The sequence below is a fragment of the Klebsiella sp. K47 genome, assembly GCF_051858335.1.
GTDB lineage: Bacteria > Pseudomonadota > Gammaproteobacteria > Enterobacterales > Enterobacteriaceae > Klebsiella > Klebsiella pneumoniae.
Genome location: NZ_JBPYUI010000021.1, coordinates 1 through 56561, shown reverse-complemented (window position 1 = coordinate 56561; position 56561 = coordinate 1). Strand labels below are relative to the sequence as shown.

Genomic DNA, 56561 nt, shown 5'->3' with positions numbered 1-56561 from the left:
GAAACGTTCATCCGCTTCGCCGTACGGGTAACGCTGAGCTCCTGGGTCAGGAGCTGCAGGCAGAGGAGTAAATTAAGATCAAGACTCGACAGCGGCTTCTTCATCGTATTGCGCAACCCGCGGCGGGGTGACGACCAGTAACAAAACAAGGCTCACTATGCTACAGGCAATGAGTATCCCGATCAGCATATTCATTGCGCTGAGTCCGATGATGGCGGCGAGCCAAATCCACAGCGATGAACCGCACACCTGCGCGATGCCGAGGACCGAGCTGGCGACGCCCGCGCGCAGCGTGAACGGCCCCAGCGCCTGGCTCATCGCGACGCCGAACCCAACGGAGAAGCCGGCGCAAATCATGCCCAGCCCGATCAGGGTGACGGCCTGGCGAGTGGCGAGGCTCAGCGTCACGCCTGCCGCCAGAAACAGCACCTGTGAGGTCAGCATTAAGGTGCGGGGGTTAAACAGCGACAGGACGAACGGCGTTGAGAAGGAGACCGCCATGCTGATCATCGCCATCAGAGCCATCGCCATTGAGTAAGTTCCCCGGTCGAACCCCATCTCTTCCATCATTAGTACCGGCGAGACGTTAACGTAGGTCAGGATCACCGTCACGCTGAGGGTGGTAATGAGTAAGCGGCTGAGGAAAAAGCGATTCAACAGCGATTCGCCAGCGTCATGCTGCGGTGACGCTGCCTGCGGAGGCGCCGTCGGCCGCGTTTCACGCAGGATAAAGACCGACAGCACAGCGACCATGACGCCCATGCCGGTCATCGTGTAGAACAGGCTCTGCCACGGATATTTCAGCATAATCAGGTGGCCAAGCACCGGCGCCAGGACGGGGATAATGCAGGTGATGCCGTTGAGCAACGACAGCACCTTGGCGCGGCGACGGTCGTCCAGCGTATCGCGCAGGATAGCGAAAGCCACCACGTAGCAGCTGCCGGCGCCGATCCCCTGGATAAAGCGTCCGATGAGGAAGTGGCTGCTGGTATGCGCCTGGGCGCAGAGCAGGGAGGCGATAACAAAGATCGCTGCACCTACAATAGCGACAGGCTTACGCCCCGAGCGGTCGGCGATGCGGCCAGCAAACAGCATCGCGGAGGCCATACCGGCCAGATAGACCGAGAAGGCGATATGTAATTGCGCCTCGCTGGCCCCCAGGTCCTGAGCAATACGCGGCAGGCCGACCAGATACATATCGATGCCGGAGGGGTAGAGCAGAACCAGGGCAAAGCTGCAGAGAAGAAAGCGTGTCATGGGATCCTCGCGATGTGAATGGCGTTCAGCATAGTGAGGAACGCGCCGTAAGACGAGTTGCCATTTGGACAACGCTCTTTTCCTGGCAGGAAATGCGAGCTAACGACTGCGGGTTCGCCAGACGCGGGCCATCCCCTCGCTCTCCGGGCGAACGCTTTCGAAGCCGAACTTCGCGTACAGTTCCGGCACATCCGCCACCAGCGTAACGTAGGCGCCATCAAAGGCGTTAGCGTCCAGCCAGGCGACCAGCTTCTCCATCACCAGCCGGCCAAGGCCTTTTCCCTGGTGAGCCGGATCGACGGCGACGTCGACAATATCGAAATTAATCGCGCCGTCGCCGACGATGCGTCCCATCGCGATCGGCGTCTCCTGCCAGAGGATATGTACGCCATAACAGCTATGCGGCAGTCCGGCTCTGGCGCCTTCCAGGGGGCGCGGCGACATGCCGGCGGCTACCCGCAGGTGGCAAAACGCTTCGGCGGAGGGCACCTTCTCGATCACGGTATATTCAACGGTCATGTTTTAGTCTCGCGGCAGAGGGGGAGATAAAAGTAGAGAACGTTGCGTTGCAAAGGGCAAGAAAAAACCCGCATTAACGCGGCGTTAATACGGGTTAGTGAACGTTTACGGACTGACGGTTACTTACCGATGCAGAAGCTGGAGAAGATGCGGCCCAGCAGATCGTCGGAAGTGAACTCCCCGGTGATCTCGCTCAGCGCCTGCTGCGCGAGGCGCAGCTCTTCCGCCAGCAGCTCGCCGGCCCAGGCGCCCAGCAGCTGGGCTTTGCCTTGCTGCAGATGGTTCGCCGCCTCTTCCAGGGCCTGCAGGTGACGGCGGCGGGCGAGGAAGCCGCCTTCCATATTGGTATCGAAGCCCATGCTCTGCTTGAGGTGGTTACGTAGCACCTCCACGCCGTCGCCGGTACGTGCCGACAGGCGAATAAGTGAGTGGCCATTTACTTCGCTGATACCGAGCGCTTCGCCGGTGACATCGGCTTTATTGCGCACCACGGTAATCGGCAATTTAGCGGGCAGGCGCTCGATAAAGTCTGGCCAGATCTCCGCCGGGTCAACGGCGCCGGTGGTGGTGCCATCGACCATAAACAGCACCCGATCGGCCTGGGCAATCTCCTGCCAGGCGCGCTCGATGCCGATACGTTCCACTTCGTCATTAGCATCGCGCAGGCCTGCGGTATCGATGATATGCAGCGGCATGCCGTCGATATGGATATGCTCGCGTAGCACGTCGCGGGTGGTACCGGCGATATCGGTGACGATCGCCGCTTCGCGGCCCGCCAGGGCGTTCAGCAGGCTTGATTTACCGGCATTTGGCCGCCCGGCGATCACCACTTTCATCCCTTCGCGCAGCAGGCTGCCCTGACGAGCTTCCGCGCGGACGGCGTCGAGATCGGCCATCACCTCGTTCAGCTGGGCTTCAATTTTGCCATCGGAGAGGAAATCAATTTCTTCATCCGGGAAGTCAATGGCCGCTTCCACGTAGATGCGCAGGTGAGTGAGCGCTTCCACAAGATGATTCACCCGCGCGGAGAACGCCCCCTGCAGCGAATTCAGCGCCGAGCGCGCCGCCTGCTCTGAACTGGCGTCGATAAGGTCGGCGATGGCCTCTGCCTGCGCCAGATCGAGCTTGTCGTTGAGGAACGCGCGCTCGGAAAACTCACCCGGCCTGGCGATGCGCAGGCCCGGCAGGGTCAGAATACGTTTAAGCAGCAGGTCGAGAATGACCGGGCCGCCGTGGCCCTGCAGCTCAAGCACATCTTCCCCGGTAAAGGAGTTCGGCCCGGGGAACCACAGCGCAATCCCCTGATCCAGCGGGGTACCGTCAACGTCGTTGAACGGCAGGTAGTCGGCATAGCGCGGCTTCGGCAGCTTGCCCAGCACCGCCTGCGCGACGTCGCGCGCCTTAAGGCCGGAGATACGCAGGATGCCCACACCCCCGCGTCCCGGAGGGGTTGCCTGGGCGACGATAGTGTCGTTATGGCTCATGGTGACTCTCTATGTAGATGTAAAAAAGGCGGTCCATTGACCGCCTTCTCTGGCATTAACGCTACCGTAGATACTCGAAATAATTCAAGTTGCAGAAAGGCGGCAAGTTAGTGAGGCCCCAGGAGCTTACTGTAGTAAGTGACTGGGGCGAACTAATGAAGCCAACGCATCTGCGGCTTGAAGAATGAAGAGTATCAGGATTTCTTCTTCTCGCGGCTATGCAGGCCACGTTTCTCCAGACCACGGTAAATCAGCTGCTGCTGAATAATGGTGACCAGGTTGCTGACGATGTAGTACACCACCAGGCCAGACGGGAACCACAGGAAGAACACCGTGAAGATGACCGGCATAAAGGTCATGATCTTCTGCTGCATCGGGTCGGTCACGGTGGTCGGCGACATCTTCTGGATGAAGAACATGGTCGCGCCCATGATGATCGGCAGGATGTAGTACGGGTCCTGAGCAGACAGGTCGTGGATCCACAGGATAAACGGCGCATGACGCAGTTCAACCGAGGCGCTCAGCATGTAATACAGCGCAAGGAAGATCGGCATCTGAATAATCAGCGGGAAGCAGCCGCCCAGCGGGTTTACTTTTTCCGCTTTATACAGCGCCATCATCTCCTGGCTTTGACGTTGTTTATCGTCGCCCAGACGCTCACGCATGGCCTGAATCTTCGGCTGCAGCATGCGCATCTTCGCCATGGAGGTGTACTGCGCTTTGGTCAGCGGGTACATGATGCCACGAACGATAAAGGTGATAACGATGATCGAGAAGCCCCAGTTGCCGAGGAAGCTGTGGATGAATTTCAGCAGCTTGAACAGCGGTTGGGAGATGAACCACAGCCAGCCGTAGTCGACGGTCAGATCCAGGTGCGGCGCAACGGCAGCCATTTTGTCCTGAATAGCCGGGCCGACCCACAGCGTGCTCTGCAGTTTGTCGGTCTGGCCTGGCTGCACCAGTACCGGCTGCGATTTGTAGCCAATAGCGACAACGCCGTTGCCGAGGTTGGCGGTGTAGAAGTTATTCGTCCCGTTATTCCGCGGCACCCATGCGGTGGTGAAGTACTGCTGCAGCATGGCAACCCAACCGTTTTTGGTGCTGACGTTCAGGTTTTCGTTATCCAGAATGGTATCGAATTTATATTTCTCGTATTTCGAATCCGCAGTGGAGAACGCGGCGCCACGGAAAGTATGCATCGTGGACAGGCCACCGGTCTGCGTATCGCGACTGGTCGGCAGCGCAGCGGTCTGCTTCAGCTGACCGAAGGTTGAGACTTCCAGAGGCTTCTCGCTGGCATTCTGCACGCTGTAACCCACGTTCACCGCATAGCCACCGCGCTTCAGGGTGAAGGTTTTGGTGAAGACGTTGCCGGCTTTGTCAGTGTAGGTCAGCGGGATAACGAGCTCATCCTGGCCATCGGCCAGCACAAACGCCTCTTTATCGACGTTGTACAGCGGACGCGGGCCGTTTGCCGGGTTATCCGGACCGTCACGGCCGGTTAAGCCGCTCTGCGCCTGGTAGACAAACTGCGGCGTGGTTTCCAGTAACTGGAACGGTTCGGTCGATTTCAGCGTTTTTGGATACGCCAGAAGCAGCGCCTGCTCAATATCGCCACCGTTGGTGTTGATAGTCAGCTCAAGCACGTCGGTTTTAACCGTAATCAGTTTCCCCTGGCCACTGGCCGGTACGCCCTGGTCGGCGGCGCTACCCGCTGCTGTGGTCGTAGTCTGCGTGGTCTGCTGCTGGGGCTGCGGATTTTTGTCCTGCTCCCAGGCTTGCCAGATCATGAAAGACACGAACAACAAAGCGATGATAAGAAGATTGCGTTGCGAATCCATCGTTAGTGTTCTCTGGTATCAAATGGTCCAGGCGGGACGGGATCGTCACCACCAGGGTGTAAAGGGTGGCATTTTAATACGCGTTTCATCGTCAACCAACTGCCTTTTATCACTCCAAACCTGCGTAAGGCCTCAATTCCGTATTGAGAACAGGTTGGGGTGAAACGACAATGCGGCCCGAGTAGCGGACTAATCAGGCGCTGATAAACTCGAATCAGGCCGATCAGGACCCGCGAGCCAGGCGACAATGGCGGCGCCATAATTTTTCCAACGCTTCCGAGAGAGCACGGTTATCGAGGTCGGCAACCCCTCTTTTCGCCACCACCACGAAATCCATTGGCGGGAGTTCATGTTGACGCAAACGAAAACTTTCACGCGTCAGACGTTTAATCCGATTGCGTTCATGTGCGCGTTTCACGTTTTTCTTGGCGACGGTGAGACCGATGCGGGGATGCCCCAGCGAATTCAGGCGGCCGAGGATGGTGATTTGCGGCGTGCCAGCCCGTTGTGGCTGCTGGAAGACGAAAGTGAAATGACTGGGAGTTAACAAGCGTAACTCCCTGGGAAATGCGAGCTTAACCACGCAGGGTTAGCTTTATTACTTGGAAACGGTCAGACGAGCGCGGCCTTTAGCACGACGACGTGCCAGAACCTGACGACCATTTTTAGTAGCCATACGAGCACGGAAGCCGTGAGAACGGTTGCGCTTCAGTACAGACGGTTGAAAAGTGCGTTTCATGGCGATTTCTACCTAAACTTGAATAAATTCACTGACTTTTGCGTAGACCCGAACGAACTTCGAACGACTTACGCCTCAGCGTGGGTGATTAAAGAGGCCGGATTGTAATAATTGTACACTCCGGAGTCAATTCTCTTTCCTTATTTCTCGCACCTCGTCGCACAAAAAATAAGCTGAGACGCGTGACGAAAACGGGCATTACGCGCCGGGTGGGGGATTATACGGCCTGGCCAGTAAAGCGCAAGGATCCGCAAGGATCTTTATTAGATCGTTTCCGCCCAAAAGCGGCATAGCTCATTAATTTTTCCAATATGCGGCGGAAATCGTGCTTCACTCCCCGCAGGATCGATTACACTTACCCGGTTTCGATCCTTCCTGTGGATAAATCGGGAAGAATCTGTTGAGAAACACAAGATCTCTTTCTCAGTTTAGGCTATGATCCCCGGTCCCGATCGCGATCCCCGGATCCGCAGCGGGTAATAACCGCAGATAGCGGTTCGCACGTCACCCCTTTTGTGCAGGGGCTTTTCGGCTAATGCAGGGTCTTGTCGACGTGTGCCAACAATCACGATTGTTTCAGTTTTTCTTTGATATCGATTTTATGTTCGAGTGGAGTCCGCCGTGTCACTTTCGCTTTGGCAGCAGTGTCTTGCCCGATTGCAGGATGAGTTACCAGCCACAGAATTCAGCATGTGGATCCGCCCATTGCAGGCGGAACTGAGCGATAACACGCTGGCACTGTATGCGCCAAACCGTTTTGTGCTCGACTGGGTAAGGGACAAATACCTCAATAATATCAATGGACTCCTCAATGATTTTTGCGGTGCGGACGCCCCGCAGCTGCGTTTTGAGGTGGGCGCTAAGCCCGCCAGCTCGCTGCAGAAAGGGGCGGTAAGCCCGGCTGCGGCGGCCATTCCGGCGGCGCAGGTGCAGACCGCGCGCGCGGCGCCGACGATCGTGCGCCCTGGCTGGGATAATGTCCCGGCGCCGGCGGAGCCGACCTACCGCTCTAACGTTAACGTGAAACACACGTTTGATAACTTCGTCGAAGGTAAATCTAACCAGCTGGCCCGCGCGGCGGCGCGTCAGGTGGCGGATAACCCGGGCGGCGCCTACAACCCCCTGTTCCTCTATGGCGGGACGGGTCTGGGTAAAACTCACCTGCTGCACGCGGTGGGGAACGGCATTGTGGCGCGTAAGCCGAACGCGAAAGTGGTCTATATGCACTCCGAGCGTTTCGTTCAGGACATGGTTAAAGCGCTGCAGAACAACGCCATCGAAGAGTTTAAGCGTTACTACCGCTCCGTTGACGCCCTGCTGATCGATGACATTCAGTTCTTTGCCAATAAAGAACGATCCCAGGAAGAGTTTTTCCACACCTTCAATGCGCTTCTGGAAGGTAATCAGCAGATCATCCTGACGTCGGATCGTTATCCAAAAGAGATCAACGGCGTTGAGGATCGTCTAAAATCCCGCTTCGGCTGGGGGCTGACGGTGGCGATCGAGCCGCCGGAGCTGGAAACCCGCGTCGCGATCCTGATGAAAAAAGCCGACGAGAACGACATCCGCCTGCCGGGCGAAGTGGCGTTCTTTATTGCCAAGCGTCTGCGCTCGAACGTGCGTGAGCTGGAGGGGGCGCTGAACCGCGTTATCGCCAACGCCAACTTCACCGGCCGGGCGATCACCATCGATTTCGTGCGCGAAGCGCTGCGCGATCTGCTGGCGCTGCAGGAAAAACTGGTCACCATCGACAATATTCAAAAGACGGTGGCGGAGTACTACAAGATTAAGGTAGCGGATCTGCTGTCCAAACGCCGCTCCCGTTCGGTGGCGCGTCCTCGCCAGATGGCGATGGCGCTGGCCAAAGAGCTGACCAACCACAGCCTGCCGGAAATCGGCGATGCGTTTGGCGGCCGAGACCATACCACCGTGCTGCACGCCTGCCGCAAGATTGAGCAGCTGCGTGAAGAAAGCCACGACATTAAAGAAGATTTTTCCAATTTAATCAGAACATTATCCTCGTGACGCTATGAAATTTACCGTAGAACGTGAACATTTATTAAAACCGCTGCAACAGGTGAGCGGTCCGTTAGGTGGTCGTCCGACGCTGCCCATTCTCGGTAACCTACTGCTTCAGGTCGCGGACGGCGCGCTGTCGCTGACCGGTACCGATCTTGAAATGGAGATGGTGGCGCGCGTGGCGCTGGTTCAGCCGCACGAAGCGGGCGCAACGACCGTTCCGGCACGGAAATTCTTTGATATCTGCCGCGGCCTGCCGGAAGGCGCGGAGATCGCGGTTCAGTTGGAAGGCGATCGCATGCTGGTGCGTTCCGGCCGCAGCCGCTTCTCGCTGTCGACCCTGCCCGCCGCAGATTTCCCGAATCTGGATGACTGGCAGAGTGAAGTGGAGTTTACCCTGCCGCAGGCGACCATGAAGCGTCTGATCGAAGCCACCCAGTTCTCGATGGCGCACCAGGATGTTCGTTACTACTTAAACGGCATGCTGTTTGAAACCGAAGGCAGCGAACTGCGCACGGTGGCCACCGATGGTCACCGCCTGGCGGTCTGTTCGATGCCGCTGGAAGCGTCGCTGCCGAACCATTCGGTGATCGTGCCTCGTAAAGGGGTGATTGAGCTGATGCGGATGCTCGACGGCGGCGATACCCCGCTGCGCGTGCAGATTGGCAGCAACAATATCCGCGCCCACGTTGGCGATTTTATCTTCACCTCTAAGCTGGTGGATGGCCGTTTCCCGGATTATCGCCGCGTATTGCCGAAAAATCCGGATAAACACCTCGAAGCGGGCTGCGATATTCTGAAGCAGGCTTTTGCGCGCGCGGCGATTCTCTCCAACGAGAAATTCCGCGGCGTGCGGCTGTACGTTAGCGAAAACCAGCTGAAAATCACCGCCAATAACCCGGAACAGGAAGAAGCGGAAGAGATTCTGGATGTGACCTACGCCGGAACGGAGATGGAGATTGGCTTCAACGTTAGCTATGTGCTGGATGTGCTGAATGCGCTGAAGTGCGAGAATGTACGCATTCTGCTGACGGATTCGGTGTCGAGCGTGCAGATTGAGGATGCGGCTTCCCAATCCGCAGCCTATGTCGTCATGCCTATGAGATTGTAGTGGAAAATATCGGGCTATCTTACTTGCCATTTTCAACCTGGGCTGTGCTCGCCCCTGTCACGTACTTTGTGTACGCTCCAGGGTCTGCGCGCAGTCCGCGTTGAAACTGGCTGCGCCGATAACGCCCTGGCCCAAAGAACGCTGATATGTCACTGACGCGCTTGCTCATCAAAGACTTCCGCAATATTGAAAGCGCGGATCTCGCTTTATCTCCCGGCTTTAACTTCCTGGTTGGCGCGAACGGCAGCGGCAAAACCAGCGTGCTGGAAGCTATCTACACGCTTGGCCACGGCCGGGCATTTCGCAGTTTGCAAATTGGCCGAGTGATCCGCCACGAGCAGGATGCGTTTGTTCTGCATGGCCGTCTGCAGGGCGAAGAGCGGGAAACCGCCATCGGCCTGACCAAAGACAAACAGGGCGACAGCAAGGTGCGTATCGACGGCACCGACGGCCACAAAGTGGCGGAGCTGGCGCACCTGATGCCGATGCAGCTGATTACGCCGGAGGGGTTTACTTTACTCAACGGCGGCCCCAAATACAGAAGAGCATTCCTTGACTGGGGATGCTTTCATAACGAAGCCGGATTCTTCACCGCCTGGAGCAATCTGAAGCGCCTGGTCAAGCAGCGCAACGCCGCGCTGCGTCAGGTCAGCCGCTATGCCCAGCTGCGGCCTTGGGATCTGGAATTAATCCCGCTGGCGGAGCAGATCAGCCGCTGGCGTGCCGAATACAGCGCCGCTATCGTCGAAGACATGGCGGATACCTGTCAGCAATTTTTACCGGAATTCACGCTCACCTTCTCTTTCCAGCGCGGCTGGGAAAAAGAGACCGACTACGCGGAGGTGTTGGAGCGGAATTTCGAGCGCGACAGAATGTTAACCTACACCGCCCACGGCCCGCATAAAGCGGATTTTCGCATTCGCGCCGACGGGGCGCCGGTGGAAGATACCTTGTCGCGCGGGCAGCTTAAGCTGCTGATGTGCGCCCTGCGTCTGGCGCAAGGAGAGTTCCTCACCCGCGTCAGCGGGCGGCGCTGCCTGTACCTGATAGATGATTTTGCCTCGGAACTTGATGATGCCCGCCGCGGTCTGTTATCCAGCCGCCTGAAAGCGACGCAGTCGCAGGTTTTCGTCAGCGCGATCAGCGCTGAACACGTTATGGACATGTCGGACAAAAATTCGAAGATGTTCCGCGTGGAAAAAGGTAAAATAACGGATTAACCCAAGATTAAATGAGCGAGAAACGTTGATGTCGAATTCTTATGACTCCTCCAGTATCAAAGTCCTGAAAGGGCTGGATGCGGTGCGTAAGCGCCCGGGTATGTATATCGGCGACACGGATGACGGCACCGGTCTGCACCACATGGTATTCGAGGTTGTGGATAACGCTATCGACGAAGCGCTCGCGGGTTACTGCAAAGATATCGTTGTCACCATCCACAGCGATAACTCCGTCTCCGTCCAGGATGACGGCCGCGGCATCCCGACCGGCATTCACCCGGAAGAGGGCGTCTCCGCAGCGGAAGTTATCATGACCGTCCTGCACGCTGGCGGTAAATTCGATGATAACTCCTATAAAGTTTCCGGCGGTCTGCACGGCGTAGGCGTCTCGGTGGTTAACGCCCTGTCGCAGAAGCTGGAGCTGGTTATCCAGCGCGATAACAAAGTTCACAAGCAGATGTACGAACACGGTGTGCCGCAGGCACCGCTGGCCGTGACTGGCGAAACCGACAAAACCGGCACCATGGTGCGTTTCTGGCCAAGCCTGGAAACCTTCACCAATGTCACCGAATTTGAATATGACATCCTGGCGAAACGCCTGCGCGAGCTGTCGTTCCTGAACTCCGGCGTCTCTATCCGCCTGCGCGATAAGCGCGATGGCAAAGAAGACCATTTCCACTACGAAGGCGGCATCAAGGCGTTCGTTGAGTATCTCAACAAGAACAAAACGCCGATCCACCCGAATATTTTCTATTTCTCCACCGAAAAAGACGGTATCGGCGTGGAAGTGGCCCTGCAGTGGAACGACGGCTTCCAGGAAAACATCTACTGCTTTACCAACAACATTCCGCAGCGTGACGGCGGTACTCACCTCGCCGGCTTCCGCGCGGCGATGACCCGTACCCTTAACGCCTATATGGACAAAGAGGGCTACAGCAAAAAAGCGAAAGTCAGCGCCACCGGCGACGATGCGCGTGAAGGCCTGATTGCCGTGGTATCCGTGAAGGTGCCGGATCCGAAATTCTCCTCGCAGACCAAAGACAAGCTGGTCTCCTCCGAGGTGAAATCGGCGGTGGAGCAGCAGATGAACGAACTGCTGAGCGAATACCTGCTGGAAAACCCATCCGATGCGAAAATCGTGGTCGGCAAAATTATTGACGCCGCGCGCGCCCGTGAGGCCGCACGTCGCGCCCGTGAGATGACTCGCCGTAAAGGCGCGCTGGATCTGGCAGGCCTGCCGGGCAAACTGGCGGATTGCCAGGAGCGCGACCCGGCGCTGTCCGAACTGTACCTGGTGGAAGGGGACTCCGCGGGCGGCTCTGCTAAACAGGGTCGTAACCGCAAGAACCAGGCGATCCTGCCGCTGAAGGGTAAAATCCTTAACGTTGAGAAAGCCCGCTTCGATAAAATGCTCTCTTCCCAGGAAGTGGCGACGCTGATCACCGCGCTGGGCTGCGGTATCGGTCGCGATGAGTACAATCCGGATAAACTGCGCTACCACAGCATCATCATCATGACCGATGCGGACGTCGACGGCTCGCACATTCGTACCCTGCTGTTGACCTTCTTCTATCGTCAGATGCCGGAGATCGTTGAGCGCGGCCACGTCTACATTGCCCAGCCGCCGCTGTACAAAGTGAAGAAAGGCAAGCAGGAACAGTACATTAAAGACGACGAAGCGATGGATCAGTATCAGATCTCCATCGCGCTCGACGGTGCGACCCTGCACACCAACGCCAATGCGCCGGCGCTGGCGGGCGAACCGCTGGAAAAACTGGTTGCCGAGTTCAATGCCACCCAGAAAATGATTGGCCGCATGGAGCGCCGCTTCCCGAAAGCGCTGCTGAAAGAGCTTATCTATCAGCCGACCCTGACCGAGGCCGACCTGGCGGACGAGCAGAAGGTGACCCGCTGGGTGAACACCCTGGTCTCAGAGCTGAACGAAAAAGAACAGCACGGCAGCCAGTGGAAATTCGATCTCCACGAGAACAAAGAACTGCAGCATTTTGAGCCGGTTATTCGCGTACGTACCCACGGCGTGGATACCGACTATCCGCTGGATAACGAGTTCATTATGGGGCCGGAATATCGTCGTATTTGTGCCCTGGGCGAGAAACTGCGCGGCCTGATGGAAGAAGATGCTTACATCGAGCGCGGCGAACGTCGTCAGCCGGTAGCCAGCTTCGAGCAGGCCCTGGACTGGCTGGTGAAAGAGTCCCGTCGCGGTCTCTCCATCCAGCGCTATAAAGGTCTGGGCGAGATGAACCCGGATCAGCTGTGGGAAACCACCATGGATCCGGACAGCCGTCGCATGCTGCGCGTGACCGTCAAGGATGCCATCGCTGCCGATCAGCTGTTCACCACCCTGATGGGCGATGCCGTTGAGCCGCGTCGCGCGTTTATCGAAGAGAATGCCCTGAAAGCGGCGAATATCGATATTTAAGCCGCATGTTTCCCGGTAACGAGTTTTACCGGGGCAACAGGATGTATAAGCCCGGTCGCATCGCGCGATCGGGCTTTTCTTTTGCCGCTAAAAGAGGAATCCGCTGCTGCGGTTCCATCCCCCTTTCTGGCCGACACTTTTACTGTTTTTTGAGCGGAATCGCGTTAGCATGAGGGGAGACTCATCTTACCCGGGGACCCTATGGCTATTAAACTGATTGCAATCGATATGGACGGCACGCTGCTGCTGCCCGACCATACCATCTCTCCAGCGGTGAAAGCCGCCATCGCCGCGGCGCGCGAGCGCGGTGTTAACGTGGTGCTGACCACCGGTCGCCCTTACGCTGGCGTCCACAGCTATTTGAAAGAGCTGCATATGGAGCAGCCGGGTGATTACTGCATTACCTACAATGGCGCGCTGGTGCAGAAGGCTGGTGACGGAAGCACCGTCGCGCAAACCGCGCTGAGCTATGACGACTATCGCTTCCTTGAGCAGCTCTCCCGCGAGGTCGGCTCCCACTTCCATGCGCTGGATCGCAATACGCTGTATACCGCGAACCGCGATATCAGCTACTACACCGTCCACGAATCCTATGTGGCAACCATTCCGCTGGTGTTCTGCGAAGCGGAGAAAATGGATCCTGAGATCCAGCTGCTGAAAGTGATGATGATTGATGAGCCGGCAATCCTCGACCAGGCCATCGCCCGTATTCCGGCGGAAGTGAAAGAGAAGTACACCGTGCTGAAAAGTGCGCCTTACTTCCTCGAAATACTGGATAAACGCGTCAATAAAGGCACTGGCGTGAAGTCGCTGGCCGATGCGCTGGGCATCAAGCCGGAAGAGATTATGGCGATTGGCGATCAGGAAAATGATATCGCGATGATTGAATTTGCCGGCGTCGGCGTGGCAATGGATAACGCCATTCCTGCGGTCAAAGAAGCGGCGAACTTCATCACCAAATCGAACCTTGAAGATGGCGTTGCCTTCGCCATTGAAAAATACGTTTTAGCGTAAACTTCTTTCCGGCCCGGCGTTCGCCGGGTCTGTCTTCTCTTTTTTCATGAACAGATGTTAATCCGCATTTAAATCCCTCAATCCTTGCAGGGGATTCTATAAGCTACCCGCCCTCTTTTTAGCAACTCAGAACTAACATCATACTTTTCATGAATATATACCACCGTTTGATGTTGGTTACGCTGCCATTCGCCTCTGTTCAGATTTGCGCGGCCGCGGAACCAACGGCGCCGCTCGAACCGGCGTATGCCTATCACGGCGCAGAGCCCGCGGATCTGCCGGTGCCAGAAAGTCGCCAGCCTGCGGTCGCAGCATCGTCCTCGCTACTCCCTTTGCTAGGCGATGAGGCCAGAAAGCGCGGCTACGTCCTGCCGCTGCCGTTTGGCGTCAGCATTAACTATATGGATATGCGGCAGAATATTAATGTCGACAGCATAAACTTCACCGGGCTGTCGCTGGATGGCCGCAATATCGATTGCGGTAAGGATCCTGTCTGCAAGCACGCCGTGAATAACATTTTCGCAAATGGGCCGGTCTCGCTGGATAACGCTTTCCAGATTGGCGTTGGTCATACGCGGGAAAGCAGCAAAACCGAGACGCTCAAGCTGGATGCCTGGCTGCTGCCGTTTATGAACGTTTATGGCCTGGTGGGGCACACCGAAGGGCATTCAATTTCGCAGATAGCTGTCGGCCTGAAGGGACCGAACGGTAAAGTGGTGCCCCTGCCGGGGATGCAGGATCTCGACTTTCGTCTCGATTTTAAAGGTACTACCTACGGGATGGGCACCACCCTGGTGGGCGGCGTCGGCAATTGGTTTACCGTGCTGGACGCCAACTACACGCAAACGCGCTTTGATATCCTCGACGGCAGCATCGATGCGCTTACCTTTTCGCCGCGCGTTGGCTATCGTTTCAGTACGCCATCGGTCGATGCGCTGCATCTCCCCGCCGGAAAGCTAAATCTGTGGGTTGGCAGCATGTATCAGGATGTGCAGCAGGAGTTTAAAGGCAGCCTCAGCGATCTCTCGATGCCGTCGCCGATGCTGCAGAATATGGTTAATCTGGCCAACCAGGACAATAACGGTCGCTTCGATGTGAAGCAGCATCTTCAGTCGCCATGGAACGTTCTGGTGGGCGCGCAATACGAGCTGACGCAGAATTTTAATATTACTACCGAGTTTTGCTTTGCCGAACGTAACAGTTTCTTTATTGCCGGCGAGTATCGCTTTTGAGCCGACTGTTTATCACTTTTCTGCTGCTGATGGCCTGCCCGACAGGCAGCCAGGCCGAGGCGCTCAGCCGCGAGAAAATCGACGGCTGGCTGCAGCATCTCGGCGCCAGCGATAAGTTCGACGCCAGCAAAGGCATCGACTGGGGCGTGATGCCCGGTCCGTTCTATACGCCGGAACTAGGGTTGGGCATTGGCACCGCTGTCGTCGGCCTGTATCGTCCCGACCCGCAGGATACCACCAGCCAGAACTCGACCCTGACGCTCAGCGGCTACGCCAGCTCTACCGGCGCCTTTGGCCTCAACGTGAAAAACTACACCTTTTTCGATCGTGATCTGTGGCGCGTTTTTGTCGAAGGGTCGATAGCCAATACGCCCACTTATTATTGGGGGCAGGGTTTTCATGCCGGAGATAAAGACAATGAAAAAGAGAAGTATACCGCCCAGGTACTGACCCTGCGACCCACCCTTTATCGGCAGCTTATCGATCATGTTTATCTCGGGGCGGGATGGTCGCTGGCGGCGCAGAATGCCGATGAGATGGACCATGACGATCGGCCGAAGATAGAAAACACTCCGCAGGGGCCGTCGGTATTCAGCTCCGGCGCCAGCATCGATATTAACTGGGACGATCGCGACTTTGTCCCTAACCCGCGCCGGGGTCAGTATGCCAACCTCCGCTATACCCACTATGCGCCCGGATTAGGTAGCGATACCCGCTTTGAGGAATTTCAGCTGCACTATAGCCATTATCATGCCCTGAGCGAGAAAAGCGTGCTCGCCTGGGAGGCCGATGGCGCCTTCACCCAGGGCGAGGTACCGTGGAGCATGATGCCGCTGCTCGGCAGCGATGAACGGATGCGCGGCTACTACCAGGGGCGCTACCGGGATAAAAACGTCGTCAGCGGTCAGCTGGAATATCGCCGGCAGCTCACCTGGCGGCACGGGATTGTCGCCTGGGCCGGGGCGGGAACCATGGGGCCCTCACTGTCGTCGCTGAATAATGGCCGCTGGCTGCCTTCGGCGGGCGTTGGCTACCGCTTTGAATTCAAACCTCGCGTTAATGTTCGCCTCGACTACGGTATCGGCAAAGGCAGCAGCGGCTTTTACTTCCAGGTCGGCGAAGCGTTTTAACGCCTCCTCCCCTTAATTTTCTCTCTTATCGCCTCTTGCCAGGGCCGCTGCGCTTTAATTTTCATGAATTGTTCTTTTTGTGATCCAAATTGTAGTACAACACAATAATGTTGTACTACATTACGCTCATGTTGATAACGTACAGCATCACGTTAGTAGTACAAACATGAGGCGAAATTCAGCAGCGACGGTAAAGTAGAGCAGTACACATAGAGCACAAGGACTCTCCATGACTCTCAATAAGACCGATCGCATTGTGATCTCGCTGGGCAAACAGATCGTCAGCGGTAAATACGTCCCGGGTTCGGCGCTTCCGGCCGAAGCGGAACTCTGTGAGGAGTTTGAAACCTCGCGCAACATCATTCGTGAAGTGTTTCGTTCCCTGATGGCGAAGCGGCTGATTGAAATGAAGCGCTATCGCGGCGCGTTTGTCGCTCCCAGAAACCAGTGGAACTACCTCGACACCGAGGTGCTGCAGTGGGTACTGGAAAATGACTATGACCCGCGTCTTATCAGCGCGATGAGTGAAGTGCGCAACCTGGTTGAACCCGCCATTGCCCGTTGGGCGGCGGAACGCGCCACCTCAAGCGATCTGGCGGAAATCGAGTCGGCGCTCAATGACATGATCGCCAACAACCAAAACCGGGATGCCTTTAACGAAGCGGATATTCGCTACCACGAGGCGGTGCTGCAGTCAGTACATAACCCGGTTTTGCAGCAGCTTAGCGTGGCGATCAGTTCGCTGCAGCGGGCGGTATTTGAACGGACCTGGATGGGCGATGAAGGCAACATGCCGAAAACCCTCCAGGAACATAAAGCGCTATTTGACGCCATTCGGCATCAGGATAGCGACGCGGCGGAGCAGGCGGCGTTGACGATGATCGCCAGCTCGACACGAAGGCTTAAGGAAATCACATGACGGCTCGCTACATCGCAATAGATTGGGGATCGACGAATTTACGCGCCTGGCTTTATCAGGGCGAAGAATGCCTGGAAAGCAGGCAATCTGAAGCAGGCGTAACGCGCCTGAATGGTCGCTCTCCCGCTGCGGTGTTAGCGGAAATCACACAGCACTGGCGCGATGGCGCCACACCGGTGGTGATGGCAGGGATGGTCGGCAGCAACGTGGGCTGGAAAATCGCCCCTTATTTGCCGCTTCCTGCCGCTTTCTCGGATATTGGCCAGCAGTTAACTGCCGTTGGCGACAATATCTGGATAATTCCCGGCCTTTGCGTTTCCCGTGACGATAACCATAACGTCATGCGTGGGGAAGAAACGCAGCTGCTGGGCGCTCGCGCCTTAGCCCCTTCGTCTGTCTACGTGATGCCGGGAACCCACTGCAAGTGGGTACTGGCCGATCGCCGGCAAATTCACGATTTTCGTACCGTTTTGACCGGTGAATTGCATCATCTGTTGCTTCAGCACTCGCTGGTGGGCGCCGGCTTACCGCCGCAGGAAACGTCCGCTGCCGCATTCGCGGCAGGTCTGCAGCGCGGTATCAACAACCCCGCCGTCCTGCCGCAGCTGTTTGAAGTTCGCGCTTCGCACGTGCTGGGCGCGCTGCCTCGCGAGCAGGTTAGCGAATTTCTTTCCGGCCTGCTGATTGGCGCTGAAGTTGCCACCCTCAGCGACACATTCGCCGGACAGCAGGCGATCGGCCTCGTCGCTGGGTCATCGTTAACATCCCGCTATCAGCAGGCATTCGCCGCCATTGGCCGTGAAGTCAGCGCGGTTGCGGGCGATACGGCATTTCAGACAGGAATAAGGAGCATCGCTTATGCAGTGGCAAACTAACCTTCCACTTATCGCTATCCTGCGCGGTATTACGCCAGACGAGGCGCTGGCTCACGTTGGCGCCGTTATCGACGCCGGTTTCGACGCGGTCGAAATCCCGCTGAACTCGCCGCAGTGGGAGAAAAGTATTCCGCAGGTCGTCGACGCTTACGGCGAGCAGGCGCTTATCGGCGCGGGCACGGTGCTGCAACCGGAGCAGGTCGACAGGCTGGCGGCCATGGGCTGTCGGCTGATTGTGACGCCAAACATTCAACCGGAAGTGATCCGGCGAGCGGTGGGTTACGGCATGACCGTGTGTCCAGGCTGCGCCACCGCCAGCGAAGCCTTTAGCGCGCTCGATGCCGGCGCGCAGGCTCTGAAAATCTTCCCGTCATCGGCTTTTGGCCCGGATTACATCAAAGCGTTGAAAGCCGTGCTGCCGCCCGAGGTTCCGGTCTTTGCCGTTGGCGGCGTGACGCCGGAAAACCTGGCGCAGTGGATTAATGCCGGCTGTGTTGGGGCAGGATTGGGTAGCGATCTCTATCGTGCCGGCCAGCCGGTTGAACGTACCGCGCAGCAGGCAGCCGCATTCGTAAAAGCGTATCGAGAGGCAGTGAAATGAAAATAACCAATATCACCACGTACCGTTTACCTCCGCGTTGGATGTTCCTGAAGATTGAAACCGATGAAGGCATCGTCGGCTGGGGCGAACCGGTGATTGAAGGGCGCGCCCGTACGGTGGAGGCAGCCGTTCATGAATTTGGCGATTACCTGATTGGTCAGGATCCGGCGCGGATTAATGACCTGTGGCAGGTAATGTACCGCGGCGGCTTTTATCGCGGCGGCCCGATTATGATGAGCGCCATCGCCGGTATTGATCAGGCGCTATGGGATATTAAAGGTAAGGTCCTGAATGCCCCGGTGTGGCAACTGATGGGCGGGCTGGTGCGCGACAAAATTAAAGCCTACAGCTGGGTGGGCGGCGACCGCCCCGCCGAAGTGATTGACGGGATTAAGAAGCTGCGCGGCATTGGTTTTGACACCTTTAAATTAAACGGCTGCGAAGAGATGGGTATCATTGATAATTCCCGCGCGGTTGACGCGGCGGTGAATACCGTGGCGCAAATCCGCGAAGCGTTTGGCAATGAAATTGAGTTTGGTCTCGATTTTCATGGCCGCGTTAGCGCGCCGATGGCTAAGGTATTAATTAAAGAGCTGGAGCCATATCGCCCATTATTTATTGAGGAACCGGTATTAGCCGAGCAGGCGGAATATTATCCGCGGCTGGCGGCGCAAACCCATATTCCCATTGCCGCCGGCGAACGTATGTTTTCGCGCTTTGAATTTAAACGGGTCCTGGAAGCGGGTGGGGTGGCTATTTTACAACCCGATCTGTCGCACGCAGGCGGTATTACCGAATGCTATAAAATTGCCGGCATGGCGGAAGCCTATGACGTTGGGCTGGCGCCGCACTGTCCGCTGGGGCCGATCGCGCTGGCAGCCTGTCTGCACGTTGATTTCGTTTCGCATAACGCGGTCTTCCAGGAGCAGAGCATGGGTATCCATTACAACAAAGGCGCCGAACTGCTTGATTTTGTGAAAAATAAAGAAGATTTCAATATGGAAGGCGGCTTCTTTAAACCTCTGATGAAGCCGGGGCTGGGCGTGGAAATTGATGAGGCCCGCGTGATTGAGTTAAGTAAAAACGCGCCGGACTGGCGAAATCCGTTGTGGCGGTATGAGGATGGATCTGTCGCCGAATGGTAAATGCGTGTCATACTTCGCACTGGTGATGCGTTGGCTGCATTTTCTTACCCAGGTCACATACTATTGTATGCTCCCAGGGATGCGAAAGTTTGCCGCCTTTCCCCAGCACGAATTATTTAGCGCATCGCAACATAGTTATTAATAAAAAACAAAAACACCCTCTGTAAATTACCGGGCATGGTGAGCGGCTTCGCTATGCCCAAAATCTGGAGACAGATTGCGATGGATATTTCAGTTACCGCTGTAAAAACCGGGCGTCGCCGTTATCTGACGCTCATCATGATCTTTATTACCGTGGTTATTTGTTATGTTGACCGTGCCAACCTCGCCGTCGCCTCGGCGCATATTCAGGAGGAGTTTGGTATTAGCAAAGCGGAAATGGGCTACGTATTTTCCGCCTTTGCCTGGCTGTATACCCTCTGCCAGATCCCTGGCGGTTGGTTCCTTGACCGCGTGGGATCCAGGCTTACCTACTTTATCGCTATATTTGGCTGGTCGGTGGCGACGTTGCTACAAGGCTTCGCCACCGGTTTAATGTCGCTTATCGGTTTACGCGCCATTACCGGCATCTTCGAAGCGCCAGCCTTCCCGACCAACAACCGCATGGTGACCAGCTGGTTCCCGGAGCACGAGCGCGCTTCCGCCGTCGGGTTTTATACCTCGGGGCAATTTGTGGGTCTGGCTTTCCTCACGCCGCTGCTGATCTGGATCCAGGAGCTATTGAGCTGGCACTGGGTGTTTATCGTTACCGGCGGTATCGGCATTATCTGGTCGCTGATCTGGTTTAAGGTTTATCAACCGCCGCGTCTGACTAAAAGCATCAGTAAAGCCGAACTTGACTATATCCGCGACGGCGGCGGCCTGGTGGATGGCGATGCGCCGGTGAAGAAAGAGGCGCGTCAACCGTTATCGAAAGCGGACTGGAAGCTGGTTTTTCACCGCAAGCTGGTTGGCGTTTACCTTGGACAGTTCGCGGTAACCTCGACGCTGTGGTTCTTCCTGACCTGGTTTCCGAACTACTTAACCCAGGAAAAAGGCATCACCGCGCTGAAGGCCGGCTTTATGACCACGGTGCCCTTCCTCGCCGCGTTTTTTGGCGTCCTGCTGTCTGGTTGGCTGGCGGATAAGCTGGTGAAAAAAGGCTACTCGCTGGGCGTGGCGCGCAAAACGCCGATCATCTGTGGACTGTTGATCTCCACCTGCATCATGGGGGCAAACTACACCAACGACCCCATCTGGATCATGGCGCTGATGGCGCTGGCGTTCTTCGGTAACGGTTTTGCGTCTATCACCTGGTCGCTGGTCTCCTCCCTGGCGCCGATGCGCCTGATCGGCCTGACCGGCGGGGTGTTTAACTTTGTTGGCGGCCTGGGCGGCATCACCGTCCCGCTGGTGATTGGCTATCTGGCGCAGGATTACGGCTTTGGCCCGGCGCTGGTTTATATCTCCGTGGTGGCGTTAATAGGCGCGCTGTCTTATATCCTGCTGGTCGGCGATGTGAAACGTGTAGGCTAATTTTTTGCGATACGCTACCCTGATGCGTAAGTCTCGCATCAGGGTATCGTCATGAAACAAGTCACTTTTGCTCCCCGTCATCACCAGCTTACCAATATTAATACCTGGACTCCCGACAGCCAGTGGCTGGTATTCGACGTTCGTCCGTCCGGCGCATCGTTTACCGGCGAAACCATTGAGCGAGTGAACGTAAACAGCGGTACTGTGGAGACCATTTATCGTGCCACGCAGGGCGCGCACGTGGGCGTGGTAACCGTGCATCCAACCCAGGAGCGCTATGTGTTTATTCATGGCCCCGAGCGGCCGGATGCGCAGTGGCAGTATGATTTTCATCATCGCCGCGGGGTGGTGGCCTTTCAGGGGGCTGTCGAGAATCTGGACGCCATGGACATTACCCCCCCCTACACGCCCGGCGCGCTGCGCGGCGGCAGCCACGTCCATGTCTATAGCCCCAACGGTCAGTTTGTCAGTTTTACCTACAACGATCACGTGCTGCACGAGCGCGATCCGGCGCTGGATCTGCGCAACGTCGGCGTGGCGGCGCCCTATGGACCGGTGACGCCGCAGGGACAGCATCCGCGCGAATATGGCGGCAGCCACTGGTGCGTGCTGGTAAGCCGCACGACGCCGGCACCCGCGCCGGGCAGCGATGAGATTAATCGCGCCTATGAGGAGGGCTGGGTCGGGAACCATACTCTGGCGTTTATTGGCGATACGCTGGCGGAAAATGGCGATAAAGTGCCTGAGCTGTTTATTGTCGATCTGCCGCAGGATGAAGCCGGCTGGAAGCAGCCTGGCGGGGCGCCGCTGGCCGGTACCGCAACCACAATGCCGGCGCCGCCGGCGGGCGTCAGCCAGCGTCGTTTGACCTTCACCCACCATCGCCGCTACCCGGGACTGGTGAACGTCCCGCGCCACTGGGTGCGCGCCAATCCCCAGGCGACGGCGATAGCCTTTCTGATGCGCGACGACGCCGGCGTAGTGCAGCTGTGGCTTATTTCCCCGCAGGGGGGCGAGCCGCGGCAGTTGACGCATCACGCGTCGGGTATCCAGTCGGCGTTTAACTGGCATCCGTCGGGAGAGTGGCTGGGTTTTGCGCTGGAGGATCGGATTGCCTGCTGCCATGCCGGTACGGGAGATATCACCTTTTTAACCGATACGCATGCGCCCTCGGCGGACGCGATCGTCTTTTCGCCAGACGGTAAACAGATTGCCTGGATGGAGGAGGTGGACGGTTATCGTCAGCTGTGGGTTACGCAGACCGGACGATAACTTACTGGGCAGGCATCGGCGCTGGCGGGATCACCGAGTTGGTCGCCAGCGTAGCCTTCTCGCTCTTTTCGACCCGAGATTTGATGGAGCTGTCGGTGCGGAACATATCCCACGGCAGCAGCAGGGTATCCATGACGGCGGTGAACGGCATGTCCAGCGCCACCAGCGATTTCACACCCCAGTTGGTATCGCTGTCCCCCAGCGTTTGCGCACTGGATCGCGTGCCCGGATAGGTTCCCTCTTTGCCACCGGTATGTGACATTACGCTGGAGCAACCGCTCAGGCTTATTATCCCGCTGAACAGGACCAGCTTTAACAGTCGTCTGCTTTTCATTGTTCTTCCATTGTCGTTTCGGGCGTTGAGATAACCTTTCAGCGGTTATATCGGGCCATCCCGTGAATGCATAGTGTTATTGCGCCGCACTGTGGCGGGCATCGCACTTTGCTTTTTGTGCTCCTCCACCCAGTCTAAGCAATCATCGATAAACTGCAAAAAAAATTGCCCTCAATCCCTTGAAAAGGACGGGGAGAAACCCATTTTATAGGTGTAACCCACTGAGAATACGCCTGAGGGGTATTCCGGATTACCGCGGCCTGTCCACGATGGAAGGTCATTTGATTCTCGCTGATTTTCAGGAGCTATTTACTATGCGTAACTTCGATCTTTCCCCGCTATATCGTTCAGCCATTGGTTTCGACCGCCTGTTCAACCTACTGGAAAACAATCAAAGCCAGAGCAACGGCGGCTACCCTCCGTATAACGTCGAGCTGGTAGACGAAAACCACTATCGCATCGCTATCGCGGTGGCTGGCTTTGCTGAAAGCGAGCTGGAGATCACTGCCCAGGACAATCTGCTGATCGTCAAAGGCGCCCACGCCGCCGAGCAGAAAGAGCGGACCTACCTGTATCAGGGGATCGCCGAGCGCAACTTCGAGCGCAAATTCCAGCTGGCGGAAAACATTCACGTCCGCGGCGCCAATCTGGTGAACGGCCTGCTGTATATCGATCTGGAACGGGTGATCCCGGAAGCGAACAAGCCGCGCCGCATCGAAATCAACTAATTGTCCGTTTCAGGCCGCGTGGCGGCCTGATGTAACAACCTGCTCGCCGTCAGGGAGCAGATGCGAATTTACAGAATTCGCAGGTATTCACTCGCTTCTTAGAAGGAGAAAACAGTATGCGTAACTACGATTTATCCCCCCTGCTGCGTCAATGGATCGGTTTTGACAAACTGGCCAGCGCCCTGCAAACCGCCGGTGAAAGCCAAAGCTTCCCGCCCTATAACATCGAAAAAAGCGACGATAACCACTACCGCATTACCCTTGCGCTGGCCGGTTTCCGTCAGGAAGATCTGGATATTCAACTGGAAGGCACCCGTCTGGTGGTGAAAGGCACGCCGCAGCAGCCGGAAAAAGAGACCACATGGCTGCACCAGGGGTTGGTGAGCCAGGCCTTCAGCCTGAGCTTCACCCTCGCCGACAACATGGAGGTCTCTGGCGCGACCTTCACCAATGGCCTGCTGCATATCGATCTGACCCGCAATGAGCCTGAGCAGATCGCCCCGCAGCGTATCGCCATCAGCGAACGACCGGCATTAAATAGTTAATTAAGCGAATAACTTATAAGGCCCCGATTTTCGGGGCTTTTTTGTGTGCGAGAGCACAATAAACTTCCTTGCTGCAACGGGTGTTTCAGTTTAAAAAACAATCATACTTTGGGACTCACTCAAACAAGGATACGTTATGAACGAACAGCAGCCATTTGAAGCGATTAGAAAGAGCGATGAGGCGGGGCGGGAGTATTGGTCTGCCCGCAACCTTGGTCCCCTGCTTGACTATAAAGAGTGGCGGAATTTTTATAAGGTCATTGCAAAAGCGATAATTTCATGTGAGGCGAGTGGTCATCCCTCGGCAGACCATTTTGTTGAAACCAACAAAATGGTCGAATTAGGTTCTGGCGCCAGCAGGAATCTTGAAGATTTCCACCTCTCACGCTACGCCTGCTATCTGGTAGTGCAAAATGGCGATCCGTCGAAACCGGTGATTGCTGCGGGGCAAACGTACTTTGCCTTGCAAACCCGGCGCCAGGAATTGCAAGATGATCAAATATTTAAGTCTCTACGAGAGGATGAAAAGCGACTGTTCCTGCACAATGAGCTCAAAGAGCATAATAAACATCTGGTTGAAACGGCCCAACGTGCTGGTGTTGAGACGACTCTTGATTTTGCTGTCTTTCAAAACCATGGTTATAAAGGTCTCTATGGTGGTCTTGACCAAAAAGCAATCCATGAGCGTAAGGGCCTAAAGAAAAGCCAAAAAATACTCGACTATATGGGATCGACTGAGCTCGCGGCCAACCTGTTTCGTGCTACCCAAACGGAAGAAAAACTACGTCGGGACGCGGTTGATTCGAAGCAACTCGCCAACAAAACGCATTATGACGTAGGGCAAAAAGTACGCCAGACTATTAAAGACCTGGGTGGCACTATGCCTGAAGCACTTCCTTCCCCGGAGAAAAGTATTCAGCAACTCACTATCGCAGCGAAAAATAAGAACGCGCCTGAGTAGCGTATCTTACTCCATGATTATTGTGCGCCAGGCGGCATACAATCCACCTGGCAGCGGTCATAATCCCTGTAGTTAATGGTGTTATTCACAGGGACGGTACCATGAGTGAGATAGCATTGACGGTCAGCGTGCTGGCGCTGGTGGCGGTAGTGGGGTTGTGGATCGGCAATGTCAAAATCCGCGGCGTCGGCTTTGGCATTGGCGGTGTGTTATTTGGCGGGATTATTGTCGGCCACTTTGTCGATCAGGCAGGGGTCACCCTCAGCAGCCCGATGCTGCATTTTATTCAGGAATTCGGCTTGATCCTGTTTGTCTACACCATCGGTATTCAGGTGGGGCCGGGCTTTTTCGCCTCGCTGCGGGTCTCAGGCCTGCGGCTCAATCTGTTCGCTATCCTTATCGTTATCCTCGGCGGCCTGGTGACCGCGGTGCTGCATAAGCTGTTCAATATTCCTCTCCCGGTGGTGCTCGGTATCTTCTCCGGCGCGGTGACCAACACGCCGGCGCTGGGGGCCGGGCAGCAAATTCTGCGCGATCTCGGCGTACCGTTCGAGGTGGTCGATCAAATGGGGATGAGCTATGCGATGGCGTATCCGTTCGGCATCTGCGGCATTCTGCTGACCATGTGGCTGGTGCGTCTGTTCTTTCGCATCAATGTCGAGAAAGAGGCCCAGCGGTTTGAGGAGAGCAGCGGTAACGGCCACGCCCATTTACACACCATCAACGTGCGGGTGGAAAACCCCAACCTCAACCAGATGGCGATTCAGGATGTGCCGATGCTCAACAACGACAACATCGTCTGTTCGCGGCTGAAACGCGGTGAGCTGTTGATGGTGCCTGCGCCGGGCACCCTTATCCAGGCTGGCGACCTGCTGCACCTGGTGGGGCGACCTGAGGATTTGCACAATGCGCAGCTGGTGATAGGCCAGGAGGTGGCCACCTCGCTGTCGACGCGCGGCACCGATCTGAAAGTGGAGCGGGTGGTGGTCACTAACGAAAAAGTGCTGGGGAAGAAAATACGCGATCTGCACGTCAAACAGCGCTATGACGTAGTGATCTCCCGGCTTAACCGGGCAGGCGTCGAGCTGGTAGCCAGCAGCAGCGCCAGCCTGCAGTTTGGTGACATCCTCAACCTGGTCGGCCGTCCGGAGGCAATTGACGCCGTGGCCGCCGAACTGGGTAACGCTCAGCAGAAGCTGCAGCAGGTCCAGATGCTGCCGGTGTTTATCGGCATCGGACTCGGGGTACTGCTGGGATCTATCCCGTTGTTTATTCCCGGCTTCCCTGCAGCATTGAAGCTGGGACTGGCCGGTGGGCCGCTGATTATGGCGCTGATCCTTGGGCGTATCGGCAGTATCGGCAAGCTGTACTGGTTTATGCCGCCGAGCGCCAACCTGGCGCTGCGCGAGCTGGGGATAGTGCTGTTTCTGGCGGTGGTCGGGCTAAAATCGGGGGGGGACTTTGTCGCCACCCTGACCCAGGGCGATGGTCTGAGCTGGATCGCTTACGGCATTTTCATCACCGCCATCCCGCTGCTGACGGTGGGCATCCTCGCGCGCATGCTGGCGAAAATGAACTATCTGACGCTGTGCGGCATGCTGGCCGGCTCCATGACTGACCCGCCGGCGCTGGCCTTCGCCAACAACCTGCACGCCACCAGCGGCGCAGCGGCGCTCTCTTACGCCACCGTCTATCCGCTGGTGATGTTCCTGCGCATTATCACCCCGCAGCTACTCGCCGTGCTGTTCTGGGGACTGAGCTAGCGGGCTTTGCGCCTGGACGCGGCGCAGGTGATAGTCCACCTGATACTCGCTGGCGTTGCGGAACATGACCGAATAGTTAAGAAACTCGCCGCTGTCGCTGTAGGAAAGGGAGGTAATACGCAGCAGCGGCGTCTGCTCCGGGACGTTCATTGAGCGCGCCAGCTGCTTGTCCGCCAGCACCGGCGTCAGCGTTTCATAGTTCCCGCTGATGATGATTCCGCACTCCTTCTCAATATAATCAAATTTCGACCCTTCCAGATGACTCAGCGACAGGTTGCGGAACAGCTTCACCGGCATATAGCTATCCTCCAGCATCAGCGGCTTGTCGTCGACGTAGCGCACCCGCCGCGAGAAGTAGATCCGTTCATCAATTTTAATCCGCAGCAGACTGGCGATGGCCGGCGGGGCGGGCATCACCTCGAAGGCCAGCACCTGACTCACCACCTCTTTACCCTGCTTGCGCAGCACTTCCGCCAGGCCGGTCAGATTGCTGGTTTCATGATGGACGTCTTTACGCGCCACGTAAGTTCCCGAGCCGTGGCGACGCACAACCAATCCCCAGTCCACCAGCAGATCGATGGCTTTGCGAATAGTCATGCGCGCCACCCCGAACTCCTCGGCCAGTTTTTTCTCTCCTGGTAGCGGGCTGCCGATGGCGAAGTCGGCGGAATTCAGCCGCAGCCGCAGGCGGTCAGCAATGGATTTGTAGATCACCAGTAGTCCTCTTGTGCAGGAAAAGGGGATGTCGCTTTGTGCTCTTTTTTCTAAAAAAATAGATTAATTACAATCAATTAAGACACATTCATTTAGTTAATTTCGCTGCCTGACTTATCGATGTCTAACTTTTGTTATCGAAGTAGACAACTTTGGCCAAATTAAAACCATGAATGGGATCACGAATCGCAACGGCGCGGCATGTTGTCGGACGGGCAAATTTTTATTCTCCAGTCAGGCCGGTAATCAAGAAAAAGAAGGCCACTCACCCTACGAGTTGTTACATGAGGATTTCCCAATGCTCAGTCAAATACAACGTTTTGGCGGCGCCATGTTTACCCCGGTTTTATTGTTTCCTTTTGCCGGGATTGTGGTCGGTATCGCCATCATGCTGCGCAACCCGATGTTCGTCGGCGAAGCGCTGACCGCACCCGACAGCCTGTTTGCCCAGATCGTTCACATTATTGAGGAGGGCGGCTGGACCGTCTTTCGTAATATGCCGCTGATTTTCGCCGTCGGTCTGCCGATCGGCCTGGCGAAACAGGCCCAGGGCCGGGCCTGTCTGGCGGTGCTGGTGAGCTTTCTCACCTGGAACTATTTTATCAACGCCATGGGGATGACCTGGGGCCACTTCTTCGGCGTCGATTTTTCCGCTGAACCCACGGCCGGCAGCGGCCTGACGATGATTGCCGGGATTAAAACCCTCGACACCAGCATTATCGGCGCCATCGTCATCTCCGGTCTGGTGACGGCCCTGCACAATCGCTATTTCGATAAACCCCTGCCGGTATTCCTCGGCATCTTTCAGGGTTCATCGTTTGTGGTCATTGTCGCCTTCCTCGCGATGATCCCTTGCGCCTGGCTGACCCTGCTCGGCTGGCCAAAGGTCCAGCTGGGTATTGAATCGCTGCAGGCCTTTCTGCGCTCAGCCGGGGCGCTTGGAGTGTGGGTTTACATCTTTCTTGAGCGCATCCTGATCCCCACCGGACTGCACCACTTCGTCTATGGCCCGTTCATCTTTGGCCCGGCGGTGGTGGAGGGCGGACTGCAGGTCTACTGGGCAGAGCATCTGCAGGCGTTCAGTCAGAGTACGGAACCGCTGAAGACGCTGTTCCCGGAGGGCGGCTTTGCCCTGCACGGTAACTCGAAAGTGTTTGGGTCGGTGGGGATTGCGCTGGCGCTCTATTTCACCGCCGCGCCGGAAAACCGCGTCAAGGTCGCCGGCCTGCTGATCCCCGCCACCCTGACCGCGATGCTGGTCGGGATCACTGAGCCGCTGGAGTTCACCTTCCTCTTCATCTCGCCGCTGCTGTTCGCCGTTCACGCGGTGCTGGCGGCGACTATGGCGACGGTGATGTACATCTGCGGGGTAGTAGGCAACTTCGGCGGCGGCCTGCTCGATCAATTCTTGCCGCAAAACTGGATCCCAATGTTCCATCACCACGCTTCGATGATGTTCATTCAGATAGGCATCGGCCTCTGTTTCACCGCCCTCTACTTCGTAGTCTTCCGTACCCTGATCCTGCGTCTGAACCTGAAGACGCCTGGCAGGGAAGAGAGCGAAATCAAGCTCTACAGCAAGGCCGATTACCAGGCGGCACGAGGTAAAACCACGGCCGCCGCCGCGCCAGAGACCCGGCTGGGTCAGGCCGCTGGCTTCCTGCAGGCCCTCGGCGGCGCCGACAACATTGAAAGCATCAACAACTGCGCCACCCGACTGCGCATCGCGCTGGTCGATATGGCGAAAACGCAAAGTGACGACGTCTTTAAAGCGCTGGGCGCCCACGGGGTAGTACGCCGCGGCAACGGGATTCAGGTCATCGTCGGCCTGCACGTTCCCCAGGTGCGCGACCAGCTGGAAAACCTGATGAAAGATTCTCTTTCGACCGAACATACCACCATGACGGAGGCAGTATCATGAAAAAATTCTCAGTTGTTATCGCAGGCGGCGGCAGCACCTTCACCCCGGGCATTGTCCTGATGCTGCTGGCAAACCAGGATCGTTTTCCGCTGCGGTCGCTGAAATTTTACGACAACGACGGCGCGCGCCAGGAGACCATCGCCGAGGCGTGCAAAGTGATCCTCAAAGAGCAGGCGCCGGAGATTGAATTCAGCTATACCACCGATCCGCAGGCGGCGTTTACCGATGTTGATTTTGTCATGGCGCATATCCGCGTCGGGAAATATCCGATGCGTGAACAGGATGAGAAAATCCCGCTACGCCACGGCGTGCTGGGCCAGGAGACCTGCGGACCGGGGGGGATCGCCTACGGTATGCGCTCTATCGGCGGCGTGCTGGAGCTGGTGGATTATATGGAAAAATATTCGCCGAACGCCTGGATGCTTAACTACTCCAACCCGGCGGCGATTGTGGCGGAAGCCACTCGTCGTCTGCGGCCGAACGCCAAAATCCTCAACATCTGCGATATGCCGATCGGCATTGAAGGGCGGATGGCGCAGATTGTCGGCCTCAAAGACCGTAAACAGATGCGCGTGCGCTATTACGGCCTCAACCACTTCGGCTGGTGGACGTCGATTGAGGACCTCGACGGCAATGATTTGATGCCGAAACTGCGCGAATATGTGGCGAAATACGGCTATGTGCCGCCCTCGAACGATCCGCACACCGAGGCCAGCTGGAACGACACCTTTGCCAAAGCGAAAGATGTGCAGGCGCTGGATCCGCAGACCATGCCGAACACCTACCTGAAATATTATCTGTTCCCGGACTATGTGGTAGCCCACTCCAACCCGGAACGCACCCGCGCCAATGAGGTGATGGATCATCGGGAGAAAAACGTCTTCAGCGCCTGCCGGGCGATCATCGCCGCCGGGAAATCCACCGCCGGCGATCTGGAGATTGACGAGCATGCCTCCTATATCGTCGATCTGGCGACGGCTATCGCCTTTAACACGCAGGAAAGGATGCTGCTGATTGTGCCGAACAATGGCGCGATCCATAACTTTGACGCCGACGCGATGGTGGAGATCCCTTGTCTGGTAGGCCACAACGGACCGGAGCCGCTGACGGTCGGCGACATCCCGCATTTCCAGAAAGGGCTGATGAGCCAGCAGGTGGCAGTGGAAAAACTGGTGGTCGATGCCTGGGAACAGCGCTCTTACCACAAGCTGTGGCAGGCGATTACCCTGTCGAAAACCGTGCCGAGCGCCTCGGTGGCGAAAGCGATCCTCGACGACCTCATTGCCGCCAACAAAGATTACTGGCCTGAGCTGCATTAATCCCCGTTGTAATACCGGCGCCCTGCGGGGCGCCGGTTCTTCTCCCCGGTTCCTGATTTACGCTATGCTGAAGCCTGCAGCGCGATGAACAAGGAACTGTAATGAAAATCTCCCGCCTCGGCGAAGCGCCGGATTACCGCTTTTCGCTGGCTAACGAACGCACCTTTCTGGCATGGATCCGCACGGCGCTCGGTTTTCTCGCCGCCGGCGTCGGCCTTGACCAGTTAGCGCCGGACTTTGCCACGCCGCTGATCCGTGAAATTCTCGCCCTGCTGCTGTGTCTCTTTGCCGGCGGCATGGCCATCTATGGCTATCTGCGCTGGCTGAATAACGAGAAGGCGATGCGTCTCAAGCAGGACCTTCCCTATACCCGCACGCTGCTGGTGATTAGCATTCTGCTGCTGGCGGTGGTGGCCGCGGTGATGCTGCTGGTGGTGTATGGCGGATAAACGCCGGGCGCGGCGGGAAAGCGATCCCGGTCTTCAGCCAGAGCGCACCTCGCTGGCCTGGTTTCGCACCCTGTTGGGCTACGGCGCGCTGATGGCGCTGGCGATTAAGCACAGCTGGCACCGCGCCGGCCTGCCGTTATGGCTGTCGATCGGCGTACTGGCGATTGTGGCGGTGATCCTCTGGGGCTATACCCGCCGTCGTCATCTGATGGACGTCGACGATAGCGATTTTTTACAGCCGCGGGCGGTTCGTGACAAATTTTTGATCGCACTCGCAGTACTTTCTCTGGCATTCCTGTTTGCTGTTACTCACCTTCAACCGATCGTTTTATTCATTAGGGATATGTCATGACAGGATGTCCGGCGAATTTGCCTCTCACTCATGCCCCCGGCCAGCAACATGACACTCCCTTTCAGGCTGTCGTGGTGGAGGCGCATCATTGCCATCAACCGCAGGCGTTCTATGCGCAGCTTCGTCAACAGGGGCTCACCGCTATCCATTTTATTCCGCAGCTGGCGGCCGGCGACGCCGCGCTTTGGGGAGAGTTTCTCTGCGCAGTCTTTCACCGCTGGGTGCGGGAAGATATTGGGCGCATCAATATTTTACTGTTTAGCGAGACGCTGAGCGCCTGGTGCGGGGAGACGCTGACCCAGCCAGGCGCGCCGGCGGCCAACAGCGCCTGCTACGGCTGCCCGTGGCTGCGCCTGTGCCGCTGTGGCGAACAGGAAGACCCGCTGTGCGCGGGTTACCGGCAGTTCTACGATTTTAGCGGGCCCTATATGCGAGTGATGCGGGACCTGCGGCGACAGCAGCGGCCGCCAGAGGCGCTGATGCCGCTGCTGCGCTAAAGATTAGCGCCCCTTCGCCAGGTACTGCGCCATCTCCTCCTCCGGCACCATGCCGCCGCCGGTGGCCCACACCAGGTGGGTGGCCTGCTGCAGCTGTTGCTCACTCAGCCCCTGCAGCTGATGGTACGCTTTGCTGGCGCAGACGCGCTGCGCTCCGGCCATCCCGGCCAGCGCGGAGGGTTCAAGGCGGATATTTTCCGCTGCCGCCAGCCAGCCCAGCATGTCATACATCGTCTGGTCGTCAAGGGTATAGAACCCGTCGAGCAGGCGCTCCATTGCCCGGCCAACGAACCCGGACGCCCTGCCGACCGCCAGACCGTCGGCCGCGGTCAGGTTATCAATGCCTAAATCCTGCACCGCTATCTGGTCGTGGAGCCCGGTATAGACGCCGAGCAGCATGCATGGCGAATGGGTCGGTTCGGCGAACAGGCAGTGAACGTGGTCGCCGAAGGCCAGTTTCAGGCCAAATGCCACGCCGCCGGGGCCGCCGCCGACGCCGCACGGCAGATAGACGAACAGCGGATGATCGGCATCGACCACGCGTCCTGCTTGAGCGAACTGCGCTTTCAGGCGCTCGCCGGCTACGGCATAGCCGAGGAACAGCGTGCGCGAGTTTTCATCATCGATAAAAAAGCAGTTCGGGTCGGATTCCGCTGCCTTGCGCCCCTGTTCGACCGCCACGCCATAGTCCTCTTCATACTCAACCACCGTTACGCCGTGGCTGCGCAGTTTGGCTTTTTTCCACGCCCTGGCATCGGCGGACATATGCACCGTGACTTTAAAACCAATGCGCGCGCTCATGATGCCGATCGACATCCCAAGGTTGCCGGTGGAGCCGACGGCGATGCTGAACTGGCTAAAGAACTGTTTAAACTCCGGCGTCAGCAATTTGCGATAATCGTCTGCGGTCGTCAGCAGCCCGGCTTCCAGCGCCAGCTTTTCCGCATGGGTCAGCACTTCATAAATCCCACCGCGCGCTTTGATTGAGCCGGAGATTGGCAGATGGCTGTCTTTTTTCAGCAGCAGTTCGCCGCTAATTGGCTGGCCGAATTTTTGCTCAAGGCTGCGTTTCATTGCCGGAATGGCAACCACTTCTGATTCGATAATCCCGCCGCTCGCGGCGGTTTCCGGGAAGGCTGCCGCCAGATAGGGCGCGAAGCGCTGAAGGCGGGCATGGGCGTCTTGCACATCGTCGGCGGTCAGACCGACGTAAGGCAACCCCTCCGCCAGGGTGGTGGTTGCCGGGTTAAACCAGGTGGTTTCTTTCAGGGCGATCAGATCCTGCACAAGCGGGAAGGTCGCGGTTAAGGTGGTCAGGTCAGCGTGTTTCATCATACGTCTCTTTGCGCTCAGATAATGAAAGAAAGCAGGAAGGTGGCGGCCAGTGCAAGTAGCGACGCGATAAATGTCGCTGTCGTGTAGTATTTGAACGTTTCACTGAGGCTGGCGCCGCAGTACTGTTTTACCAGCCAGAACAGGGAATCGGTGACGATCGTGCAGCCAATGGCGCCGGAACCGATGGCAATGGCGATGATCTCCGGGCTTACGCCGGGATAAAGCGGCAGCATCGGGGCAACGATGGCGGTAGCACCCATCATCGCCACGGTGGCGGAGCCAACGGCGGCGTGCAGGATAAGCGCCACCAGCCAGGCCAGCAAAATCGGGTGCATATCAAGGTTCGACAGGATCACCGCGAGGCTATCGGCCAGGCCGCTGGATTTCAAAATCGCGTTGAATGCGCCGCCGGCGCCGATAATCAGCAGGATGTTGGCGATGGACCCAAAGCCGTTTTCGGTATGAATCAGCAGAACGCCCATCCCCATTTGCCGACGGATGCCGAGCATGTAATAGGCGACAAAGACGGCGATAAACATCGCGGTGATGGGGTTGCCGATAAATTCCAGCACTGTATACAGCGTGCCGCCTTGCGCCATATTCAGTTCAGCGACGGTTTTCACCAGCATCAGGCCAATCGGTAACAGCACGGTAAACAGCGTAGCGCCGAGCGACGGCAGCGTCGATTCTTCGCGAACGTCGAGGTTGGAAAACTCGGCTGGCACTGGTTTAAACGGCAGGCGGTTGCCGAGCAGCCTGAGGAACAGCGGGCCGCCGACCAGGGAGGCGATCAGGCCGACCAGCAGGCCATAGACGATAACCGTCCCGATATCAGCCCCCAGTTTATTCGCCACGAACAGCGCGGCCGGATGCGGCGGTACCACGCAGTGCACCGCCATCAGCGCGGTACACAGCGGAATAGCCAGCTTCAGCAGCGAAGTATTGGTTTTTTTGGCGATGGAGAATGCCAGCGGGATCAGCAGCACCACCCCGACTTCGACAAACAGGGTAATGCCGCAGATCAGGCCGACCAGCACCATAATCACGTCCGCCGACAGCCAGCGGCAGCGCTGGAGCGTCAGGCCGATGCGCTCCGCCGCGCCGGAGACCTCCATCATCTTGCCGAGAATGGTGCCGAGACCGATCACCGCCGCCAGGAAGCCCAGCGTACCGCCGATCCCGCTCTCAATGGCGTTGACCATCTCCAGCGGGCCCATTCCCATCATCGCCCCGACGAAAAAGCTCGCCAGCAGCAGCGCCAGAAACGGATGAAACTTCAGTTTGACGATGGTTAATACAATTAACACGATGCTAATCAGCAATGTGCTCACAACCCAAATTTGCGATTCCATACCCCACCTCGCCGTAAGTAACGTGTGGTTATTGAACAGAAACTCGGCATGGGCTGACAAACGATATAAATGACCTTTCAGATGAGCCAAATTGAATCAAAAAGGTGATTTAGCTCTAAAAGTGACCTCTAAATATGCTATGGGTCAAATTAACTCATCCTTTAGCGGAAGTTCCGGCGTTATTTTTTTATCATCCAGACTCCCTATTATCGCCAGGAGCGCATAATGGATGTGCTAAAAACCTTAGGTACCCGGTTGCTGAACGGCTGGCAACTCTCCAGGCTGTCGACGTTTGAGGTGGCGGCGCGGCACGAGTCGTTCGCCCTTGCCGCCGACGAGCTGGCGCTCACCCCAAGCGCCGTCAGTCACCGGATTAATCAGCTGGAAGAGGAGCTGGGGATCCAGCTCTTTGTCCGCTCGCACCGCAAAGTGGAGCTGACGCGTGAAGGGAAGCGCGTTTACTGGGCGCTGAAGTCGTCACTGGATGGTCTCAATCAGGAGATTCTGGACATCAAAAACCAGGAGCTCTCCGGCAGTCTGACGGTCTACTCGCGGCCCTCTATCGCCCAGTGCTGGCTGGTGCCGGCGCTGGGGGATTTCAGTCGCCGCTACCCGGCCATCTCCCTGACCGTGCTGACCGGCAACGATAACGTCAACCTGCAGCGGGCGGGTATCGATCTGGCAATCTATTTTGATGACGCGCCGTCGTCGCAGCTAAGCCACTATTTTCTGATGGATGAGGCGATCGTGCCGGTATGTACGCCGTATTACGCCCGCCAGCTGCAGTTAACGTCAAATCCTGCCAGTCTGCGCCACTGTACGCTGCTTCACGATCGCCAGGCATGGAGCAATGATTCCGGCACCGATGAATGGTTCAGTTGGGCACAGCAATTTGGAATTGAACTGCCGCAATCGTCGGGCATCGGCTTCGATCGTTCTGATTTAGCGGTGATTGCGGCGATGAATCATGTCGGGGTAGCGATGGGGCGTAAACGGCTGGTGCAGAAGCGGCTGGAGAGCGGCGAGCTTATCGCGCCGTTCGGCGATATGACGCTGAAATGCCATCAGCATTATTACGTGACCACCCTGCCGGGCCGCCAGTGGCCGAAAATCGACGCCTTTATCGAGTGGCTGCATAGCCTGACCTGAAAAAGAGCCGGGCTATCCCTCGGAGTTGTTAGAGAGGCCGGGTAAGGCGTGAGCCGCCACCCGGCAAAATGACGGCACTGCGCATGCGCGGGCCGGCAGACGACCAGTCCGGTAGCCCGGATAAGGCGTCAGCCGCCATCCGGGGAACCACCGCCGCGCTTATACCGGCTGCTGATGGTGGGTAAAGCGCGAGGCCAGCGGCAGCCAGCACAGCAGAATCAACAGGCCCATCAGCATCATCAGCAGGCCGAGGCTGCCCTGACCGGTTTGCGGCATCATCGCCGACAGCCAGGCCAGCACGCCGGAGCCGATATTCTGCAAGCCGCCCACCAGCGCCCCGGCGGTTCCGGCGAGGAACGGGAACGGCTCCATCGCGCCGCTGGTGGCCAGCGGGAACAACATCCCGGCGCCGAAGAAGAACAGCGCCGCAGGCACCAGCAGGGTCCAGACGGTCATGATGCCCAGCAGCCCTGGGATCCACATCATCAGACCCGCCAGCAGGCAGCAGATCACCGACTGCCACATCAGGGTCGGGAAACGCTTGTTGGGGCGGCCGGCAAACCACGCCCCGAAGAACGCCGCCGGGATCGGCAGAATAAACAGAATACTCACCGCCATGCTGCTCAGGCCGAGCACCGCGCCCATCAGCACCCCGGAGCAGGCTTCGAATACCGCAATCCCCGCCAGGCCGCCGATCAGCATCAGCAGATAGCAGTTAAAGGCGCCGGTGCCGAACAGCGTTTTGTAGCTGGCCAGAAGTTTGGTGCGCGGCGCCCCTTCCGGGCGCGTTTCCGGCATCCACTTCGCCATGCTGAAGGTCACCCCGGCGCACAGGACCAGCAGGAAAGCGTAGCAGGCGCGCCAGCTCCACAGGGTGTCGAGGATGCCGCCGAGCAGCGGGGCAATCAGCGGGCTGACCAGAATACCCATATTTAACAGGCTATTGGCATGACGCAGCTGAGCGCCTTCGTACAGGTCGCGGGGCAGGGTACGCGCCATCACGCCGCCGACCCCGGTGCCCATCCCCTGCATGGCGCTGGCGGCGATCAGCACCGGCAGGCTATGGGTGGTAATAGCTACCAGCGTCGCCAGCATAAAAATCGACATCCCGACGAGGATCACCGGGCGGCGACCGACGCGGTCAGAGAGCGGGCCGTAGAATAGCTGTGAAATACCGTAGGTCAGCAGGTAGGCCGCCATCACGCTTTGTACCGCCCCTTCGCGGACGTTCAGCGCGACCGCCATGTCGGCGATGGCCGGAATATAAATGGTCTGCGCCATCTGGCCGACGGCCACCAGCAGTACCAGCATCAACAACAAATTGAAGTTCTTATGCCGTTTCATGTCGATGAATACTTTGTGAGTAAAGAGAAATGAAGAATATGTGACTACCACATCCCGTAAACGATGGAGGAATCTACCATATTAAAATGACAGAACAACTGCAAAGTGCCGATTGTTGAGGAAATTCCAGGCAGATTATGTAAACAGGAACGGCAACTAATGTTGCCATCTCAGGCTACGCCAGGCGCAGGAGGATCGCCCCGGCGGCAATCCCGCAGGCGGCCACGATGCGCAGCGGCATCAGTTGCTCTTTCAGGACGATAAAGGCGATCAGCGCGCCGAAGAGAATGGAGGTTTCACGCAGCGCGGCGACCACCGCCAGCGGGGCCTGGGTCATCGCCCATAGCGCCAGGCCGTAGGAGCCCATGGTGCCGATCCCGCCGAGGATGCCTTTTTTCCAGTGCTGACGTAAATAACGACTGGCCTCACGCCGTCGCGCCACCATCGCCCAGCACAGCAGGCAGAAGCCGTTCATAAAAAAGGTCCACAGGGTGTAGCCCAGCGCCGAGCCCGCCAGCCGGACGCCGGTGCCGTCCACCAGCGTATAACCGGCGATAAAGCAGGCGTTGATCAGCGCCAGCACGATGCCTTTGCGCGAGCTGGCGCGGCCGTTAAAGGCCATCGCCAGAATCGCCAGGCAGATGACGCCGATGCCCAACCAGGCCAGCGGCGACAGACGATCGCCGAGGAACAGCACGCTTATCGCCGCCACCAGCAGCGGCGCAGTGCCGCGCATCAGCGGATAGGTCTGGCTCATATCCGATACCTGGTAGGTCTTCGCCACCAGCACCGTATACACCACCTGTAACGCGCACGACGCCAGCAGATAGGGGGCGCTGACCAGCGCGGGCTGCGGGGCAAAGGGGAGCATCACCAGTGCGATCAGCGCGGCCGAGCCGCTGACGCCGATCGCCGCGTACATTTTATCGCCGCTGGCTTTGACGATAGCGTTCCAACTGGCGTGCAGCAGGGCGGCGAACAGCAAAATGCAGAATACGGTGAGGGTCATCGCAGACAGGTTCAACAGTGAAGGTCACCGGAATGTAACACGCGCCCGCGCTGCCTGCCAGCGGGGGTTAAAGCGAACAAAACAGGCGATGCGTCACCCGCGGTTCATCGTACACCGGGCGGAAACCAAGCCTTTCATAAAAGGGCCAGGCCTGCGCCGGGGCATGGGTGTTGAGAAAGTCGAACCAGGCGCTGGAGTGGGTGATAACCGAGACCAGCAGCTGCTGGCCGATGCCCCGGCGACGGTAGCGTTCGCTGATGTAGAGGTGGCGAATGCGCCCGGCCCGCGGCTGCGGACTGAAGGGATCGCTATTGATGCCGCATACCCCTACCAGCTGGTGGTTGACGAAGGCGCCCAGCAGCGTTTCGCCCGGCGCGTTAAAGCGGTTTTTGCCGCTCTGCCAGTTTTCCGCCAGGCGGCGCAGCATATTGAAATGCTGTTCAAGGCTTTCAATTCGTAGCGCCGCGAACCCCGGGGCATCCGGCGTCGTGGCGGCAATTAACAGGGGTGGCATAGCTTCCTCCATCAAGTCATCCCGGGACGCCCGGCGGGCGCCTGCAGGGGGGCGGTATCCCGCCCCCCTCAGGTGCGACTTGAACCTGAATCAGCGGAACTGTTTCAGGACTGCATCAAGTAGTTGCAACACAGCAACCATGAGTTTCAGGATCAAAATAATAATATCCATTCCGCCCATACGCGCGTCTCCTGTGGTTAAGGAGCACAATAAGCTGACGTACCTTTCCGCTGCCCGTTGCCAGCTTATCCCTGCCTGTCGCCGGCGGCGTCTGCCCTGGCCGATAGTTCGTCCTTTCCATGAACGGCTTCCCGGCCCGCCGCCTGCAACGACAGGGGTGCGCAGCGCTGAGCCACGCGTTGCCGCGCGGGCCAGTGACTGCACGTTGTTGACGTAACACAGTGTGCTCTCTCGGGGTTAAGGCACTGACGGCACCACCCGTTTCAGCCAGGACTTCGTTGCGCCGGTCAAACTTGCGGCCCCCGAATGGCACAAAGTGAACACACCCAGTATAGATAAATACTGTATGGATGAACAGTATTTTTTGGACAAATCCGCCCCTCTCATCCATACTCTATGACAGAGAAAAACCGACCTTAAATTGCGCGAACTGCAGCGATCGCGTATACTTTTGGCGTTGACGTAATACAGTGTGCTTGCGGCTACCACCTGTAACCATGCTGATAAAAACCTCGCTCCGGCGGGGTTTTTTGTTTTCTGTCCTTTTGCGCCGAACTGTGATCTTTCGCGCAAATTTTCGTGGATGAAAATAAATCCATTGTGAAAACGTAAAACCTGTGTTTGTATAAATTCAGCTTATTTTTCGACACAACAGGTCCCTAATGAACGCAACCCTGATCGCTTCGACCCTACTAAAAACCGCGCCAGCCGCGGTGGTCGTCGTGTCTGTGGTGGTCGTCGTCGGCAATGCGCCGTAGGGTCCGGAACAACACGAATTCCAAACCCCGCCGGCGCAAACCGAGCGGGGTTTTTTGTTGGCGAGCCCCCCGGTAAAGTCGGCCCAGAAGAAAAGGACTGGAGCATGGCAAGTTCGGGCACCACATCAAACACAATGCGCTTTACCGGCGCGCAGCTGGTTGTTCATTTACTGGAGCGCCAGGGTATCACTATGGTCAGCGGCATTCCGGGCGGCTCCATCCTGCCTATCTACGATGCCTTAAGCCAGAGCACGCAAATCCGCCACATCCTGGCGCGCCACGAGCAGGGCGCGGGCTTTATCGCCCAGGGGATGGCGCGTACCGAAGGAAAGCCGGCGGTCTGTATGGCCTGCAGCGGCCCGGGGGCGACGAACCTGGTGACGTCGATCGCCGATGCCCGCCTGGATTCGATTCCGCTGGTCTGCATCACCGGCCAGGTACCGGCCTCGATGATCGGTACCGACGCCTTCCAGGAAGTGGACACCTACGGCATCTCTATCCCCATCACCAAACATAACTATCTGGTGCGCGACATTGCCGAGCTGCCGCAGGTGATCAGCGACGCCTTCCGTATTGCCCAGTCCGGGCGTCCCGGGCCGGTGTGGATAGACATTCCTAAGGACGTGCAGTCGGCGACCATTGAGCTGGAAGCGCTGCCTGAGCCTGGCGAGCGCGCCCCGGCACCGGCATTCGCGCCTGAAAGCGTGCGTGAAGCGGCGGCAATGATCAACGCGGCGAAACGCCCGGTACTGTATCTGGGCGGCGGGGTGATTAACGCGCCGCAGGCGATCCGTGAGCTGGCGGAAAAAGCCAACCTGCCGACCACCATGACCTTAATGGCGCTGGGCATGCTGCCGAAGGCGCACCCGCTGTCGCTGGGGATGCTGGGGATGCACGGCGCGCGCAGCACCAACTTCATTCTGCAGGAGGCGGATTTACTGATTGTTTTAGGCGCCCGTTTTGATGACCGGGCGATTGGCAAGACCGAGCAGTTCTGCCCGAACGCGAAGATTATCCACGTCGATATCGACCGCGCCGAACTGGGCAAAATCAAGCAACCGCACGTGGCGATTCAGGGCGATGTGGCGGAAGTCTTAGCCCAGCTGAACCCGCAGATTGAGGCGCAGCCGCGCGAGGAATGGCGCCAGCTGGTGGCCGACTTGCAGCGCGAATTCCCCTGCGCCATCCCGCAGGAAAGCGACCCGCTCTCCCATTACGGCCTGATTAACGCCGTGGCCGCCTGCGTGGATGATGAAGCGATCATCACTACCGACGTTGGCCAGCACCAGATGTGGACGGCGCAGGCCTACCCGCTCAATCGTCCGCGCCAGTGGCTGACCTCCGGCGGCCTCGGCACCATGGGCTTCGGCCTGCCGGCGGCCATCGGCGCTGCGCTGGCGAATCCGCAGCGCAAGGTTATCTGCTTCTCCGGCGACGGCAGCCTGATGATGAATATTCAGGAGATGGCCACCGCCGCCGAAAATCAGCTGGATGTAAAAATTATCCTGCTGAACAACGAAGCGCTGGGGCTGGTGCATCAGCAGCAGAGCCTGTTCTATCAGCAGGGCGTTTTTGCCGCCACCTATCCGGGGATGATTAACTTTATGCAGATTGCCGCCGGTTTTGGCCTGCAAACCTGTGATTTAAATAATGAAGTCGATCCGCAGGCGGCGCTGCAGGCGATCATCGACCGTCCGGGGCCGGCGCTGATCCACGTGCGCATCGACGCACAGCAGAAAGTGTATCCGATGGTACCGCCGGGTGCGGCCAATACTGAAATGGTGGGGGAATAAGCCATGCAAAAACAATGTGATAACGTCATTCTGGAACTCACCGTCCGCAACCATCCCGGCGTCATGACCCACGTGTGCGGGCTTTTTGCCCGTCGCGCGTTTAACGTCGAAGGCATTCTCTGTCTGCCAATTCAGGGCAGCGAACACAGCCGCATCTGGCTGCTGGTAAATGATGACCAGCGACTGGGGCAGATGATTAGCCAGATTGAAAAGCTTGAGGATGTCACCAAAGTGGCGCGTAACCAGTCCGATCCCACCATGTTTAACAAAATTGCGGTGTTCTTCGAATAGCGCTCAAGGCTTGAACAGCCACGTGCTTATCGCTAAGGTAAGCGCCTTTACCGGATGACGCTGCGCTTATCCGGCCTACAAGCAGTGAATCCGTAGGCCGGATAAGGCGTTTACGCCGCCATCCGGCGTTTTCAGGCACCAGGACACACCATGACCACCATCGCCCTTATTGACGATCATTTGATTGTCCGCTCCGGCTTTGCTCAGCTGCTGGGGCTGGAAGCTGATTTTCAGGTTGTCGCCGAATTTGGTAGCGGTCGCGAGGCGCTGACGGGGCTACCGGGGCGCGGCGTGCAGGTCTGTATCTGCGATATCTCAATGCCGGATATTTCCGGGCTGGAGCTGCTCAGCCAGCTGCCGAAGGGGATGGCGACCATCATGCTGTCGGTACACGATAGCCCGGCGCTGATCGAGCAAGCGTTGAATGCCGGCGCGCGCGGCTTCCTGTCGAAACGCTGCAGCCCCGATGAACTTATCGCCGCGGTACGCACGGTGGCGGCGGGCGGTTGCTATCTCACGCCGGATATCGCCATGAAGTTGGCCGCCGGGCGCCAGGATCCGCTCACCAAACGCGAGCGTCAGGTGGCGGAAAAGCTGGCGCAGGGCATGGCGGTGAAAGAGATTGCCGCCGAGCTCGGTCTGTCGCCGAAAACCGTCCACGTACACCGCGCCAACCTGCTGGAAAAGCTGGGCGTCAGCAACGACGTTGAGCTGGCGCGCCGCATGTTCGATAGCTGGCAATGAAGGCCGTCGTCTCACGATTGCTGTCGGTCATCGGCTGCGCCTTTATCTTCGCGGCCGCCTGGTTCTGCCTGTGGAGCATCAGTCTGCATCTGGTGGAACGCGCGGATTTAGCGGTGCTGCTGTTTCCCTTTGGCCTGCGGCTGGGGTTAATGCTGCAATGCCCCCGCGGCTACTGGCCAGTGCTGCTGGGAACCGAGTGGCTGCTTATCTTATGGCTGGCGCAGGAGGTGGCGCTGGCGCACCCGATAATTTTGATGACCGGTAGCCTGCTGACTCTGCTGCCGGTGGCGTTGATCTCGCGCTACCGGCAGCAGCGCGACTGGCTGACGCTGCTGCGTCAGGGCGGGGCGTTAATGGCCGCCGCGCTGCTGCAATCGCTGCCGTGGCTGGCGGAGGGGGACGAGGGGCTTAACGCCCTGCTGTTGACGCTGACCGGCGGCCTGACGCTGGCGCCGACCTGCCTGGTTTTCTGGCACTATCTTACCAGCACCGTCTGGCGGCCGCTGGGGCCGGCGCTGGTGGCGCAGCCGGTTAACTGGCGCGGGCGGCATCTGATCTGGTATCTGCTGTTATTCACCATTAGCCTGTGGCTGCAGCTTGGCCTGCCCGCCGAGCTCTCCCGCTTTACCCCGTTTTGTCTGGCGCTGCCGATTATCGCCCTCGCCTGGCACTACGGCTGGCAGGGCGCGCTGATCGCCACCCTGATGAACGCTATCGCCTTGATTGCCAGCCAGACCTGGCACGATCACCCGGTCGATTTATTGCTTTCCCTGCTGGCACAGAGCCTCACCGGGCTGCTGTTGGGGGCGGGGATCCAGCGGCTACGCGAGCTGAACCAGTCATTACAAAGCGAGCTGGCGCGTAATCGTCGGCTGGCGGAACGCCTGCTGGAGACCGAAGAGAGCGTGCGGCGAGACGTCGCCCGCGAGCTCCATGATGATATCGGCCAGACCATCACCGCGATCCGCACCCAGGCCGGGATCGTACAGCGGCTGGCGCCGGACAACGCCAGCGTGCGCCAGAGCGGTCAGCTGATAGAACAGCTGTCGCTGGGAGTTTACGACTCGGTGCGTAGACTGCTAGGCCGTCTGCGTCCGCGTCAGCTCGACGACCTGCCGCTGGAGCAGGCGGTACGTTCGTTGATGCGCGAGATGGAGCTGGAGGACCGCGGCATTGTCAGCCATCTCGACTGGCGGATTAACGAGGCGGGACTGAGCGAGAACCAGCGCGTGACGCTGTTTCGCGTTTGCCAGGAGGGGCTGAATAATATCGTCAAGCACGCCAGCGCCAGCGCTGTCACTCTGCAGGGCTGGCAGCAGGATGAGCGACTAATGCTGGTGCTGGAAGATGACGGTTGCGGCCTGCCGCCGGGGTCGAATCTGCAGGGGTTCGGCCTGACCGGCATGCGCGAGCGCGTGACCGCCCTGGGCGGCACACTGACGATCTCCTGCACCCACGGTACCCGGGTGTGCGTCAATCTACCGCTGCGTTACGCCTGAGAGGATCGCCGATGTTCGCCTTTTTAAAAGCCCCGCCGGACGCTGCGCCGATTAGCGATAAACGCGAACTTGATGCGCGTTATCGCTACTGGCGTCGCCATATCCTGTTGACCATCTGGCTGGGCTACGCGCTGTTCTATTTCACCCGCAAAAGCTTTAACGCCGCGGTCCCGGAAATTCTCGCCAGCAACGTCCTGACCCGCAGCGATATTGGCCTGCTGGCCACGCTGTTCTATATCACCTACGGGCTGTCGAAATTTTTCTCCGGTATCGTCAGCGACCGCTCCGACGCCCGCTATTTTATGGGGCTGGGGCTTATCGCCACCGGGGTGGTGAATATTCTGTTCGGTTTTTCTTCCTCACTATGGGCTTTCGCGCTGCTGTGGGCGCTGAATGCCTTCTTCCAGGGCTGGGGCTCGCCGGTCTGCGCCCGACTGCTGACGGCCTGGTATTCGCGGACCGAGCGCGGCGGCTGGTGGGCGCTATGGAATACGGCGCATAACGTCGGCGGCGCGCTGATCCCGATGGTGGTGGGAGCGGCGGCGTTGCACTACGGCTGGCGTGCCGGGATGACCATTGCCGGCTGTCTGGCGATCCTCGCCGGACTGTATCTGTGCTGGCGGCTGCGCGATCGCCCGCAGGCGGTGGGGTTACCCGCCGTGGGCGACTGGCGTCACGATGCGCTGGAAATCGCCCAGCAGCAGGAAGGCGCTGGGATGTCTCGTAAAGCGATCCTGACCCGCTACGTGCTGGCCAATCCCTACATCTGGCTGCTGTCGTTGTGCTATGTGCTGGTGTACGTGGTGCGGGCGGCGATTAACGACTGGGGCAATCTGTATATGTCGGAGACGCTCGGCGTCGATCTGGTGACCGCTAACTCGGCGGTGACCATGTTTGAGCTGGGCGGTTTTATCGGTGCGCTGGTGGCGGGGTGGGGCTCGGATAAGCTGTTTAACGGCAACCGTGGGCCGATGAACCTGATTTTCGCCGCCGGAATTTTGCTGTCGGTTGGCGGCCTGTGGCTGATGCCGTTCGCCAGCTATGTCATGCAGGCGGCCTGCTTCTTCACTACCGGTTTCTTCGTTTTCGGCCCGCAGATGCTGATCGGCATGGCGGCGGCGGAATGTTCGCATAAAGAAGCCGCCGGGGCGGCAACCGGGTTTGTCGGCCTGTTCGCTTATCTTGGCGCCTCGCTTTCCGGCTGGCCGCTGGCGCAGGTGATGGATATCTGGCACTGGACCGGATTCTTCGTGGTGATTGCGATTGCCGCCGGCATTTCCGCGCTGCTGCTGCTGCCGTTTTTAAACGCGCAGGCGCCGCGTACCGCCAGCGAAGCGTGATGTAGCTCACCCTTTCGCCGCGAACGGGGCAAAACTAAGAAATTTTCCCGGTTTTACCTGGACGCCGTCTCAGGCCAGACGGCGCGCTGGTTTTTACAATGCCTGGTTATTACGCAGGCATAAAAAATCAGCTCAGGAGATACCCATGCTGGCCTTTCTGAATCAGGTGCGCAAGCCGACCCTGGATCTGCCGCTCGATGTGCGGCGCAAAATGTGGTTCAAACCTTTCATGCAGTCCTATCTGGTGGTTTTCATCGGCTACCTGACCATGTACTTGATCCGCAAGAACTTTAACATCGCGCAGAACGACATGATCTCCACCTACGGGCTGAGCATGACCCAGCTGGGGATGATTGGCCTGGGCTTCTCCATCACCTACGGCGTGGGCAAGACGCTGGTCTCTTATTATGCCGACGGCAAAAACACCAAGCAGTTCCTGCCGTTTATGCTGATCCTCTCCGCCATCTGTATGCTGGGCTTTAGCGCCAGCATGGGGGCGGGTTCTACCAGCCTGTTCCTGATGATTGCCTTCTATGCGCTGAGCGGTTTCTTCCAGAGCACCGGCGGCTCGTGCAGCTATTCCACCATCACCAAGTGGACGCCCAGACGCAAACGCGGCACTTTCCTCGGCTTCTGGAATATCTCCCACAACCTCGGCGGCGCGGGCGCGGCGGGCGTGGCGCTGTTTGGCGCCAACTATCTGTTCGACGGCCATGTGATCGGCATGTTTATCTTCCCGTCGATTATTGCGCTGATCGTTGGCTTTATCGGCCTGCGCTACGGTAGCGACTCTCCGGAATCCTACGGCCTCGGCACGGCGGAAGAGCTGTTTGGCGAAGCGATCAGCGAAGAGGACAAAGAGACCGAAGAAAATGCGATGACCAAGTGGCAGATCTTTGTTGAGTACGTGCTGAAAAACAAAGTGATCTGGCTGCTGTGCTTCTCCAACATCTTCCTCTACGTGGTGCGTATCGGTATCGATCAGTGGTCCACCGTGTACGCCTTCCAGGAGCTGAAGCTGTCGAAAGAGGTGGCGATTCAGGGCTTTACCCTGTTTGAGGTCGGCGCGCTGGTCGGCACGCTGCTGTGGGGCTGGCTGTCGGATCTGGCCAACGGCCGCCGCGCGCTGGTGGCCTGCATCGCGCTGGCGCTGATTATCGCCACCCTCGGGGTTTACCAACATGCCAGCAACCAGTACGTCTATCTGGCCTCGTTGTTTGCGCTGGGCTTCCTGGTGTTTGGTCCGCAGCTGTTGATCGGCGTCGCCGCCGTCGGTTTCGTACCGAAAAAAGCGATCGGCGCCGCCGATGGAATCAAGGGCACCTTCGCCTATCTGATCGGCGATAGCTTCGCCAAACTGGGTCTTGGGATGATCGCCGACGGCACCCCGGTCTTCGGCCTGACCGGCTGGGCCGGCACCTTTGCGGCGCTGGACGCCGCCGCCGTCGGCTGTATCTGCCTGATGGCCATCGTGGCTATCTTTGAAGAGCGTAAAATTCGCCGCGAGAAAAAGAACCGTATTTTGCAGACCGCCTGATTCACCAGGTATTTGGTAACCTTGCCCGGCCTTCGCGCCGGGCTTTTTTATTTCTTGCGCATTATGCCAGGTCCGACAGTCGACAGCAGGCAAATTCCCATTATGATAGTCAGGCTGCGATTGGATGAGAGGATGCATGATCTGGATAGGACTGGCCACCCTGGTAGTGGTGTTTGTTGTGGGATTTCGGGTGCTTACCTCTGATTCACGCCGCGCGATCCGCCGCCTGAGCGAACGCCTCGGCATCACGCCTGTCCCGCTGGAATCGATGATCGATCAGCTGGGAAAAACCGCCGGTAATGAGTATTTGCGTTACCTGGAGCGGCCGAATGAAGCACATCTGCAGAACGCCGCCCAGGTGCTGCTCATCTGGCAGGTCGCGATTGTCGACGCCAGCGAAAAAAACCTGCATTACTGGTATCGCCTGATGCAAAAAGCGCGTTTAGCGGCGCCGATCACCGAGGCGCAGATCCGCCTGGCGCAAGGGTTTCTGCGCGAGCTGGATCCGGATATGAGCGATTTGCATAACCTTCAGCGGCGCTATAACGACCTGTTTCTCCCGGAAGACGGCGTGCACTGGCTGCACTGATCTCATAGTTATTCGGCCTGGGGTTCATCGCTTTTTGTGCCGGATGGCGGCTGCGCCTTATCCGGCCTACGGTTTCCGCACTCGTCACTTGCAGGCCGGATAAGCGTAAGCGCCATCCGGCAGGATAACTACAGTAGGATTTTCAGGCCGTGTTTTTGTACGACGCTAAGCAATTTTAATGACATTCCGCTTGGTCGCTTAGCGCCAGTCTCCCATTTTTGCACGGTAGACACGCTGGTATTCAGATAACGAGCGAACACGGGTTGGCTAACATTGAGTTGTTCACGTAGCGCTTTAATTTCAATGGGTTGAAGTGCGGCTACGCTACCGAGACATGATTCATCAAAATGGCGCATTGTTTCCTGTGGGATTGCGCCAACGCTGAATAGCCCCGACGCAGCGCTATGGATCGCTTCGAAAGCCGGGCTTTTGTATTTATTTTTTGCTGTCATCGCAAATCTCCACTAATTCTTTACTTTTAACTAAGGCCGTCGTTTTCTCTTCAGAGAGATTGGCATAGTGTTTTGCTAACTCACGAATCCCCATTAATTCGCGATGGTTGATATTGGCCATATCCTGTTTGGCATATAGAAAGGTATAAAACCAATACTCTGCGCTTTTTTGGTAAGGATGATTGCGCGATCGCGATTCTTGTTGAGTCGCTTTTTATAAACCCCTCCTCCTAAATCAACCACCTTGCCCTGAAGCGCAGATTGAATTGCCTGATAGAGCTCGTCGTCGGAAATGCCATGAGAGCTAGCCTCTCTGGCGAACCATTTGGTTTTGAAGATACGCATTGCTGACATCCTGTCGTTAAAAGTATAGCACATAGTGCTATATTAAATTCTCCTGAGATTTGTTAAAGCGATAGCAAGCAACGTTTTTTTAAACATACGAGCAGCTACGCATCCTCTTATGAAAAGCGATGAGAGTTGCGAAAACGTTAAATGCGTCACAAACAAAATGTTACACTGCGCAGCTTTCCGCCACTTTCTTCGCAGGTCACTCATGAGTCATTCAAATGAAACCAAACCCCATGCACGCGAGCTGGCGCGACCAAACTGGTCGGCGGTCTTCGCGGTTGCTTTCTGCGTTGCCTGCCTGATTACCGTCGAATTTCTACCGGTCAGTCTGCTGACGCCGATGGCGCTGGATTTAGGCATCTCCGAAGGGATGGCCGGGCAGTCGGTGACGACGACGGCATTCGTCGCGATGTTTTCCAGCCTGTTTATCACCACGGTGATAGGTAAAACCGATCGCCGCTACGTGGTTATCCTGTTTTCGCTGCTGCTGACCCTTTCCTGCCTGCTGGTATCTTTCGCTGATAGCTTCACCCTGCTACTACTGGGGCGCGCCTGTCTGGGCCTGGCGCTCGGCGGTTTCTGGGCGATGTCCGCATCGCTGACCATGCGGCTGGTGCCGATGCGCGTGGTGCCGAAAGCGCTATCGATTATTTTCGGCGCGGTATCGATCGCGCTGGTAATTGCTGCCCCATTGGGCAGTTTCCTTGGCGGGCTTATCGGCTGGCGCAACGTCTTTAACGGCGCGGCGGTGATGGGCGTGCTGTGTACGCTCTGGGTGCTGAAAGCGCTGCCGTCGCTGCCCGGTGAATCGGCTTCTCAGCAGCAAAATATGTTTGGTCTGCTGAAGCGTCCGGGGGTGATGGCCGGAATGTGCGCCATTTTCATGGCCTTTGCCGGACAGTTCGCCTTCTTTACCTATATTCGCCCGGTTTACATGACCCTCGCCGGTTTTGACGTCGACGGCCTGACGCTGGTGCTGCTGAGCTTTGGTATCGCCAGCTTTATCGGCACCTCGCTCTCCTCGGTGCTGCTCAAGCGTTCGGTAAAAGCGGCGCTGGCGATCGCGCCGCTGGTGCTGACCGCCTGCGCGGTGGCGCTGGTGCTGTGGGGAGAGAGCAAAATCATCGCCTCGACGGTGGCGATTATCTGGGGCTTCGCGTTTGCGCTGATCCCGGTGGGGTGGTCAACGTGGATCACCCGTTCCCTCTCCGATCAGGCGGAAAAAGCCGGGTCGATTCAGGTGGCGGTGATCCAGCTGGCCAACACCTGCGGCGCCGCGGTCGGCGGCATTGCGCTTGACCACTTAGGGCTGCTGTCGCCGCTGGTGTTGTCAGGGATATTGATGCTGTTTACCGGCCTGCTGGTGGCGGCCAAAGTGAAGGTGAATTCACCCGCTTAAGGCCGCTCGCCTTTTGCCAGCCGGGCATTGATGTCGGCAATCACTTCCGGCAGGTCCGCCAGGGTATCAACCACATAATGCGCCCCGGCGGCATACAGTTTGCCTGCCGCCCGCTCGCGGCGGGTGGCGATTTCCGCTTTCGACATCGCCTGGTACTCCTCCCAGGTAGCGCCGAATTCGTTACCGGACACCGCCAGCCCGACGCTCCACATCCCGGCATGTAACCCTTCGCTGATGCCCGGCGCGGCGTCGTCGACCTTCACGCAGTGGGCCACATCGTCTATGCCCAGGGTAATCACGTTCTGCAGCGCCATCCACGGGCCCGGACGACCGCCGGCGGCAAGGTCATCGGTGGCGACCCAGTGGTCCGGGGCGTAGCCCTGGGCGGCGGCGGCCGGTACCAGCTTTTCCATCACCGGGCGCGGATAGCCCGAGCAGGAGCCGATCTTCAGGCCCTCGGCGCGAAACGTGGCGATGGTGTCGACCACGCCGGCAATCGGTGCGGAAAAATCGACAACCTTAGCGATTTGCAGCGGCATAAACGCGGCGTAGATCGCATCGATATCCGCGGCCGTCATCGCGCGGCCGAATTTGGCCTGCCAGCGGCTATCGACAGCGGGGAGTTTGCCCAGCGCCTCAATGTGCTGCCACTTGCCAAGCCCCATCGGCACGCGGGCCTCTTCAAGGGTGATCTCAATATCGAAGGCCTGGCGGAAGGCCTCGACGAAGATTTGCGTCGGGGCGAAAGAGCCGAAGTCTACGGTGGTGCCTGCCCAGTCAAGGATCAGTGCGCTAATACGGTTCATGGCGGTTCCTTATTGTTTCCAGTACATGGCGTTGTCGATAGCCGCCAGCAGGGCGGTGATATCGGCGTCGTAGACTTCGCCAATGTTGCCGATGCGGAAGCAGTCGCTTTGCGATACTTTGCCCGGATAGATAACGAAGCCCTGATCTTTCAGCTTCTGGTAGAAGGTGTGAAAGCGATACTGCGGCGCATCCGGTGAATAAAAGGCGGTAATGATCGGCGAGTGCAGGCTATCGTCGAGCAGTGGCCGGAAGCCGAGCGCGCGCATCCCGGCGACCAGCCGGCGCTGATTGTTGCGGTAGCGCTGATGGCGAGCGCTGACGCCGCCCTCCTGCGCCAGCTCTTTCAGCGCCTGGGCGAAGGCCAGCACGGTATGGGTCGGCGAGGTGAAGCGCCACTTGCCGTGGTTGTCCTCCATGCAGCGCCACTGGGCGTACAGATCCAGCGACAGCGAGCGTGAACGGCCTTTGCAGGCGGCCAGCTCCGCTTCACGGGCAATCACGAAGGCAAAGCCCGGCACGCCCTGAATGCATTTATTGGCGGAGCTTATCAGGTAATCAATATTCAGCGCGGCGATATCCAGTGGAATGCCGCCGAAGCTGCTCATCGCATCGACGATATAGCGTTTATCGTACCGTTTCGCCAGTTCGGCCACCTCTTCGATCGGATTCAGCATACCGGTGGTGGTTTCGCTGTGTACCATCGCGATATGGGTGATCGCCGGGTCGTTCTGCAGGATCTGTTCGATCGCCGCCGCGTCCGGACGGGAGACTTCGCCGCAGTCGTAAGGGTGGCAGGCGATGCCCATCAGTTGCGCCATCTCAATCATACGCGCGCCATAGGCGCCATTGCTGACGATTAGCACTTTGCCTTGTTCGCCGATGACGCTGCCGAGCACCGCTTCGACCGCGTAGCTGCCGCTACCCTGCAGCAGCACTGCGGTATAACCGTCGGCCGGGGTAGCCAACTGCACCAGCTGCTGGCGAATGGTCTGTACCACGCCGAGATTGTAATCATCATCCCAGGTGCAGCTATCGAACAACATCGCCTCTTTCACCGTACGGGAGGTGGTTAACGGGCCGGGGGTCAGCAGCAGGTAATTTCGTGAAGTCATTTGTCTCACCATTTGGTCTATACCAGATTTATAGTTATCATGGAGACAAAGCCGGGAAAGGGTCAAAGGAAATGTGGCGCTGCAACAAAAAATTCATCTGGCTATGTATAATGAGCGCACGAAAAGTGGCAGTGAGTAAACATGAAATCACCCTCTGGCGAGATGCCGCAATATCTGATGATTAAGGCGCAGCTGCAGGCGCGTATTCAAAACGGCGCCCTCAAAAGCGGCGACAAGCTGCCTTCCGAGCGCGAGCTGTGCGCGCTGTTCAACACGACCCGGATTACGGTGCGTGAGAGCCTGGCGCAGCTGGAGGCCAGCGGCGTGATTTACCGCGCCGACCGTCGCGGCTGGTTCGTGACGCCGGAGCGTCTATGGCTGGATCCGACGCAAAATACCAACTTCCACAAGCTGTGTCTCGAGCAGGGGCGCGAACCGAAAACGGTGCTGCTTGATGGCCGCCTGGCTGCCGTGCCGCTGGACGTAATGGCGCCGCTGGCGCTGCAGCCCTTCGATCAGGTCTACCTGCTGACCCGGCTGCGCTATGCCGACGGCCGGCCGGTGTGCTACTGCGAAAACCACTGTCTGCCCGCGCGGGTGCCTGAGCTGCTGCGCCACGATCTCAACGGCAGTCTGACCGAGATTTATCAAACTCACTACGACCTGATCTATACCAGTATGCATCTGTCGTTTTATCCCACCTCAATGCCGCCGCAGGCCGCCGAGGCGCTGGGGGTGATGGAGGGGCGCCCGGCGCTGCTGTTACGCCGGCTGAATTACGATCAGCATGGGCGTATTCTCGATTATGATATTGAATACTGGCGGCATGACAGCCTGCGGATCGAAGTCGATACCCATTGATTTTATTAGTTAAATTTTTTGATCTCCCCGGTGGCGCTAGCGCTTACCGGGGCTACGCATCCCGCTCGTTTTAACTCCTTCGACACACTTCTTTCATCGTTTTGTCATAAACCATCGGTAGCGTGAAGGCAAATCTGGTCTACACCAGAATAACTAACTGCGATGAGGCTTACACGATGAAACTCTCCCGACTTGCTCTGCTGTCCCTGTTCGCGCTGACCAGCTCTCCGGTTTGGGCGGACGGCGTCGTCACGGTTTACTCCGCCGACGGCCTGCATGACGGCGATAACAGCTGGTATCAGAGCCAGTTTGCTGCCTTCACCAAAGCGACGGGCATTAAAGTGCAGTATGTGGAAGGCGGCTCCGGCGCGATCGTCGAGCGTCTGGCCAAGGAGCGCACCAATCCGCAGGCTGATGTGCTGGTCACGGTGCCGCCGTTTATCCAGCGCGCCGCGAAAGAGCAATTGCTGGCAACCTTTACCCCGCAGGGAAGCGCGCAGATCCCCGGCGCTAACGACCGTTACGCGCCGCTGGTGAACAACTATCTGACCTTCATCTATAACAGCCAGTTGCTGAAAACCGCGCCGGCCAGCTGGCAGGATCTGCTGGATAGCCGCTACAAGAACAAGTTGCAGTACTCCACGCCGGGTCAGGCGGGCGACGGTACCGCGGTGATGCTGCAGGCGTTCCACAGCCTCGGCGGTAAAGACGCCGGCTTCGAGTATCTGGGCAAGCTGCAGGCCAATAACGTTGGCCCATCGGCCTCGACCGGTAAGCTGACGGCGCTGGTCAACAAAGGCGAGCTGTACGTCGCCAACGGCGATCTGCAGATGAACCTGTCGCAGATGGCGCGTAACCCGAACGTTAAAATTTTCTGGCCGGCGGATGACAAAGGCGAGCGCAGCGCGCTGGCGCTGCCCTACACCATCGGGTTGGTACAGAACGGACCGAACAGCGAAAACGGCAAGAAGCTGATCAATTTCCTGCTGGATAAACCGGCGCAATCCAGCGTCAGCGCGCGCTCCTGGGGCCTGCCGGTACGCAGCGATGTGGCGCCGGATGATGCTAACTTTAAGGCGGCGAAAGCGGCGCTCGACGGCGTGAAGAGCTGGGAGCCGAACTGGGACGATGTCGCGGTATCGCTGTCGGCTGACATTGCCCGCTGGCATAAAGTGACCGATAGCGAGTAAGCCTGATGTTGATGAAAACCACCGTCACTTCTTCCCCGTCGCTGGCGGGGACGTCCGGGATCACCCTGGACTCGCTGCGCGTTTCATACCACGGCAACGTGGTCTTAAAACCGCTGTCATTGACCATTGAGCCCGGTGAGGTGCTGGCGCTGATTGGCCCTTCCGGTTCCGGGAAAACCACGGTGCTGCGGGCGATTGCCGGTTTTGTGCAACCGGCTGGCGGGCGGATCCTGATCGGCGATACTGACGTCACCCAGTTGCCGCCGTACAAACGCGGGCTGGCGATGGTGGTGCAGAACTACGCGCTGTTCCCGCATATGAAGGTGGAAGATAACGTTGCTTTCGGCCTGCGGGCGCAAAAGCAGCCCAGGGGGCTTATCGCCGAGCGGGTGACTGAAGCCTTAAAAATCGTCGGCATGGCGGATTACGCCACCCGCTACCCGCATCAGCTTTCCGGCGGCCAGCAGCAGCGCGTGGCGATAGCCCGCGCGATTGCCGTGCGTCCTCGGGTGCTGTTGCTTGATGAACCGCTGTCGGCGCTGGATGCGCAAATTCGTCATAACATGGTGGAAGAGATTGCCCGTCTGCATCGCGAACTGCCGGAACTGACCATTCTCTACGTCACCCACGATCAGACCGAAGCGCTGACCCTGGCGGACAAAATCGGCATCATGAAAGACGGGTCGCTGATCGCCCACGGTGAAACGCACGAGCTGTACCACTATCCGCCGAACCGCTTTAGCGCCGAATTCCTCGGCCGCGCCAATATCCTGCAGGCGACGGCGCTGAAAGACAGCCCCGAGCCGGGGCTGGTTAGCGTGAGCTGCGGCGGCGGCCTGATTAACGCCTTCAGCCGGGGCGGCCTGCATGGCAACAACAAGCTGTTATGCATTCGCCCGCAGCACATGAGCCTGGCGCCGCGATCGGCAACCAGTAATCGTCTCAATGCTACCCTGACCTCGGTACACTGGCAGGGCGATCTGACGCATCTGCTGTGCGATGTTGCCGGCGAAGCGGTGCGGATCGTCATGACCCACGTGAACCCGCTGCCGCGCGCGGGGGACAAGCTGGCGCTCTACTTCGAACCTGGCGATGCGGTTCTGATCGAGGTGCAATGATGGCGCAAACCCTCACGCTTGCGCGTCCGGCGCGAAACTTACGGCCTTACCTGTGGCTGGCATTGCCGCTGCTGGTGCTGGCGACGCTGTTTTTCTATCCGCTACTGCTGATCGCCGAACAGGCGCTGCGCGACGCCAGCGGCAACCTGAGCCTCGAGACCTTCTGGCAGGTGATTGACTCAAAACGCTTTATTGGCGCGCTGCTCAATACCTTACAGATTGCGGTGTTCGCCACCCTTGGCTGTCTGGTGCTCGGCAGCGTGCTGGCGCTGATTCTGGTGTTTATTCCGTTCCCCGGCAGCCAACTGGTGGGCCGGGTCATTGATACTTTTATTGCGCTGCCGACCTTTCTTATCACTCTCGCATTCACCTTTATTTACGGCTCGGCGGGGCTGCTCAACGGCACCCTGATGGCGCTGTTTGCTTTTGAACTGCCGCCGGTAGACTTCCTCTATTCGATTAACGGCGTGATTCTGGCGGAGATTACCGTCTTTACGCCGCTAGTGATGCGTCCGTTGATGGCGGGACTGCGGCAGATAGATAAGAGCCAGCTGGAAGCGGCGAGTATTCTCGGCGCTCATCCGTTATGGGTGATTACCCAGGTTATCTTCCCGGCAGCGCTCCCGGCGCTGATGGCGGGCGGCAGCCTGTGCCTGCTATTGACCACTAACGAGTTCGGGATCGTGCTGTTTATTGGCGCCAAAGGGGTCAATACCCTACCGATGATGGTCTACAGCAAGGCGATTCTGGAGTCGGATTACAGCGTGGCCTGCATGATTGCGCTGATCAATATTCTGCTGTCGCTGGGGCTGTTTATGCTCTATCGGCTGGCGGCGGCGCGCACTGGTGTAAGGAGTTAACGATGTTGATTTGGTCGCGTAAAGGCCGCGCGGCGGCGGGCGCGCTGGCGGTGACGCTTTTTGCCGGCGTTTTCCTGCTGCCGCTGGCGGTGATTTTACTCTCCAGCCTGAGTAAACAATGGAACGGCCTGCTGCCCACCGGCTTTACCTTTGCCCACTTTGTTAACGCCTTTCGCGGCGCGGCGTGGGATTCGCTGTTTTCGAGCCTGATGGTGGGCTTCTGCGCCAGCCTGTTGGCGCTGCTGTGCGGGATGTGGGCGGCGCTGGCGCTGCGCCAGTATGGCGCGACGCTACAGAAATATCTTGGCCTGGCGTTTTATCTGCCCAGCGCCATCCCCTCGGTTTCCGTCGGGCTGGGCATTCTGGTGGCGTTCAGCCAGGGGCCGCTGCAGATGAACGGCACCTTCTTTATCGTTCTGGCGGCGCACTTCGTGCTGATCTCCGCCTTTACCTTCAGCAACGTAACGACCGGGCTGGCGCGTATTTCCGCTGATATTGAAAACGTCGCCTCCAGCCTGGGCGCTTCGCCGTGGTATCGCCTGCGCCATGTGACACTGCCGCTGATGACGCCGTGGATGATCTCGGCGCTGGCGCTGAGCCTGTCGTTGTCGATGGGAGAGCTAGGGGCGACGGTGATGATCTATCCGCCGGGCTGGACGACGCTGCCGGTGACCATTTTCAGCCTCACCGATCGCGGCAATATCGCCGATGGCTCGGCGCTGACCATTGTGCTGGTGGGCGTCACGCTGCTGTTGATGATGAAGCTTGAGCGTATCGCCCGCCGATTAAGCCAGAGATAAAGAATTGATGACGCCACCAGGGCACGGGTCTGACTGCCCGGCGGCGCTGCGCTTGCCGGTCCTGGGGGGGAGCCCGCAGGAAGGAACGTAGGCCGGATAAGGCATTTATGCCGCCATCCGGCACAACCATAGGTATGGAGCTTGAAGTGTCCTGCCCGGCGGCGCTGCGCTTGCCGGTCCTGGGGGGAGCCCGCAGGAAGGAACGTAGGCCGGATAAGGCATGTATGCCGCCATCCGGCATAAATGGAGCGCACCAGT

General features: G+C 58.1%; 58 protein-coding genes, 1 pseudogene and 1 other annotated feature (1 of these 60 running past the window's edge). Of the genes and pseudogenes, 38 read left to right on the top strand and 21 right to left on the bottom strand.

The genetic code is table 11. From position 1 onward, the window contains the following. The 8 genes from yidZ to rpmH form a co-directional block, all read right to left on the bottom strand. Positions 1 to 104 carry the 5' portion of an HTH-type transcriptional regulator YidZ gene (yidZ, locus tag RRF55_RS19330; protein ID WP_004211197.1) on the bottom strand. 856 nt of this gene lie to the left of the window's left edge, so the window shows 104 of its 960 coding nt (coding positions 1-104); its start codon is at positions 102 to 104; the stop codon falls past the left edge of the window. Further along, positions 79 to 1257 (bottom strand): MFS transporter, encoded by a 1179-nt coding sequence (locus RRF55_RS19325; RefSeq protein WP_014908135.1) that lies wholly within the window; start codon positions 1255 to 1257, stop codon positions 79 to 81. Before RRF55_RS19325 ends, yidZ begins: the two co-directional genes overlap by 26 nt. Positions 1258 to 1356: 99 nt before the next feature. Then, positions 1357 to 1776, bottom strand: a complete 420-nt coding sequence (locus RRF55_RS19320) for a GNAT family N-acetyltransferase (RefSeq protein ID WP_004151539.1) — start codon at positions 1774 to 1776, stop codon at positions 1357 to 1359. Between the two features lie 119 nt (positions 1777 to 1895). Next, complete coding sequence (gene mnmE / locus RRF55_RS19315; RefSeq protein ID WP_004181597.1) at positions 1896 to 3260, bottom strand: tRNA uridine-5-carboxymethylaminomethyl(34) synthesis GTPase MnmE; 1365 nt, start codon at positions 3258 to 3260, stop codon at positions 1896 to 1898. Positions 3261 to 3454: 194 nt separating this feature from the next. Further along, on the bottom strand, positions 3455 to 5101 hold the full coding sequence (gene yidC / locus RRF55_RS19310) for a membrane protein insertase YidC (protein ID WP_004150295.1): 1647 nt from the start codon (positions 5099 to 5101) through the stop codon (positions 3455 to 3457). A gap of 2 nt (positions 5102 to 5103) precedes the next feature. Then, positions 5104 to 5361, bottom strand: a complete 258-nt coding sequence (yidD, locus tag RRF55_RS19305) for a membrane protein insertion efficiency factor YidD (protein WP_004151536.1) — start codon at positions 5359 to 5361, stop codon at positions 5104 to 5106. After that, on the bottom strand, positions 5325 to 5684 hold the full coding sequence (gene rnpA, locus RRF55_RS19300; RefSeq protein WP_004151535.1) for a ribonuclease P protein component: 360 nt from the start codon (positions 5682 to 5684) through the stop codon (positions 5325 to 5327). Before rnpA ends, yidD begins: the two co-directional genes overlap by 37 nt. Before the next feature lie 15 nt (positions 5685 to 5699). Beyond that, complete coding sequence (rpmH, locus tag RRF55_RS19295; RefSeq protein ID WP_000831330.1) at positions 5700 to 5840, bottom strand: 50S ribosomal protein L34; 141 nt, start codon at positions 5838 to 5840, stop codon at positions 5700 to 5702. 621 nt (positions 5841 to 6461) lie between these two features. Between rpmH and dnaA the strand changes: the two genes are divergently transcribed. From dnaA to RRF55_RS19230, 13 genes are all read left to right on the top strand, one after another. Then, on the top strand, positions 6462 to 7865 hold the full coding sequence (dnaA, locus tag RRF55_RS19290; protein ID WP_004151534.1) for a chromosomal replication initiator protein DnaA: 1404 nt from the start codon (positions 6462 to 6464) through the stop codon (positions 7863 to 7865). Between the two features lie 4 nt (positions 7866 to 7869). Beyond that, a complete protein-coding gene (gene dnaN / locus RRF55_RS19285; RefSeq protein ID WP_004145090.1) occupies positions 7870 to 8970 on the top strand; it encodes a DNA polymerase III subunit beta in 1101 nt (366 codons plus the stop codon). Between the two features lie 146 nt (positions 8971 to 9116). Beyond that, positions 9117 to 10190: a DNA replication/repair protein RecF gene (recF, locus tag RRF55_RS19280; protein ID WP_004151532.1), complete on the top strand. Its 1074-nt coding sequence runs from the start codon at positions 9117 to 9119 to the stop codon at positions 10188 to 10190. Positions 10191 to 10218: 28 nt separating this feature from the next. Beyond that, positions 10219 to 12633: a DNA topoisomerase (ATP-hydrolyzing) subunit B gene (gene gyrB / locus RRF55_RS19275; RefSeq protein ID WP_004173845.1), complete on the top strand. Its 2415-nt coding sequence runs from the start codon at positions 10219 to 10221 to the stop codon at positions 12631 to 12633. 201 nt (positions 12634 to 12834) lie between these two features. Beyond that, positions 12835 to 13647 carry a sugar-phosphatase gene (yidA, locus tag RRF55_RS19270; protein ID WP_004151530.1) on the top strand — a complete coding sequence of 271 codons (813 nt, stop codon included), beginning with the start codon at positions 12835 to 12837 and terminating at the stop codon, positions 13645 to 13647. Positions 13648 to 13796: 149 nt separating this feature from the next. Then, positions 13797 to 14879 carry a hypothetical protein gene (locus tag RRF55_RS19265; RefSeq protein WP_130974936.1) on the top strand — a complete coding sequence of 361 codons (1083 nt, stop codon included), beginning with the start codon at positions 13797 to 13799 and terminating at the stop codon, positions 14877 to 14879. Then, entirely contained in the window at positions 14876 to 16009 is a 1134-nt protein-coding gene (locus RRF55_RS19260) for a BamA/TamA family outer membrane protein (RefSeq protein WP_023313766.1), read from the top strand. The genes RRF55_RS19265 and RRF55_RS19260 overlap by 4 nt, the downstream gene beginning before the upstream one ends. 229 nt (positions 16010 to 16238) lie before the next feature. Beyond that, entirely contained in the window at positions 16239 to 16928 is a 690-nt protein-coding gene (gene dgoR / locus RRF55_RS19255; protein ID WP_004145084.1) for a D-galactonate utilization transcriptional regulator DgoR, read from the top strand. Then, positions 16925 to 17803, top strand: a complete 879-nt coding sequence (locus RRF55_RS19250) for a 2-dehydro-3-deoxygalactonokinase (protein WP_019705401.1) — start codon at positions 16925 to 16927, stop codon at positions 17801 to 17803. Before dgoR ends, RRF55_RS19250 begins: the two co-directional genes overlap by 4 nt. After that, positions 17787 to 18404: a 2-dehydro-3-deoxy-6-phosphogalactonate aldolase gene (locus RRF55_RS19245; protein WP_004181595.1), complete on the top strand. Its 618-nt coding sequence runs from the start codon at positions 17787 to 17789 to the stop codon at positions 18402 to 18404. The genes RRF55_RS19250 and RRF55_RS19245 overlap by 17 nt, the downstream gene beginning before the upstream one ends. Then, positions 18401 to 19549 (top strand): galactonate dehydratase, encoded by a 1149-nt coding sequence (gene dgoD / locus RRF55_RS19240; RefSeq protein ID WP_004150286.1) that lies wholly within the window; start codon positions 18401 to 18403, stop codon positions 19547 to 19549. The genes RRF55_RS19245 and dgoD overlap by 4 nt, the downstream gene beginning before the upstream one ends. Before the next feature lie 177 nt (positions 19550 to 19726). Further along, positions 19727 to 21064 (top strand): MFS transporter, encoded by a 1338-nt coding sequence (locus RRF55_RS19235; RefSeq protein WP_004150285.1) that lies wholly within the window; start codon positions 19727 to 19729, stop codon positions 21062 to 21064. 51 nt (positions 21065 to 21115) lie between these two features. Then, positions 21116 to 22336 carry a DUF3748 domain-containing protein gene (locus RRF55_RS19230; protein ID WP_032415835.1) on the top strand — a complete coding sequence of 407 codons (1221 nt, stop codon included), beginning with the start codon at positions 21116 to 21118 and terminating at the stop codon, positions 22334 to 22336. A gap of 1 nt (position 22337) precedes the next feature. On the opposite strand, the gene RRF55_RS19225 is transcribed toward RRF55_RS19230, so the two are convergent. Next, complete coding sequence (locus RRF55_RS19225; protein WP_004151524.1) at positions 22338 to 22670, bottom strand: YceK/YidQ family lipoprotein; 333 nt, start codon at positions 22668 to 22670, stop codon at positions 22338 to 22340. A 245-nt stretch (positions 22671 to 22915) separates the two neighbouring features. Further along, positions 22916 to 22991: a sequence feature (ROSE (Repression Of Heat Shock gene Expression) occurs in the 5'-region of heat shock genes and acts as an RNA thermometer to modulate expression.), on the top strand. On the opposite strand from RRF55_RS19225, the gene ibpA reads away from it, so the two are divergent. From ibpA to RRF55_RS19205, 4 genes are all read left to right on the top strand, one after another. After that, a complete protein-coding gene (gene ibpA, locus RRF55_RS19220; protein ID WP_004151523.1) occupies positions 22985 to 23398 on the top strand; it encodes a small heat shock chaperone IbpA in 414 nt (137 codons plus the stop codon). It overlaps the preceding feature by 7 nt. A gap of 116 nt (positions 23399 to 23514) precedes the next feature. Beyond that, positions 23515 to 23943 (top strand): small heat shock chaperone IbpB, encoded by a 429-nt coding sequence (gene ibpB, locus RRF55_RS19215; protein ID WP_004145074.1) that lies wholly within the window; start codon positions 23515 to 23517, stop codon positions 23941 to 23943. Between the two features lie 136 nt (positions 23944 to 24079). After that, positions 24080 to 24904, top strand: a complete 825-nt coding sequence (dinD, locus tag RRF55_RS19210; RefSeq protein ID WP_004151522.1) for a DNA damage-inducible protein D — start codon at positions 24080 to 24082, stop codon at positions 24902 to 24904. Between the two features lie 101 nt (positions 24905 to 25005). Next, a complete protein-coding gene (locus tag RRF55_RS19205; RefSeq protein ID WP_031590438.1) occupies positions 25006 to 26667 on the top strand; it encodes a putative transporter in 1662 nt (553 codons plus the stop codon). Here RRF55_RS19205 and RRF55_RS19200 read toward each other — a convergent pair. Next, complete coding sequence (locus RRF55_RS19200; protein ID WP_004173853.1) at positions 26635 to 27381, bottom strand: GntR family transcriptional regulator; 747 nt, start codon at positions 27379 to 27381, stop codon at positions 26635 to 26637. The two genes, RRF55_RS19205 and RRF55_RS19200, sit on opposite strands and share 33 nt — an antisense overlap. A 298-nt stretch (positions 27382 to 27679) precedes the next feature. Between RRF55_RS19200 and RRF55_RS19195 the strand changes: the two genes are divergently transcribed. The 5 genes from RRF55_RS19195 to RRF55_RS19175 all read left to right on the top strand — a co-directional run bounded on the left by RRF55_RS19195 (position 27680) and on the right by RRF55_RS19175 (position 31919). Next, the gene (locus RRF55_RS19195; RefSeq protein WP_002923307.1) at positions 27680 to 29302 is read left to right on the top strand and encodes an alpha-glucoside-specific PTS transporter subunit IIBC; all 1623 of its coding nucleotides are present in this window, start codon (positions 27680 to 27682) and stop codon (positions 29300 to 29302) included. Next, the gene (locus RRF55_RS19190; protein WP_002923306.1) at positions 29299 to 30621 is read left to right on the top strand and encodes a 6-phospho-alpha-glucosidase; all 1323 of its coding nucleotides are present in this window, start codon (positions 29299 to 29301) and stop codon (positions 30619 to 30621) included. Before RRF55_RS19195 ends, RRF55_RS19190 begins: the two co-directional genes overlap by 4 nt. 101 nt (positions 30622 to 30722) lie before the next feature. Continuing rightward, entirely contained in the window at positions 30723 to 31070 is a 348-nt protein-coding gene (locus RRF55_RS19185) for a YidH family protein (protein ID WP_002923305.1), read from the top strand. Then, on the top strand, positions 31060 to 31422 hold the full coding sequence (locus RRF55_RS19180; protein ID WP_032415834.1) for a DUF202 domain-containing protein: 363 nt from the start codon (positions 31060 to 31062) through the stop codon (positions 31420 to 31422). The genes RRF55_RS19185 and RRF55_RS19180 overlap by 11 nt, the downstream gene beginning before the upstream one ends. A 74-nt stretch (positions 31423 to 31496) precedes the next feature. After that, positions 31497 to 31919 (top strand): hypothetical protein, encoded by a 423-nt coding sequence (locus RRF55_RS19175; protein WP_004889115.1) that lies wholly within the window; start codon positions 31497 to 31499, stop codon positions 31917 to 31919. Positions 31920 to 31922: 3 nt separating this feature from the next. On the opposite strand, the gene dsdA is transcribed toward RRF55_RS19175, so the two are convergent. Next, positions 31923 to 33251, bottom strand: a complete 1329-nt coding sequence (dsdA, locus tag RRF55_RS19170) for a D-serine ammonia-lyase (RefSeq protein ID WP_004186258.1) — start codon at positions 33249 to 33251, stop codon at positions 31923 to 31925. A gap of 17 nt (positions 33252 to 33268) precedes the next feature. Then, positions 33269 to 34606 (bottom strand): D-serine transporter DsdX, encoded by a 1338-nt coding sequence (gene dsdX / locus RRF55_RS19165; protein WP_032415832.1) that lies wholly within the window; start codon positions 34604 to 34606, stop codon positions 33269 to 33271. Between the two features lie 91 nt (positions 34607 to 34697). Between dsdX and RRF55_RS19160 the strand changes: the two genes are divergently transcribed. Then, a complete protein-coding gene (locus tag RRF55_RS19160; protein WP_032433289.1) occupies positions 34698 to 34832 on the top strand; it encodes a hypothetical protein in 135 nt (44 codons plus the stop codon). Continuing rightward, on the top strand, positions 34832 to 35755 hold the full coding sequence (gene dsdC / locus RRF55_RS19155) for a DNA-binding transcriptional regulator DsdC (RefSeq protein ID WP_032421918.1): 924 nt from the start codon (positions 34832 to 34834) through the stop codon (positions 35753 to 35755). The genes RRF55_RS19160 and dsdC overlap by 1 nt, the downstream gene beginning before the upstream one ends. A gap of 159 nt (positions 35756 to 35914) precedes the next feature. Here dsdC and emrD read toward each other — a convergent pair whose 3' ends face one another. The 5 genes from emrD to RRF55_RS19130 form a co-directional block, all read right to left on the bottom strand. Next, positions 35915 to 37099 (bottom strand): multidrug efflux MFS transporter EmrD, encoded by a 1185-nt coding sequence (emrD, locus tag RRF55_RS19150; RefSeq protein WP_004181587.1) that lies wholly within the window; start codon positions 37097 to 37099, stop codon positions 35915 to 35917. Positions 37100 to 37274: 175 nt separating this feature from the next. Next, positions 37275 to 38108 carry a DMT family transporter gene (locus RRF55_RS19145; protein WP_002923296.1) on the bottom strand — a complete coding sequence of 278 codons (834 nt, stop codon included), beginning with the start codon at positions 38106 to 38108 and terminating at the stop codon, positions 37275 to 37277. A 67-nt stretch (positions 38109 to 38175) separates the two neighbouring features. Next, a complete protein-coding gene (locus RRF55_RS19140) occupies positions 38176 to 38622 on the bottom strand; it encodes a GNAT family N-acetyltransferase (RefSeq protein WP_002923294.1) in 447 nt (148 codons plus the stop codon). Between the two features lie 90 nt (positions 38623 to 38712). After that, entirely contained in the window at positions 38713 to 38832 is a 120-nt protein-coding gene (gene tisB, locus RRF55_RS19135) for a type I toxin-antitoxin system toxin TisB (RefSeq protein WP_004145059.1), read from the bottom strand. A gap of 452 nt (positions 38833 to 39284) precedes the next feature. Then, positions 39285 to 39452, bottom strand: coding sequence for a hypothetical protein (locus RRF55_RS19130; RefSeq protein ID WP_004150272.1), 168 nt, complete (start codon positions 39450 to 39452; stop codon positions 39285 to 39287). 12 nt (positions 39453 to 39464) lie between these two features. Between RRF55_RS19130 and ivbL the strand changes: the two genes are divergently transcribed. The 8 genes from ivbL to RRF55_RS19090 all read left to right on the top strand — a co-directional run bounded on the left by ivbL (position 39465) and on the right by RRF55_RS19090 (position 47353). Next, the gene (ivbL, locus tag RRF55_RS19125) at positions 39465 to 39560 is read left to right on the top strand and encodes an ilvB operon leader peptide IvbL (protein ID WP_002923286.1); all 96 of its coding nucleotides are present in this window, start codon (positions 39465 to 39467) and stop codon (positions 39558 to 39560) included. 104 nt (positions 39561 to 39664) lie between these two features. Further along, positions 39665 to 41353: an acetolactate synthase large subunit gene (gene ilvB / locus RRF55_RS19120; protein ID WP_032439063.1), complete on the top strand. Its 1689-nt coding sequence runs from the start codon at positions 39665 to 39667 to the stop codon at positions 41351 to 41353. Positions 41354 to 41356: 3 nt separating this feature from the next. Then, a complete protein-coding gene (gene ilvN, locus RRF55_RS19115) occupies positions 41357 to 41644 on the top strand; it encodes an acetolactate synthase small subunit (RefSeq protein WP_002923283.1) in 288 nt (95 codons plus the stop codon). Positions 41645 to 41794: 150 nt separating this feature from the next. After that, a complete protein-coding gene (uhpA, locus tag RRF55_RS19110) occupies positions 41795 to 42388 on the top strand; it encodes a transcriptional regulator UhpA (protein WP_002923282.1) in 594 nt (197 codons plus the stop codon). 17 nt (positions 42389 to 42405) lie between these two features. Then, positions 42406 to 43887: a signal transduction histidine-protein kinase/phosphatase UhpB gene (gene uhpB, locus RRF55_RS19105; protein ID WP_004151519.1), complete on the top strand. Its 1482-nt coding sequence runs from the start codon at positions 42406 to 42408 to the stop codon at positions 43885 to 43887. Between the two features lie 11 nt (positions 43888 to 43898). Further along, positions 43899 to 45227, top strand: coding sequence for an MFS transporter (locus RRF55_RS19100; RefSeq protein WP_004145056.1), 1329 nt, complete (start codon positions 43899 to 43901; stop codon positions 45225 to 45227). Between the two features lie 145 nt (positions 45228 to 45372). Continuing rightward, positions 45373 to 46764 carry a hexose-6-phosphate:phosphate antiporter gene (gene uhpT, locus RRF55_RS19095; RefSeq protein WP_002923280.1) on the top strand — a complete coding sequence of 464 codons (1392 nt, stop codon included), beginning with the start codon at positions 45373 to 45375 and terminating at the stop codon, positions 46762 to 46764. Between the two features lie 136 nt (positions 46765 to 46900). Then, positions 46901 to 47353 carry a DUF1198 domain-containing protein gene (locus RRF55_RS19090; RefSeq protein ID WP_439419155.1) on the top strand — a complete coding sequence of 151 codons (453 nt, stop codon included), beginning with the start codon at positions 46901 to 46903 and terminating at the stop codon, positions 47351 to 47353. A gap of 128 nt (positions 47354 to 47481) precedes the next feature. Here the strand turns inward: RRF55_RS19090 and RRF55_RS19085 are convergent, their stop codons facing one another. Next, positions 47482 to 47805 carry a helix-turn-helix domain-containing protein gene (locus RRF55_RS19085; protein ID WP_004173862.1) on the bottom strand — a complete coding sequence of 108 codons (324 nt, stop codon included), beginning with the start codon at positions 47803 to 47805 and terminating at the stop codon, positions 47482 to 47484. Continuing rightward, a pseudogene (locus RRF55_RS19080) lies at positions 47789 to 48150 on the bottom strand (type II toxin-antitoxin system RelE/ParE family toxin). Before RRF55_RS19080 ends, RRF55_RS19085 begins: the two are co-directional and overlap by 17 nt. Positions 48151 to 48361: 211 nt before the next feature. Between RRF55_RS19080 and nepI the strand changes: the two are divergent. After that, positions 48362 to 49555 (top strand): purine ribonucleoside efflux pump NepI, encoded by a 1194-nt coding sequence (gene nepI / locus RRF55_RS19075; RefSeq protein WP_004186250.1) that lies wholly within the window; start codon positions 48362 to 48364, stop codon positions 49553 to 49555. On the opposite strand, the gene phnX is transcribed toward nepI, so the two are convergent. Further along, positions 49552 to 50361 carry a phosphonoacetaldehyde hydrolase gene (phnX, locus tag RRF55_RS19070; RefSeq protein ID WP_016532492.1) on the bottom strand — a complete coding sequence of 270 codons (810 nt, stop codon included), beginning with the start codon at positions 50359 to 50361 and terminating at the stop codon, positions 49552 to 49554. The two genes, nepI and phnX, sit on opposite strands and share 4 nt — an antisense overlap. A 9-nt stretch (positions 50362 to 50370) precedes the next feature. After that, positions 50371 to 51474 (bottom strand): 2-aminoethylphosphonate--pyruvate transaminase, encoded by a 1104-nt coding sequence (gene phnW / locus RRF55_RS19065; protein ID WP_004181579.1) that lies wholly within the window; start codon positions 51472 to 51474, stop codon positions 50371 to 50373. A 141-nt stretch (positions 51475 to 51615) separates the two neighbouring features. Between phnW and phnR the strand changes: the two genes are divergently transcribed. The 5 genes from phnR (at position 51616) to phnV (ending at position 56303) form a co-directional block, all read left to right on the top strand. Continuing rightward, positions 51616 to 52335 carry a phosphonate utilization transcriptional regulator PhnR gene (phnR, locus tag RRF55_RS19060; protein ID WP_004145049.1) on the top strand — a complete coding sequence of 240 codons (720 nt, stop codon included), beginning with the start codon at positions 51616 to 51618 and terminating at the stop codon, positions 52333 to 52335. Positions 52336 to 52511: 176 nt separating this feature from the next. Continuing rightward, complete coding sequence (gene phnS / locus RRF55_RS19055; protein WP_032415830.1) at positions 52512 to 53525, top strand: 2-aminoethylphosphonate ABC transporter substrate-binding protein; 1014 nt, start codon at positions 52512 to 52514, stop codon at positions 53523 to 53525. 5 nt (positions 53526 to 53530) lie between these two features. Then, positions 53531 to 54643, top strand: a complete 1113-nt coding sequence (gene phnT / locus RRF55_RS19050; protein WP_004150258.1) for a 2-aminoethylphosphonate ABC transport system ATP-binding subunit PhnT — start codon at positions 53531 to 53533, stop codon at positions 54641 to 54643. Next, positions 54643 to 55503 carry a 2-aminoethylphosphonate ABC transporter permease subunit gene (gene phnU / locus RRF55_RS19045; RefSeq protein WP_032415829.1) on the top strand — a complete coding sequence of 287 codons (861 nt, stop codon included), beginning with the start codon at positions 54643 to 54645 and terminating at the stop codon, positions 55501 to 55503. Before phnT ends, phnU begins: the two co-directional genes overlap by 1 nt. Before the next feature lie 2 nt (positions 55504 to 55505). After that, positions 55506 to 56303, top strand: coding sequence for a 2-aminoethylphosphonate ABC transport system, membrane component PhnV (phnV, locus tag RRF55_RS19040; RefSeq protein ID WP_004145044.1), 798 nt, complete (start codon positions 55506 to 55508; stop codon positions 56301 to 56303). The last annotated feature ends 258 nt before the right edge of the window (positions 56304 to 56561 follow it).

Bases quoted from the DNA above. Each gene is read 5' to 3' on its own strand.
- uhpT (WP_002923280.1), top strand. From the start codon at position 45,373: ATGCTGGCCTTTCTGAATCAGGTGCGCAAGCCGACCCTGGATCTGCCG.
- phnT (WP_004150258.1), top strand. From the start codon at position 53,531: ATGTTGATGAAAACCACCGTCACTTCTTCCCCGTCGCTGGCGGGGACG.
- phnV (WP_004145044.1), top strand. From the start codon at position 55,506: ATGTTGATTTGGTCGCGTAAAGGCCGCGCGGCGGCGGGCGCGCTGGCG.
- mnmE (WP_004181597.1), bottom strand. From the start codon at position 3,260: ATGAGCCATAACGACACTATCGTCGCCCAGGCAACCCCTCCGGGACGC.
- dnaN (WP_004145090.1), top strand. From the start codon at position 7,870: ATGAAATTTACCGTAGAACGTGAACATTTATTAAAACCGCTGCAACAG.
- yidC (WP_004150295.1), bottom strand. From the start codon at position 5,101: ATGGATTCGCAACGCAATCTTCTTATCATCGCTTTGTTGTTCGTGTCT.
- gyrB (WP_004173845.1), top strand. From the start codon at position 10,219: ATGTCGAATTCTTATGACTCCTCCAGTATCAAAGTCCTGAAAGGGCTG.
- dsdA (WP_004186258.1), bottom strand. From the start codon at position 33,251: ATGAAACACGCTGACCTGACCACCTTAACCGCGACCTTCCCGCTTGTG.
- RRF55_RS19250 (WP_019705401.1), top strand. From the start codon at position 16,925: ATGACGGCTCGCTACATCGCAATAGATTGGGGATCGACGAATTTACGC.
- RRF55_RS19100 (WP_004145056.1), top strand. From the start codon at position 43,899: ATGTTCGCCTTTTTAAAAGCCCCGCCGGACGCTGCGCCGATTAGCGAT.
- phnS (WP_032415830.1), top strand. From the start codon at position 52,512: ATGAAACTCTCCCGACTTGCTCTGCTGTCCCTGTTCGCGCTGACCAGC.
- RRF55_RS19190 (WP_002923306.1), top strand. From the start codon at position 29,299: ATGAAAAAATTCTCAGTTGTTATCGCAGGCGGCGGCAGCACCTTCACC.
- dgoR (WP_004145084.1), top strand. From the start codon at position 16,239: ATGACTCTCAATAAGACCGATCGCATTGTGATCTCGCTGGGCAAACAG.
- RRF55_RS19145 (WP_002923296.1), bottom strand. From the start codon at position 38,108: ATGACCCTCACCGTATTCTGCATTTTGCTGTTCGCCGCCCTGCTGCAC.
- ilvB (WP_032439063.1), top strand. From the start codon at position 39,665: ATGGCAAGTTCGGGCACCACATCAAACACAATGCGCTTTACCGGCGCG.
- yidD (WP_004151536.1), bottom strand. From the start codon at position 5,361: ATGGCGCCGCCATTGTCGCCTGGCTCGCGGGTCCTGATCGGCCTGATT.
- recF (WP_004151532.1), top strand. From the start codon at position 9,117: ATGTCACTGACGCGCTTGCTCATCAAAGACTTCCGCAATATTGAAAGC.
- RRF55_RS19195 (WP_002923307.1), top strand. From the start codon at position 27,680: ATGCTCAGTCAAATACAACGTTTTGGCGGCGCCATGTTTACCCCGGTT.
- RRF55_RS19090 (WP_439419155.1), top strand. From the start codon at position 46,901: ATGATCTGGATAGGACTGGCCACCCTGGTAGTGGTGTTTGTTGTGGGA.
- RRF55_RS19085 (WP_004173862.1), bottom strand. From the start codon at position 47,805: ATGACAGCAAAAAATAAATACAAAAGCCCGGCTTTCGAAGCGATCCAT.
- uhpA (WP_002923282.1), top strand. From the start codon at position 41,795: ATGACCACCATCGCCCTTATTGACGATCATTTGATTGTCCGCTCCGGC.
- phnR (WP_004145049.1), top strand. From the start codon at position 51,616: ATGAAATCACCCTCTGGCGAGATGCCGCAATATCTGATGATTAAGGCG.
- dsdX (WP_032415832.1), bottom strand. From the start codon at position 34,606: ATGGAATCGCAAATTTGGGTTGTGAGCACATTGCTGATTAGCATCGTG.
- phnU (WP_032415829.1), top strand. From the start codon at position 54,643: ATGGCGCAAACCCTCACGCTTGCGCGTCCGGCGCGAAACTTACGGCCT.
- nepI (WP_004186250.1), top strand. From the start codon at position 48,362: ATGAGTCATTCAAATGAAACCAAACCCCATGCACGCGAGCTGGCGCGA.
- RRF55_RS19325 (WP_014908135.1), bottom strand. From the start codon at position 1,257: ATGACACGCTTTCTTCTCTGCAGCTTTGCCCTGGTTCTGCTCTACCCC.
- dinD (WP_004151522.1), top strand. From the start codon at position 24,080: ATGAACGAACAGCAGCCATTTGAAGCGATTAGAAAGAGCGATGAGGCG.
- dgoD (WP_004150286.1), top strand. From the start codon at position 18,401: ATGAAAATAACCAATATCACCACGTACCGTTTACCTCCGCGTTGGATG.
- RRF55_RS19235 (WP_004150285.1), top strand. From the start codon at position 19,727: ATGGTGAGCGGCTTCGCTATGCCCAAAATCTGGAGACAGATTGCGATG.
- RRF55_RS19225 (WP_004151524.1), bottom strand. From the start codon at position 22,670: ATGAAAAGCAGACGACTGTTAAAGCTGGTCCTGTTCAGCGGGATAATA.
- RRF55_RS19140 (WP_002923294.1), bottom strand. From the start codon at position 38,622: ATGCCACCCCTGTTAATTGCCGCCACGACGCCGGATGCCCCGGGGTTC.
- ilvN (WP_002923283.1), top strand. From the start codon at position 41,357: ATGCAAAAACAATGTGATAACGTCATTCTGGAACTCACCGTCCGCAAC.
- RRF55_RS19265 (WP_130974936.1), top strand. From the start codon at position 13,797: ATGAATATATACCACCGTTTGATGTTGGTTACGCTGCCATTCGCCTCT.
- RRF55_RS19230 (WP_032415835.1), top strand. From the start codon at position 21,116: ATGAAACAAGTCACTTTTGCTCCCCGTCATCACCAGCTTACCAATATT.
- phnW (WP_004181579.1), bottom strand. From the start codon at position 51,474: ATGACTTCACGAAATTACCTGCTGCTGACCCCCGGCCCGTTAACCACC.
- RRF55_RS19320 (WP_004151539.1), bottom strand. From the start codon at position 1,776: ATGACCGTTGAATATACCGTGATCGAGAAGGTGCCCTCCGCCGAAGCG.
- emrD (WP_004181587.1), bottom strand. From the start codon at position 37,099: ATGAAACGGCATAAGAACTTCAATTTGTTGTTGATGCTGGTACTGCTG.
- RRF55_RS19180 (WP_032415834.1), top strand. From the start codon at position 31,060: ATGGCGGATAAACGCCGGGCGCGGCGGGAAAGCGATCCCGGTCTTCAG.
- yidA (WP_004151530.1), top strand. From the start codon at position 12,835: ATGGCTATTAAACTGATTGCAATCGATATGGACGGCACGCTGCTGCTG.
- dsdC (WP_032421918.1), top strand. From the start codon at position 34,832: ATGGATGTGCTAAAAACCTTAGGTACCCGGTTGCTGAACGGCTGGCAA.
- rpmH (WP_000831330.1), bottom strand. From the start codon at position 5,840: ATGAAACGCACTTTTCAACCGTCTGTACTGAAGCGCAACCGTTCTCAC.
- RRF55_RS19185 (WP_002923305.1), top strand. From the start codon at position 30,723: ATGAAAATCTCCCGCCTCGGCGAAGCGCCGGATTACCGCTTTTCGCTG.
- phnX (WP_016532492.1), bottom strand. From the start codon at position 50,361: ATGAACCGTATTAGCGCACTGATCCTTGACTGGGCAGGCACCACCGTA.
- ibpA (WP_004151523.1), top strand. From the start codon at position 22,985: ATGCGTAACTTCGATCTTTCCCCGCTATATCGTTCAGCCATTGGTTTC.
- ibpB (WP_004145074.1), top strand. From the start codon at position 23,515: ATGCGTAACTACGATTTATCCCCCCTGCTGCGTCAATGGATCGGTTTT.
- ivbL (WP_002923286.1), top strand. From the start codon at position 39,465: ATGAACGCAACCCTGATCGCTTCGACCCTACTAAAAACCGCGCCAGCC.
- RRF55_RS19205 (WP_031590438.1), top strand. From the start codon at position 25,006: ATGAGTGAGATAGCATTGACGGTCAGCGTGCTGGCGCTGGTGGCGGTA.
- RRF55_RS19245 (WP_004181595.1), top strand. From the start codon at position 17,787: ATGCAGTGGCAAACTAACCTTCCACTTATCGCTATCCTGCGCGGTATT.